This is a genomic window from Streptomyces sp. MMG1533 (assembly GCF_001279775.1).
In the GTDB taxonomy this organism is placed as follows: domain Bacteria; phylum Actinomycetota; class Actinomycetes; order Streptomycetales; family Streptomycetaceae; genus Streptomyces.
In genome coordinates, this window is the sequence record NZ_LGDG01000235.1 from 1 (window position 1) to 57,671 (window position 57,671).

The window sequence follows — 57,671 nt, forward strand, 5'->3', positions numbered from 1 at the left end:
AACACCGACCCGAAGCCCTACGTCTGGACGAAGACCGCAGACGAGATCCTCGAACGCCTCGCCAGTTATCTGAACAGAATTCCCGACTCAGAAGACTAGATGATCAGCGAGAGGAGGAGGACCACACCGCCCGCGACCACCGAGATGATCGTCTCCATGACGGACCAGGTCTTGAGGGTCTGGCCTACGCTCAGGCCGAAGTACTCCTTCACCAGCCAGAATCCGGCGTCGTTGACATGGCTGAAGAAGAGCGAACCGGCGCCGATGGCCAGGACGAGCAGGGCCGTGTGGGTCGTCGACATGTCGGCGGCGAGCGGGGCGACCAGGCCGGCCGCCGAGATCGTCGCCACGGTCGCCGAGCCGGTGGCGAGCCGGATCGCGACCGCGATCAGCCAGGCCAGCAGCAGCGCCGGGATCGACCAGTCCTTGGATATGTCCAGGATCATCTGGCCGACGCCGCAGTCGATCAGGGTCTGCTTGAAGCCGCCGCCCGCGCCGACGATCAGCAGGATGCCGGCGATGGGCGCGAGGCCCTTCTCGACGAGCTGGGAGACCCTCTCCTTGGCGAACCCGGCGGGTCGGAGCAGGGTGAAGATGCCCACCAGCACGGCGGCGAGCAGAGCGATCAGCGGGGAGCCGATGACGTCGAAGGTGCGCTGCACGGTGTGCGTCGGGTCGTCGATGACGATGTCGACCAGCGCCTTGGAGAGCATCAGGACGACCGGCAGGAGGATCGTGGCGAGGGTCGCGCCGAAGCCGGGAGTCCGCTCCAGCTGGTCGGAGGCGCGCTGCGGGACCATCCGGTCCGGGGCGGGGACGTCCACCCAACGGGCCGCGTACCGGGAGAACAGCGGACCGGCGACGATCACGGTGGGGATGGCGACCAGGACGCCGAGCGCCAGCGTGACGCCCAGGTTGGCCTTGACCGCGTCGATCGCGACCAGCGGGCCGGGGTGCGGCGGGACCAGGCCGTGCATCACGGACAGACCGGCGAGCGCCGGGATGCCGATGCGCATGAGCGAGTAGTTGCCGCGCTTGGCGACCATCAGCACGACCGGGATCAGCAGCACCACGCCGACCTCGAAGAACAGCGGCAGACCGATCACGGAGGCGATCAGCACCATCGCCCAGGGCATCGTGCGACCGTTCGCCTTCGCCAGGATCGTGTCGACGATCTGGTCGGCGCCTCCGGAGTCGGCGAGCATCTTGCCGAGGATCGCGCCCAGGGCGATCAGCACGCCCACGCCGGCCACCGTCGAGCCGAGCCCCGTGGTGAAGCTGGTGATCGCCTTGTCGAGCGGCGCCCCGGCGAACGCGCCGAGCGCCAGTGACCCGATGGTCAGCGACAGGAAGGCATGGAGCTTGAACTTGGTGATGAGCAGGACGATGACGGCTATGCCCGCCAGTACGGCGATGCCCAGCTGAGCGTGACCGGCCGATGTGATCGGCTCGGGTGCGTCCGCTGCCAGCATCTCGACACTGAGTCTGGTCACGGGGTTCCCTTGCAGGTACGGGGATGGGGAGGGGTGTTTCTCGGTACTGAGGGGTGTTGCTCGGTATTGCGGGGTGTTTCTCGGTGCTTCGAGGGACTGCCGGGGTACTTCGAGGGACTACCGGGGTGCGTCGGGCAGGACGCTCAGTGCCTCGGCGGCGCGCTCGGTGATCTCCTCCGGGCTGCCGGAGACGTCCACGGCGACTCCCGCCTCGTCCGCCTGGAGCGGCTGGAGCGTGGCGAACTGGGAGTCCAGCAGCGCGGTGGGCATGAAATGACCCTGCCGGTGCGCCATACGGTCCTCGATCAGCGCCCGGTCGCCCGCGAGGTGCACGAACACGACATCGGGAGCCACGGCCCTGAGCCGGTCGCGGTACGACCGCTTCAGCGCCGAACAGCTGACCACCCCACCGAGCCCGGCCCGCCCGTGCGCCCAGGCACCGATGGCGTCCAGCCACGGCCACCGGTCAGCGTCCTCGAGCGGGGTGCCGGCCGACATCTTGTCGATGTTGGCCTGCGGGTGGAAGTCGTCGCCCTCGGCGTACGGGACGCCCAGCCGGGCCGCGAGCAGGGGACCGATCGTGGTCTTGCCCGTGCCGGCGACGCCCATCACCACGACGACGTGAGGGGTACGCATCACTGCCTCGCTGTCTTCCTCGACATTCCGACGTCGACATCTGACGTCGGCCACACTGAAACGCATTAGGTACGACGAATTCAAGAGCCTGTGACAAATAAGTCTGACTTTTTGCTGGTGTGACGTGACCCGTACGCTGAGTGCATGAGCACATCGGGCCGGGGGCTGCACGGCCGAGTACTGGAGACCCTCGGTCCCGCCATCACCGCAGGCGAGTACCCGCCGGGCAGCGTCCTGCGCACCGACGAGCTGGCCCAGAGCTTCGACGTCTCACGCTCCGTGATGCGCGAGGCGGTCCGCGTCCTGGAGTCCATGCACCTCGTCGAGTCCCGCCGCCGAGTGGGCGTGACGGTGCTTCCCACGAACGAGTGGAACGTCTACGACCCCCAGGTCATCCGCTGGCGCCTGGCCGGCGCCGACCGCGCCCGGCAGCTGCGCTCCCTCACGGTCCTGCGCTCCGCGATCGAACCGGTCGCCGCGGGCCTCGCCGCCAAGTACGCCACCGCCGACCAGTGCGCCGAACTCACCGAGTGCGCCCTGGGCATGGTGGCCCACTCGCGCGGCCACCAGCTGGAGGGCTACCTCATCCACGACGTCGCCTTCCACCGCGTCATCCTCAACGCCTCCGGCAACGAGATGTTCGCCCGCCTCGGCGACGTCGTCGCCGAAGTCCTCGCCGGCCGCACCCACCACGAGGTCATGTTCGAGGACCCCGACCCGGCCGCCGTCACCCTCCACGTCCAGGTCGCCGAAGCGGTCCGGGCGGGCGACGCCACCCGCGCGGAGACACTGACCCGCGAGATCACCGTGGGCGCCCTCCAGGAGCTGGACATCCTCGCGCCGTAACCGGCTCAGTCGAGGAAGCTTCCGTCCACGTACACCCACGCACCGTCCACCCGCTCGAACCGGCTCCGCTCGTGCAGCGAACCGCCACGGAACGCGGCCCGGAAGGTCACCGTGCCGGTGGCGTGGAACGCCGACCCCTCGCTCGTGGCGAGGATCTCCAGCCCGGTCCAGCGCATGCCGGGGTCGAAGTCGACCCGGGGCGGCCGGGTCCGGGGGTGCCAGGTGCGCAGCAGGTATCCCTCGTCGCGCTTCACGAAAGCGCTGTAGCGCGAACGCATCAGCGATTCGGCGGTCGGTGCCGAGGCCTCACCCCGGTGGAATCGGCCACAGCACTGTTCGTACGTCTCCGCAAGACCGCAAGGGCACGAGGGCTTGTGAGCAGGGGCGGAAGGGCTCTGGGGCCGGAGATGCGAGGTACGTCGGGGCATGACCGCCATTCTGCTAGAACATCGCCTGTGGGAAACCTGTGAAGCGCCTGCTGGGACTCGCGCACATCGTGTGCGAGTCGTGCGCCACACCCTTCATCGAACCTCCCTGCGGCGTGGCGTGAAGACGACTTGTTGTCCAACTCTTCGCCCACCAACGTGGGTTGAGCACTTGAGCATCAGGAGTCACAAGCGTGTGCGCTTGACCCGGGCGGCCGTCCGTCCGGGGCACTGACGGGGGAAGCTGATGCGGTATCCGCGGACCGACGCGCCCTTGCGCGCCGGGGGCCTCCGCTTGCACCGTGACGAAACCTCTCCCTTCTGCCGTCTCTTGGTGCCTGTCGATCGGTGCCCGAGAAGGGATTGGAGGGGGAATGCCGACGAATGCAGTGAGCGCCGCCAGGCCGACGTATCCCGGCGTCTATGTCGAAGAGCTTCCCAGCAGCACCCGCACCATCTCCGCCGTGACCACGTCGGTGACCGCCTTCGTGGGACACACCCGGCGCGGTCCGCTGAACGAGCCGGTGCGCGTCACCGGCTTCACCGAGTTCGAGCGGCGCTTCGGCGGGCTCGGCTCGAAGAGTGCCCTCGCCTACGCGGTGCACCAGTTCTTCGGCAACGGCGGCACCGTCGCCGTGATCGTCCGGGTCGCCAAGGCCGGCAGCGGCAAGTCCGCCTGCGTCGTCCTGGAGTCCACCGAGGGCCACAGCGAGAGCCGCGTTCTCGAAGTCCACGCCAAGGAACCCGGCGGGTGGGGCAGCGGCCTGCGCGTCGCCGTCGACTACGACACCCCCGACCCCGACGAGACCTTCAACCTGCGGGTCTACGACGCCAAGGGCGACGCCCGCGAGAGCTTCACCGGGCTGTCCATGGACGCCTCGAACGGGCGGTACGCGCCGACCGTGATCAACGCGGGGTCGCGGCTCATCCGCGTCGAGGCCGTCGGCGAAGGGCGCCCCGACCCGTCCGGCACCGTCTCCAAGCCGTTCGGGCACGAACTGCCCGACCTGGCCGTCGACCTGACCGTCAAGATCGGCGACGTGGAGCGGGAGTTCACGCTCTACGACCCCGACTGCGACGGCGAAGCCCCGTGCAGCGTGGCCGAGTTGGCGCTGCTGCTCGAACGCAAGCTGCGGGCGCTGCCCGACGCGCCGGGCAAGCACGCCTTCGCGGGCGCCGAGGTCACCGCCTTCGGCCGGCGCATCCAGGTCGTCGCGGGCTCCACCGACCCCGACGACGTCGTCCGCTTCCTCGGCGAGTGCGCCAACGACCTGGGCCTGGAGGCCTCGGTCAACCCGCCGGTCTTCCCGCTGGAGGGCGGCGAGGACGGCGAGGCTCCCGGACCGCGCGACCTCATCGGCTCCGAGGCCGACAAGACCGGCATCCAGGCTTTGCGCGGCGTCGCCGACGTCAACCTGCTGGCGCTGCCCGAACTCGCGTCGTACGAGAAGACCGAGGACATGCTCACGGTCGTCTCGGCGGCCCAGCGGCTCTGCCAGGAGCGACGGATCTTCCTGCTGGTCGACGCGCCCAGCACCTGGGTGAGCGTCGACACCGCACGGGCCGGCCTCTCGGCCTTCGACGCCGTCCGCGGCAACCACGCCGGTCTGTACTTCCCGCACCTGCAGCTCACCGACCCGCTCACCGGCCGGCTGCGGTCCTTCCCGCCGTCCGGCGCGGTCGCGGGCGTCATCGCGCGCACCGACTCCGAGCGCGGCGTGTGGAAGGCGCCGGCCGGCACCGAGGCGCGGCTCGCGGGCGTGCACTCGCTCACCGTCGACCTGACCGACCGCGAGACCGGGCTGCTCAACCCGCTCGGCGTCAACTGCCTGCGGACGTTCCCGCTGACGGGCCCGCTGGTGTGGGGCGCGCGCACCCTTGAGGGGTCCGACGCGCTCGACAGCGAGTGGAAGTACGTGCCCGTGCGGCGGCTCGCACTGCACGTGGAGGAGAGCCTCCAGCGCGGCCTGCAGTGGGTCGTGTTCGAGCCCAACGACGAGAGCCTGTGGCAGCAGATCCGCCTCGGCGCCTCCTCGTACCTGCACACGCTCTTCCGCCAGGGCGCCTTCAAGGGCAGCACCCCGCGAGAGGCGTACTTCGTCAAGTGCGACCACGAGACCACGACCGACGAGGACGTCGCGAACGGTGTCGTCAACGTCCTGGTGGGGATCGCGCCGGTCCGGCCGGCCGAGTTCGTCGTCGTCAAGATCCAGCAGACGTCGGGGCAGTTCGCGCTCTAGCGCCCGCAGATTCATGGAGAGCTGAAGGAATCCGATGGCTGAGTTCACGGTCAACGCGCATCGATTCGACCCCTACAAGAACTTCAAGTTCCTGGTCCTGTGGGACGGTCGTACGGTCGCCGGCATCAGCAAGATCAGTCCGCTGAAGCGGACCACGGAGGTCGTCAAGCACCGCCACGGCGGCGACCCCTCCTCCCCGCGCAAGTCGCCGGGCCGCTCCGAGTTCGAGGGCATCACCCTGGAGCGCGGGGTCACCCACGACCCCGAGTTCGACCGCTGGGCCAACAAGGTCTGGCAGGTCGGCGCGGGGCTCGGCTCCGAGGTGTCCCTGGCCGACTTCCGCAAGGACATCGTGATCCAGGTCCTCAACGAGGCCGGGCAGGTGGCCGTCTCGCACAAGCTGTACCGGACCTGGCCCAGCGAGTACCAGGTGCTCGGCGAACTCGACGCCAACGCCAACGCGGTGGCGATCCAGTCGCTGAAGCTCGAGTGCGAGGGCTGGGAGCGGGACTACGAGGTGCCCGAACCGGAGGAGCCGTCGTTCCTCAACCCAGCCTGAGCCGACGGTAGTTGAGGGAGTCGGGGGGACGGTATGACGATCACCGGAGCGGCCGAACTGCTGGCCGCCTGGGAGGCGGGACTTGCCGAGGCGCCGGTCGGGCGCGCGCTGCTGCTGCACCGTGCGGCGCGGCCCGACGTCGATGCCGGGCGGCTGCCTTCGGTGCCCGTCGGCGAGCGCGAGGCGGACCTGTTCGCGCTGCGCCGGGCGCTGTTCGGCGAGCGGATGCAGGTGCGGCTGGAGTGCGCGGCGTGCGGCGCGGACATGGAGTTCGAGCTGGACGCCGGAGAGCTCGCCGGTTCGCTGGGCGGGCGTGGCGAGCGGGTCGTACCGGTTCAACAGGACGGCTGGGAGGTCGAGTTCCGGTTGCCCGGCGTCGCCGACCTGGCGGCGGCGGCCCGTGCGGCGGACCCGCGTACGGCGCTGCTCGCGCGGTGCCTGGTGTCGGCGGTGCACGACGGGACGGCGGTGCCGGTGGGCGGATCGGCGGCGGGGGAGTTGCCCGCGGCCGTGCAGCGCCGGATCGCCGAGGCGGTCGAGGCGGCTGATCCGGGCGCCGATCTGACGCTCAACGTGGCCTGCCCCGAGTGCGGGCAGGCCACCCGGGCCGAGCTCGACATCGCCTCCTACCTGTGGACCGAACTGGACGCCTGGGCGCGGGACGTGCTGCTCGACGTCCATCTGCTCGCCACCGCGTACGGGTGGAGCGAGCCGGAGATCCTCGCGCTCAGCCCGCTGCGACGCCGCTACTACCTGGAGCTGTGTGCGGATGTCTGACTCCTCTGCGGGGCGGTCGGGGCCCGACTTCCTCGACCGGCTGATCGCCCGGCACACCGCACCGGCCGCCACCCCGCGCCCGGGGCGGGTGCGGCCCCGGCTGCCCGGCCCCTTCGAACGGGTCGAGGCGGTACGGGCACAGGCGGCGACACCGGACGGGGACGGGCTGCTGTGGCCCTCCGCCACGCCGACGGTCGTACCGCCACCGGACTCGCCAAGGCCGGCCGCGACCGGCGAGGCCCGGGTGCACACGGAACGGGAGCGGACCGTCGTACGCACCGAACGGGCGCCCGCCGAACCGGACCCGCGCCCTGCCGCACAAGCCGCGCCCGAGGTCCCGCTGCTGCGGCCCGCCGCGCCACTCGCACCGCGGCAGATGCCCTCCGCCGCCGTGCGGCGTGCGGCGGGACCAGGGCGTCCCGACCGGGGCGCCGACCGGCCCGCGGCGTCCGTGCCCGCCCCCTCGGGTGCGCACGCCGCTTCCCCCGCCGTCGTGTCCGCGGCGCTGCGCCCCGGCGCCGCGGACACGACGGCAGCGCGGGACGCGGTACGGCAGGCCGCGGCCCGGCGACCCCCGCGGGCGGCCGAGCAGGTGGTGCAGGTGCAGATCGGGCGGTTGGAAGTGACGGCGGCCGAGGCGCCGCCCGGCGGCGCGCGGCAGCGGGCGCCGAAGGCGGGGCGTGCGGGAGCGACCGTGAGCCTCGCGGAGTACCTGGCACGGGGGCGCGAGTGAGCCGCACACAGGCAGCAGTGGGACGAACGGAACCGAGGAACTGACGTCATGAGCAACGCACTGGCCATCGCCCATGTCACCCAGGCCCTCGCCCTGCTGATCGAGAACAACGTGGGGCCGGAGTTCGGTGAAGCCGTCAAGGTCGAGCCGCGCAAACCGCCGGCCGATCCGCAGGCCGAGCCGACCATCTCCGTGTTCCTGTACCAGGTCACGCCCAACACCTCGCAGCGGAACAACGACCTGCCGACGCGGGCGTCCGACGGCACCCTGGTCAAGCGGCCCGCCGCGGCTCTCGACCTGCATTACCTCATCAGCGCGTACGGCGAGGAGACGGAGCTGGTCGGGCAGCGGCTGATCGGCTCCGTGGTGCGCACCCTGCACGAGACACCGATCCTGCCGAAGGACGTCGTCGAACAGGCCGGTGAGCGGCCCTACCTGGCCGGAAGCGACCTCGCCGAGGCGGCACAGCGCGTGCGGTTCACGCCGACGGTGATGGACATCGACGAGACGTCGAAGCTCTGGGGGATGCTCCACCAGACCCCGTACTCGCTGTCCGTGGTCTACCAGGCGGCCCTCGTCTTCATCGACGGCCGCGAGACGCCGGTGACGGCGAAGCCGGTGGAGCGGTCCGACGTACGGGTGCTGCCGTTCGGGGCGGAGGGGGCGCCGGTTCCCCCGGGGGCCGAGCGCAGAGGTGACGTGCCGTCAAGTAGTGGGCAGGCCGTGGAAGTTGTGAAGGCGAATCCCGAGGAATCCGGCCGGACGAGTGCCAAGCAGGCCGCGAAGACCCCTGCCAGGACCGCTGGCAAGGCTCCTGCCAAGGCTCCTGCGAAAGCCGCCGCCGAGACCGTTGCCAAGCCCGCCGCAACGACCGCTGCAACGCCCGCCGCCAAGGCCCCGGCGCGGGCCCGCAAGACCGCTCGGGCGGGCCGGTCGGCGCAGCAGGAACCCCCAAAGAGCGCGCGGCGCCCGGCCGACGACGAGAGCACGGAGAACTGAGCCGACATGGAGACGACGGGGGCAGGTGAGGACATGGGGACGAACGAGCCGAACGGCGACGGCGCGCGCGGCGGGCGCGGCGGGCGCCCGACGCTGACCGCGGAGATCCGGCGCGTCCTGTCCCGCGTCGACGCCCACGCGGCACGCGCCGGCGGGTCAGGGGGGTCCGGGCCGGTGGCGTCCGGGCCGGTGGCGTCCGGGGCAGGGCCGTCCGGGTCCGGGTCCGGTTCCGACCGCACCTCTGCCGCACCGACCGGTGAGTCTTCGGCGGCGCCCGACGACACCCCCGCACTCACCGCTCCCGGCACCGCCCCCCTCGACGCCCTCGTCGCCTGCTTCGGCCTCACCCCCTTCGAGCGGGACCTCGTACTCCTCGCCGCCGCCCACGAGCTGGAGCCCACCACGGCCGCCCGGTGCGCCGCCGCCTGCGGCGACCCCGAGCGGGCGCATCCCACCTTCTCGCTCGCCCTGGCCGCGCTCGCCGAGCCGCACTGGAGCGCGCTGACCCCGGTGGCGCCGCTGAGGCGCTGGCGGATCGTCGAGCCGGTCGACGAGTCACTGCTGACGGCGTCCAGGCTGCGGCTCGACGAGCGCATCCTGCACTTCCTGCTGGACTCGCCCTACCTGGACGCCCGGCTGCACGGCCAGCTGCGCCGCACCCCGGTGCCCCAGGCGCTGCCGCCGTCGTACGACCTCGCCGCGAGCCGCCTCGCCGAGGGCTGGACGACCGGGAGCGACGCGCCGCTGGTCGAGGTGACCGGCGGGGACCTGCGCAGCCGGGCCGACATCGCCGCGGCGGCGGCCGCCCGTTCCGGCGTCGGGCTCTACTCGATGAGCGCCGAGGACATCCCGGCCGACCCCGCCGAGCGCGACCGGCTGGCCCGGCTGTGGCAGCGCGAGGCGATCCTGCTGCCCGCCGCGCTGCTCGTCGAGGTGGGCGAGCTGGACCGGGACCAGCGGGCGGCGACCGAGGCGTTCCTGGCCGGGGCCGCCGTACCGGTGGTGGTGTCGAGCGAGGACCCGCTGCGTTCGGAGCGGCCGCTCGGCGCCCGGGTGACCGTGCCGCGCCTGGACGACGAGGAACAACTCGCCCTCTGGGGCGGCGCGTTCGAGGAGGTCGCCGACCTCGGCGAGGGCGAACTCCGGTCGCTGGTCGCGCAGTTCCAGCTGCCGCCGCACGTCGTGCGCTCCGCGGCCGCCGCCGTACGCCGTCGGCTCCCGCTCGAGGACGAGCTCGACGCCGCCGAACTCGCCTGGCGGGCCGGGCTGGAGGAGGCCCGCATCGGCATGGAGGAGCTGGGCCGCCGCATCGCACCGCAGGCCGGCTGGGACGACCTCGTCCTGCACGAGCGGCAGACGAGCGTGCTGCGCGAGATCGTCGCGCACGTCCGGCAGCGGGCGACCGTCCACCAGGAGTGGGGGTTCGCGGCCACCCTGCGCCGCGGTCTCGGCGTCACCGCGATGTTCGCGGGCGGCTCCGGCACCGGCAAGACGCTGGCCGCCGAGGTGATGGCGAAGGAGCTGGGCCTCGACCTGTTCGTGATCGACCTCTCGCAGGTCGTGAGCAAGTACATCGGCGAGACGGAGAAGAACCTCCGCCGGGTCTTCGACGCCGCCGAACGCGGCGGTGCGCTGCTCCTGTTCGACGAGGCCGACGCCCTCTTCGGCAAGCGCAGCGAGGTCAAGGACAGCCACGACCGGTACGCCAACCTCGAAGTCAGCTACCTGCTGATGCGGATGGAGGCCTACCGGGGCCTCGCCATTCTCACCACCAACATGAAGAAGGCCCTCGACACGGCCTTCCTGCGCCGTATCCGCTTCGTCGTCGACTTCCCCTTCCCGGCGGAACACGAACGCGCGGAGATCTGGCGCCGGGTGCTGCCGCCGCAGGCGCCGGTCAAGGACATCGACGCGGACCTCCTGGCCCGACTCACCGTCGCCGGCGGCTCGATCCGCAACATCGCGCTGTCCGGCGCGTTCCTGGCCGCCGAGGAGGGGGATCGCCTCCAGATGCGGCACATGCTCGCGGCGGCCCGCACGGAGTACCTGAAACTGGAGCGCTCCCTGACGCCGACGGAGGTCCGCGGATGGGTGTGAACAAGAACTCCGCGAACAAGAACTCCGCGAACGGGAACTCTCCGAACGGCAACTCCGCGCGCAGGAACTCCCGGACCGGGGACCCCCGTGAGATCAGGGTGGAGATCGGTGAACTCGCCCTCCACGGCTTCCGCGTGGATCCGGAGCGGGTGTCGGACGCTTTCGAGCAGGAGCTGACCCGGCTGATCCGCGTCCACGGCGTGCCGGTGGCGGCCCACGGTGCCCTGACCGCCGACACACTGGCCGGCCTGCCTCCGCTGCCGGCCGGCCTGTCCGCCCGTCGCCTCGGCCAGGAACTGGCGCGGGCCGTGCACGAGGGCCTCAGCGGCCACGGGGAGGTGACCCGGTGAACCCCCAGTCCCAGGACGCCCGTTCCGAGCAGACGGCCGAAGAGCGCCGACGCAAGCGCAAGGAACGCACCGCCAAGTCCCGTACGCCGGAGCCCAAGGACATCGTCAGCGGCGCCGGACAGCCTCTCGACCCGGGTGTACGACGGGACTTGGAGGATCGCCTCGGCCACGACCTGAGCCGAGTACGTCTGCACACGGGCCGCGATGCCGGACACCTGACGGACCTGCTCGGCGCGGACGCGGTCGCGGTCGGCCAGGACGTCTTCTTCGCCGAGGGCACCTTCAAGCCCGGCACCGACGAGGGCCGCCGCCTCCTCGCCCACGAACTCCTGCACACCGTCCAGAACCCGCACGGTCTCGGCACGCTGCGCGTCGGCCGCGAACTGGGCGCGGTGAGCCTGCCGCAGCAGGCGATCGAGCGCGAGGCGGAGTCGGCGGCGCAGGACCTCGTACGCGGTGAGGCCGAAGCCCGGCCCGCGACCGCGGACGTGGAGCAGGGGCAGGCGACGCCCGGCTGGCTGCGGTACGCGACCGTCGACGCCGACCGTCGACGCATGGAGCAACTGGATCCCGCGACGGTTGTCGACCGTCTCACCAACGGTGTGCTGCGCTCTCTGCGCGGCGACCCCGAGGACCGGTCGGGGCGGGTGCGGCTGCAACTGGCGCGGATGGCGCCGCAGGTGCAGGACATCGTCCTGGAGCGGCTGGAACAGCGGCTGCCCACGCCCGTCCTCGACCACCTGCTGGAGGTCGTGCAGGAGACGGAGGAGGCCGGCCCGCTGCCGTGGGAGGCCGCGGCGGCGCCGCCGGCCGTGCCCGGCGCGGGGGAGGAGGTCGAGGAGGAGCGTCGGCGGGCCTCGGCCGAGGAGCAGCAGGAGGCGGGGGAGCGTACGGATGCCCCCCGGGACGGGGATGGCGGGCGGGAGGCCGACGGGCGGACCGGGCCCGGCGGCCGACGGGACGAAGAGACCGAGGGCGCCGAGGGCGCCGGGGATTCCAAGGACGCCGAGGACGCCGCGGGCCAGGAGAACGCCCCCGGCGAGAAGGGCGCTGCCCGGGAACGCGAGGCCTCGGCAGGGCAGCAGCAGGAACGGTCCCAGGAGCGGCAGGAGGACCGGAACGCCTCCGGCCAGGACGCGCAGAAGGACGCGGCGGACGAGCGCGAGGGCGCGGCGGACGCCGAGACGGAACAGAAGGAACAGGACCGGAGCGACGAGCGGAAGGCCCAGGAGGAGACGGAGGGCGCGCAGGACGAGGCCACGCCTGAACCGGAGAAGCAGGCCGGCGAGCAGGAGCCGCGGCAGTCCGAGGGCACGGGCGGCAGCGAGGTCGCCTCCCGCCAGGCCACCGCCCCCGGGGCCGTGGACCGGAGCGGGGCCGAGCCCGGTGAGCGGACCAGGACGGGTGGGGATGCCGCTCCCGCCCGTGCCGCGGGCGACCCGTCGAATGAGGAGGATGCCGGCGACGAGCCGTTGGGGCTGGAATCGGTGGCGGAGGACGACGCCGAGGCACCGGACGCGGAGCCCGACGAGCAGGACGGCACAGGCGCGGTGCCCGACATCGACCTGGTCGGCGCCACTCCGGCCGCGAAGAACCCGACGCTCGTCGAGCAGCGCAAGAAGGATCCCGCGCGTCCGATGAGCCCGAGGTCCGTAGACGGCTCGGCCATACCGAGCGGCCCGGAACAGGGCGAGAGGGCGTCCGACACCTCCCGGGGCGCCGACTCGAACGCCGCGGAGAACGATTCCGAGGACCAGGACCCCTTCGCGGCGCTGTCCGCCGAGCAGGACTCCGGGGCCGGCGAAGAGAGCGGTGCCGGCTCGGAATTGCGGGCGGGCGGCGAGGCCACCACGGCGCCACTGGCTGAGTCCGCCGACCGTGACTGGGACCGGAAGCACACGGAGGCCCGCCGGGAGGACGCCGACGCCCGTCGCCGCGACGAGGAGGCCCCGACCGCCGACGGTGCGCCCGGCGGTACGGCGGCCCCCGGCCCGGGCCCCGGAGAAACGGCAGCGCCCGGACAGTTGGACAAGGCGGGCGAGGACGCCCGTAAGCAGGAGACCGGGACTTCCTCTTCCGTGTCCGCCGCGTCGGCGACGGACGGCCGAAGGGGCGGAACCGAGGAGCAGGGCGGCGGGCGCGGCACCGATACCGCCGGTTCGGCGCAGCAGAAGCAGAGCAAGCAGACCGGCGCGGGCCCGCAGGAGAGCACCGGGCGCGGCGGCGACGCCTCCGGGCAGGGCGACTCGGCCCCCGAGCCCGCTCCCGAGACCGGAGCGCCGGATGTCACCGAGGGCCGTGGCCCCGCGACCTCGGCGGGACCGGAGAGTGGCCCGGACCGGGTCTCGACCCCGGGTCCGGCCGCCGCGCCCAAGCTCGCCCCCGGCAACGGCCCTTCCCCGCAGTCCGCCGGACCCGAGGCGGCGACCAACGCGCCCAAGGCCGCCGGTGCTCCCGCAGCCGGCGCCTCGACCGGCTCGCGCGCCCGGCCCACGGGCAGCAGGCGGCAGGCGGCACGCAAGGTGGCGAAGAGCGTCCGCCGCGGTGGCGGAGGCGGCGGCGGTACGGCGTCCGCACCCGCACCCGTACGGTCGGGCGGCCAAAGTGGCGGCCGTCCCGCCCCGGCCGCAGGCGCCAAGCCCAAGAAGGAGGCACCCGCCCCGGACGTCTCCAACGCCACGCCCGAGTCGGGTCTGGCGACGGCGGGATCGCTCAAGCCGCACCAGGCGTTGGAGACGCTGAGGGGCGTCGACGGCGCGGTGGGCCGTTCGGTCGAGAAGGAGCGCTCGACGCTGCGCAAGGCGCCGCCGACCACGCAGCGCCCGTCAGGTTCGCCGCGCACGGTCCCCGGCGGCCCGACGCCCGCGGCCCCCGGCACGTACACCAACGCGAAGGTGGCCCGCACCGAGGCGGCCGCCGGCAAGACCCCCGAGATCACCGGCGACCAGAAGCCGGAAGGCGAGGTGCCGGGCGCGAACGTGCCGGAGCCGAGCTGGTGGGACATCGCCGTCACCATCGGCGCCCAGCTGTTCGGCAAGCTCCTCAAGGAGATCCTCCCGCTCGACGACCTGATCGACTCCATCCTCGGGCTGCCCACCCAGGACGAGGGACTACAGAAGGCCAAGGTGGGCGACGCCCCGCGCCTGCCCCTGGAGAACGACTCCGACCCACAGCGCACCGACGAGCAGAGCGGCAAGCTCGACGAGCGCAAGAGGGAACTCCACCAGGCCGGGCGTGACGACGCGGCCCGCCCCATGGGCGAGGACCAGCTCTACCCGGACGTCCCCAAGGAGACCCTGACCGGCAAGGTGACCGCCGGGAAGAAGGGCGCGAAGGCGAGCGGCCCCCGGTCGGTCTCCGGCGGCGTGCCCATCGAGTCCGCCTCCGCAGTCGCCGAACACGACCGCGGCCCGCAGATCCAGGCAGGCTTCGCCGAGGGCCGCCAGAAGATGGGCCAGGAGCGCCAGGCCAAGGACAAGAAGGCCACGGACGACCGCAAGCAGCATGACGAGGACCTCAAGCGCGAGGTCGACGCCAGCGGCAAGAAGCAGGCCGACGCCCGCGACAAGGGCCGCTCCGACATCTCCGACTCCCGCGACAAGTGGCGCAAGGAGCAGGACGACAAGGTCGGAGAGATCGACGACAAGAAGGGCAAGAAGTACGACACGGTCCGCAAGGACATCAAGAAGAAGGAAGAGGACACCGACAAGGACGTCGACAAGCGCACCGAGGACGACAACAAGAAGATCGAGACGGAGCAGACCAACGCCGAGCAGGAGGCGGAGAAGAAGCAGAACGAGGGCAAGGACGACGCCGACAACTGGCTCGAAGAGGCCATCGAGAAACTGAAGGAGTTCTTCGAGACCCTCAAGAACGCCATCAAGAGCGTCTTCGAGAAGGCCCGTCAGATCGTCACGGACCTCATCGACAAGTTCAAGCAGCAGGTCTTCAAGCTCATCGACGACGCCCGCAACTGGGTCATCGACCAGATCAACACCTTCGCCGACGCCCTGATCGCCCTCGGCGACGAACTCCTCGCCGACTACCCGGCGATGCGCGACAAGTGGCGCAACACCATCGACGGCGCGCGCGACTGGGCCGTGCAGAAGGTCAACGAGTTCGCCGACGCCCTCAAGGAGGTCGCCGGGAAGCTGCTCGACGGCCTGTGCGGAGCGCTGCTCGCCGGCCTCGACATGCTGGAGACCGGACTGCTGGCGGCCGTCGACGTCGCCGAGTCCGTCACTGTCGGCGCCCTGGAGTTCGGGGCCGCCGTCGTGGCCGGCCTCGGCGAGTGGGCGGCCATCTTCAACGACATCGTGTCCGACCCCGGCGACTGGATCAGCAAGGCCGGTGCCGCGGCCGAGACCGGGGCCAAGGAACACCTGTTCAACGAGATCAAGACCGCCGTCAAGGCCTGGTTCAACCAGAAGGTCCAGGAGATCATCGGCGTCCCGATGGAGGACTTCCAGGAGCTGATCTCCGGCGGCGTCACCGTGGAGCAGATGGCACAGATGGCCTGGGACGAGGCGCTGCCTCAACTCCCGGTCATCATCGGCGTGATGGTCGTCGAGAAGGTCGTCGCCAAGCTCATTCCCGGCGCCGGCTGGGTGATGGCGGTCATCGACGCCCTGCAGACGGCGTGGGGGGCACTCAGTGAAATCCTCGCCGCCTTCGGCCTGTTCATGGACTTCCTGAAGTCGGTCAAGAGCGGCAACGGCGCGCTCCCCTTCGCGAAGGCGGTGGCGGCCGGTGTCGTGGCCCTGCTGGAGCTCGTCTACACCTTCCTGATCGAGGGCGTCAGCAGGTTCATGGGCAAGGTCGCCGAACGGCTCGGCGACATGCTGAAGAACCTCCGCACCAAGAAGAACAGGCCCGGGCAGCCGGACACCCCCGACCAGCCGTCGACACCGAACAAACCGAAGGACGAAAAGCCGAAGGACGACAAGGGGAACGAGGAGAAGCCCAAGGACGACGACCCCGCGGCCACGGACAAGCGGGCCGACCGCCCGGCCCCACGCAAGCCGTCCCCGAACAAGACCTCACGCCCCCGGTCCACGCCCCGCCCCGGCAAGCGCTCCTCCCCGGAGAAGAAGCAGCGCCCCTCGCACACCACCCGTCCCAAGAAGCGCCGCGACGACGACGAACGCCGCGAGGACGGCCGGGAGGTCAACGCGGCCAGGAAGCGGATGCGGGACGCGGAGCGCACGACGCACGACAAGGACCGGGACGGCCGCACGGACACCACACGTCGTGGCCCCGCCCGGGACACCCTGCGCCCCGACCGGCGCCGCCCGGACCGTAGGGACGACCGCGACCGTGACCACGATCCCAAGGACAGGCGTCCGGGCCGCCGACGTACGGACGACCGTCGGCGGGACGACGACCGCCGCTGGGACAACGACCGCAAGGACGACCGGCGTCACGACACCGACAAGGACCGCCGTCCCGGGGACCGTCCCCGCCGCCGTCCGCTCAAGCGCGCCCGCCAAACCGTCAAGTCGGCCGTCAACAGGGCCCGTCGTGCCGCCGGCAGGCTCTTCGGAAAGGCCCGCCGCGGGATCGGCAGCCGCCTGAACGACCGGCTGCGTCGTCTGCGGGACCAGTGGCGGCGCCGGCAGGAGCGGTCGCGAGACCGGGACCGGGACCGGAGCCGGACACGAGACCGGGACAGGCAGCGGGAGCAGGAGGGCAGGAGGGACTACGACCTGCCCCACGTGAGATTCAGGACCACGGACGGCGACCCGCACACGCTCCTCTTCAAGGGCAAGGGAAAGAGCGCCGACCTCGCGACGCGCAGCAGGTTGCAGGACATTCAGGGGTACTTCGACGGCTGGCGCAAGGAGATCGCCGAACTGAAGGACTCGGCCCCGGCGCTCTGGGCCAGGCAGGACCAGGCTCTCAAGGCCTCGAAGGATCAGCACACCGTGGTCGAGAGCGGGCAGGACGCTCTGCCTCCGAGCCGCAGCTCCTACGGCATCAGCAGCAAGCCTTTGGGGGACCGGGCCTTCCAGCTCCAACTGGAGAATCTCAAGGCACAGATGGAGTATCTGGCCGAGCTTCTCGAGCAGCGACAGTCGGCCGAGGGGGAGCCGCCGTTGCCGCCCACTGTTCTGCCACCCTTCGCGGACGGTCCTCTCGCCTACAGCTTCAAGGCGTCGTACATCAAGGACTCGACGCCCGCCGGAACAGAGGCCGAGAACCGGACCGGTGCCCTTCCCGAAGGATGGAACGCCGTGCCGACCGCGAACGACGAGCGGAAGAACAACTGGGTGCGTATGCATATGCTCCCGGCCCGGCTCGGCGGTCACGCCTCCACGTCCAACCTCGTCCCCGCACGCAAGATCAACAACAATGACGCGGCCAACGTGGTGGAACATCCGGCCGCGCGTTCTCTGGGGCACGTGATCAAGGGGGTCGGCCCCACGAGAGAAAAGGAGAGGATGATTTGGTACGACGTGGATATCTCGTACTGGCCGACTCATGCAGGATTCCCCAAAAACGTGAACGTGACCTGGGGTGGTTACCGGGTCGAGAATCACCAGTGGATTCGGGAGAGGAACTCCAAGGGTAGCTGGCCAGGGAAGTTCGATCCGCCAGGCAAGCCCTCCACGATCAATGTCAACACGGCGGCCGCCCCCACCATCAGGGCGGCAACGGGTATCAGTCCACACTTCGCGGAAGCCATCGTGAAGATTCGGGACACAGGAGTCGTCTTCAATAGGTTCTCGGAGCTCAGGCGCGCTCTGCAGGCGAGGCTGGACCTCGGTGGAGCGGGTGGGGTGGCCTCCGGGAGTGTCAATGAGAACCGCACAGCGGCCATCAAGCAACTCAAGGATGCCGAGCACATGCTGCGGTACACGGACTGAACCGGCCCTGCTTGACGCACGTCTTGGAAATCGAGGAGAAATGACAGATCTGACGCCCTACGAACACAGTTGGGTCGGCCTGCTCGGCGAGTTGCGAGCCTGTGCCGCGCTTCAGGTGTCCCGGGCCGAGCAGGGGCCTGTGAGTCAGGTTTTCGGAGACGCTGCGACAGAGTTCGCCAATTTGGAGGAATTCGAGGGAATCTCGCTGGATCCGGCCCTGCAGGGGTGTTACTTCCGGTTCATCTCGATGGCCGCCGCCTGGGAGGTCGCCGAATCGGAGTCCCCCATCGCCGGTGAATTCGACGTCGCGCACATCTCCGACGTGCTGAGCGGGAATCCCCCCGAACTGGGCTGGCCGAATCCCACCCCTGCCGAACGTGAACTGCTTTCCCAGTTGCGGGGTTTTGACGGAACCACGATGACCGGAGTCGGCCACCTCACCGCGCTGAGAGTCCAACCCGGTGTCGGGAACCCCGAGTTGTGGTTCGACACCGGCCCACTCGGTGTGCACCGGATGGACATCGACTACTGCGCGTATCTGGATGCCCTGCGCGTGACGAAGGGAACCTTCGGCTGGCAGTACCTCTTCACGGAGGTCTCCTTGGCCCGGGAGGACCACGAGAGCACCGCGCAGAGGCTGACGGGAATGCTCGATCTCTTCCCCCGTCTCTTTCCCGCACACGACTACTCGGACCTGCGGGCCCGTCTGGAGGCCCGCCTGTGACCCGCTACGCCGACATCCCCAAACCCATCCGCTCCGGAATAGTCGTGGTCAACCCCGACACCGGCACCCCCCAGCGGATCATCGTCCTGCAGTTCAACCCGGACACCCTGGAACGCAGCGTGAGCCCCCAGTCCGCCGGCGACAGCGGCGACTCCGGAGGCGGCGGCACCGGCAGTGGCGACAGGAACGAAGCGCTCCGCCTCAAGGGCCCCGCCCAGGAGACCTGGAAGTTCACCGCCGAGATCGACGCCACCGACCAGTTCGAGATCGCGGCGCCCGACGGGATCCACCCGCAGCTCGCGACCCTCGAAATGCTCGTGCAGCCGACGACCGCCCAACTGCGCGCAGCGACCCGGCTGTCGCAGAAGGGCGCCATCGAGATCAGCCCGATCGAGATGCCGTTGACGCTGTTCACCTGGGGCAGCAAGCGGGTCATGCCAGTCCGGCTGACCGAACTGTCCGTCAACGAGTCGGCGTTCGACGTGAACCTCAACCCGATCCGGGCATCCCTCAGCATCGGCATGAAGATCCTGACCGTCAGCGACCTGCCCGCCGGACACCGCGGCGCCGACCTCTACATGGCGCACCTCGCGCAGAAGGAACGGCTCGCCGCGGCGGCCCGGGGCGGCAGCCTCGGCTCGCTCGGGCTCGCCGGAACGAACGCCGTGATCGGAAGGGGCTGAGCAGCACACCATGGCCGACATCGAGCCCTACGAGAGCGCCCTCGACGCGATACCGGGCGCCCACCCCTACCCGCGCACCAGCCGCTACCACGACGCCGAGATCGGCATCCACCGGCAGCCCGACGGGACCGAGGTCCGGTACACCAAGCGGCGGTTGCTGCCCCCGCTCGACCAGCTCGACGACGAGACCCAGCCGCACACCGTCGGCGCCGGCGAGCGCCCCGACCTGCTCGCCCAGCGCTACTTCGGCGACCCCGGCCAGTGGTGGCAGATCGCCGACGCCAACCCCGTACTCGATCCACGGGAGTTGACGGACGAGGCCGGGCGCGTCATCGACATCCCGCTCGCCGGTGGCTTCCCCGGCGGCAGGGGAGACCGGCGTGTTTGATCTGCCAGTCGGGCAAGGCCCCGTCCACATCACGCTCCTCATGGGGCCCAAGCTCGCCCGGCCGGTCCCGGCCGAGGTCACCGAGGCATTGCTGTCCGCCCAGATCACCGCCACGGCGGGGGAGCGGAGCGGTTTCCAGCTCGCCTTCGACCTCACCAAGAACGGGCTCATCAGCCGGCGGCTGCTGCCCGAGGGGTTCTTCGATCCCAAGACCCGGATCATCGTCACCGTCGCGGTCAAGGGCACCCCCGACGTGCTCTTCGACGGCCTGATCGTGCGGCACGAGGTCGGCGCCAGCAACCAGCCCGGCCACTCCACCCTCACCGTCACCGGCGAGGACCTCACCCTCCTCATGGACCTGGAGGAGCGCACCGCCCGGTACCCGAACCTCCCGCCCTCCGAGCGCGTCCTCGACATCCTGCGCCGGTACTCCGACTACGGCATCCGGCCCGACGTCTACACCGAGAAGATCACCCAGCCCCCGCACCAGGACCTCCGCGTGCACTACCAGACGGGCACCGACCTCCAGTACGTCACCGAGCTCGCCCGCGCCAACGGCTACACCTTCTACCTGGAGCCCGGTCCGGGGCCCGGCCGGTCCTCCGCCCGTTGGGGCCCGGAGGTCCGCCTCGGCATCCGCCAGCACGCCCTCAACGTCAACATGGACGCCAACTCGACCGTGGACCAGCTGACGTTCGCCTACGACGGGACCGCGCGGGAAGAGCCGCAGGCCCGTTGGCAGGACCCGGGAACCCGGCAGTCCACCCTCCTTCCGCAACCGCCGATCAGCCCCCTGCGCCCGCCCCTGGGCAGACGGCCCACCCCGGCCCTCAAACGCAGGACCCTGTCCGGCACCGCCAAGCAACAGCGCGAACAGGCCGAGGCCGAGCTTCTCGCCCGCGCCGCGGTCTCCGCCGACGTCGTCTCCGGCTCCGGCTCGCTCGACGTCAACCGGCACGGCTACATCCTGCAGCCGCGCCAGCTCGTCGGCGTACGCGGCTCGGGACGGGCGTACGACGGCGACTACTACGTCAAGTCCGTCACGCACAACCTGCGCCCGGGCTCGTACCAGCAGAACTTCACCCTCTCACGAGAGGGCCTCGAAGCCCGCAGCGACTACGTACGGCCGTAGCACCAACTCACCCATCAACAGGAGCAGTTCAGCATGGCGGCACCCAGCAATCGCTACCTCGGCAAGTTCCGCGGCCGGGTCGTGAACAACGACGACCCGCTGCGCATCGGCCGTGTCACCGTCGAGGTCCCGGACGTCCTCGGCGACGAGCCGTCGACGTGGGCGCTGCCCTGCCTGCCGTTCACCGGGCCCGAGTCGGGACAGTTCGTGGTGCCGCCGCCCGGCGCGGGCGTCTGGGTGGAGTTCGAGCAGGGGGATCCCAGCTTCCCGGTGTGGACGGGGTGCTGGTACGGCGCCGCCGAGGAGCTGCCGCCCGACGCGCGTCGCGAACTGCAGGCGAACTCGCCGAACAAGCCGGTCGTCGTGCAGACACCGCAGGCCCACAAGATCGTCATGAACGACACCGCCGGTGCCGAACAGGGAATCCTGCTCCAGGCCCAGGGCGGCGCCTACATCCGCATCACCAAGGAAGCCGTGGTCATCGCGACCGGCGCGGGCGCCGAGATCGTCCTGCGTGGCAGGGAAGTGACCATCAACGAGGGCCAGTTGACCGTGCTCTCGAAGCGATAGAAGACGGGGGAGAACAGAAGTGCCCGGGAGTCTGCTCGATGCCGGCGCCGTGATCGGCTGCCCGCACGGCGGCCGTGTCACCGCCGCCACCACGCCCTCCGGCGGCGTGCTCAGCCAAGGGGTCGCCGTCGCCACGGCCGCGCACGGCTATGTCGTCACCGGCTGCCCCCACACCGTCGGCGGTGTGCCCACGCCCTGTGTCTCGGTCCGCTGGACGGCCGACGGCACCGGCGTCACGGTCGGCGGCGCACCCGTCCTGCTCGACACCTCCGCGGCCCAGTGCCTCACGGCGGCCTTCGTGCCGCAGGGCCCGCCCGTCGTCCAGGCCGCACAGCGAAAGGTCACCGTCCGATGAGCCGCCAGACGAGCGCGCGTGGCACCCGCCCACGCTCCGACATCGCGTTCCCCTTCCATGCCGACCGCCGGGGACGCACCGCGCACGCCATCCACGCCGAGCACGTCCACGACCTGGTCGAACAACTGCTGTTCACCAGCCCCGGCGAGCGCGTGATGCGTCCCGACTTCGGCTGCGGACTGCTCGACCTGGTCTTCGCCCCGAACAGCCCCGAGCTCGTCAGCACCCTCGAACTCTCCGTCCAGGCCGCGCTGCAGCGCTGGCTCGGCGACCTCATCGAGGTGGTCGCCCTCGACATCGAGAGCGCGGAGAACGCCGTGCGCGTCCACCTGTCGTACGCCGTCCGGGCCACCGGCACCGTGCGCGAGGACGTCTTCGAAGGGAGGGCCGCCGCATGACGAACACCACGACCTCCCGGCGGGCCAAGGTAAGGGCGGCCCAGCTCAACGGAGTCGACGCCGTCGAGGTGAGCGACGACGGGCTGCTGCTCACCGTCACCTTCCTCGGCAAGGCCCCGCACGGCCTCGGCGCCGAGAACGTCCGCATCGACGGCGGCCGCCGCGTCACCGGCATCACCGCCGTCGACGTCAGCGTCGAGCGCGAGGAGGACCCCGAGCTCGACGACCTGCTCCACGTCACCCTCGACCGGGCCGGCGACACCTCCCGCTACCGGCTCTCGCTCGTCGAGACCGACCCGTACGGACGCCCCGGCACCGCCCCCTTCCGCGGCTTCGACCAGCGCTACCACAGCGCGGCCTTCGCCTTCCGGCCCGACTGCCCGACGCCCTTCGACTGCAAGGACGAGCGTCCCGAGGAGCCTGCCTTCCCGGACGCGCCGGTCGTCGACTACACGGCCCGCGACTACGACACCATCCGCAAGCTGCTCCTCGACCGGCTCGCGCTCACCACCCCCGACTGGGCCGAGCGCAACCCGGCCGACCTGGGCACGACCCTCGTCGAGCTGCTCGCGTACACGGGCGACCAGATCAGCCACCACCAGGACGCGGTCGCCACCGAGGCCTACCTCGACACCGCGCGCCGCCGGGTCTCCGTACGACGGCACGTCCGGCTCATCGACTACGCGATGCACGACGGCTGCACCGCGCGGGCGTACGTCGCCGTCGAGACCGCCGGCGACCACACGCTCGCCCCGGGCACCTACCGCTTCGCCTCCGTCGACGTCCGCACCCTCGACCCGCACGACCGCCCCGAACCCGGCACGGTCGTCGACGAGAACGAACTCGCCGACCTGGACGAGCGCGGCTCGGTGGAGGTCTTCGAACCGGTCGTCGCCGCCGATCCGTTGGAGCTTCGGGTCGCGCACAACGCGATCCGCCTGTGGTCGTGGGGCGGCGAGGTGTGCACCCTGCCCGAGGGGGCCACCTCCGCCACCCTGCGCGACGAGTGGGACGACCCGGAGACCTGCCGGGACCGTCGGCTCGCACTCGGGCCGGGCGACGTGCTGATCCTGGAGGAGGTGAAGGGGCCCCGCACCGGCACGTCCGGCGACGCCGACCCCGCCCACCGCCAGGCCGTGCGCCTCACCTCCGTCCTCCCGGGCCTCGACCGCATCGAGGACCAGCCGGTCCTCGAGGTCACCTGGGCCGCCGAGGACGCGCTGCGCTTCCCGCTCTGCCTCACCACCCGCGGCGGACGCGACTGCCTGCCCGTCGAGGACGTGACGCTGGTCCGCGGGAACGTCGTCCTCGTCGACCACGGCCGCACCCTCACCGGGCTCCCCGAGACGGTCATCGCCCCGCCCGAGCCCGCCGTCGTCGCCCCCTGCGACCCTCCCGCCTTCGGCTGCCACGACCGCGAGGAGGGCAACGCGCCGGCCCGGCTCGTCAACTCCCTCACGGACCGGGCCGAGTCGGGCCAGGCACTCGCTCCGGACGACGTCCGCGAGCTGTTCGAGGTGGTCGGCGAGGCGGCGACCGTACGCGCCGGACTCGGCCTGGAGCGGGCGGGACAGCGGCACGAGCGTGTGGTCCCCGGCACGGCGTACGCCCAGGCGGCTGCCCTGCGCACCCTGCTCGCACAGTCCGTCTACCCCGGGATCCGGCCCCGCTTCCGGCCCGTCCTCGGCCGCTCGCCGGTCGTGCAGGCGGTGCCGTTCCCCGCCCCGGCCACCGTCGCCGCGGGACAGGCCGAGCGGATCGCCGCCATCCCCGGACGCTTCCGGCAGCGGCTCGTGGAACTGTGGCGCAGCGCCCGCGACCGCGACGGACTCGGCGAGGAGGAGATCGCCGAACTCGCCGTCGTCTACGGCCTGAAGGTCCTGGAGCGGATCGAACTGCGCCACCATCCGGTGCGCGCCCTGCGTGAACTCCTGCACCGGAACGACCAGTTGCTCGACGGCAAGCTGCGCCGGGTGGAGATCCTCACCGCACGGGCCCGCGCGGGCGCGGTCCTCGACGGCCACATCGCCTGGGAGATCGCCCACAGTTGGGGCCCGGTGTACGCGGCCGGACTGCACCCCGACGAGCCGGTGCTCCGCGGTTCCGCGACCGCCGCCCTCACCCAGGACCCGCGCCGGGCACTGCCCGCCGTACGGCTCCACCACGACGACCTGATCTGGGAACCGCGCCGCGACCTCCTCGACAGCACCTCCCGCGACCGGCACTTCGTCGGTGAACTGGAGGACGACGGGCGCCTCGCCCTGCGCTTCGGCGACGGCCGGCACGGCGCGAAGCCGACACCGGGGGCCCGTCTCGCCCTGCGCTACCGCCTCGGCGGCGGCCTCGCGGGCAACGTCGGCGCGGAGGCCGTCAACCACCTGGTCATCCAGAGCGACTGCGAACAGCCGCCCGCCGCCGTCGTCCGCAACCCGTTGCCCGCCACCGGCGGCACCGAGCCCGAACCCGTCGAACAGGCACGCCAGTTGGCCCCGCTCGACCTGCGCCGCACCCGGCTGCGCGCGGTCACCGCCGAGGACTACGCGGCTCTGGCCTCCGCGCTGCCGGGCGTGCAGCGGGCTGCCGCCGAGATCCGCTGGACGGGCAGCGTGCAGGAGGCCCACATCGCGATCGACGCGTACGGCAACGGCACGGCCCCGGACCGGCTGCTCGCCTCGGTGGCGCAGTCGCTGGAGGCGTACCGCCGCATCGGCCACGACCTCGTGGTCGGCCGCGCCCGCCTGATACCGCTCGACATCGCGCTCACCGTGTGCGCCGCGCCCGGTCACCAGCACGGACAGATCTCGGCCGAGCTGTACCGGGTCCTGGGCAACGGACGGAACGGCTTCTTCCATCCGGACGCGCTGACCTTCGGCGAACCCGTGCGGCTCAGCCGCCTGGTCGCCGTCGCCGCGGCCGTACCGGGCGTGGAGAGCGTCCAAGTGACCCGGCTGCGGCGGCTGTTCGAGGAAGACCGAGGAGAGAGGGAGGACGGCGTGCTGCGGCTCGGCCCGCTGGAGATCGCCACTTGCGACAACGACCCGGACCGGCCGGAGAACGGCCTGCTGGCGATATCCCTGGGAGGGGCCCGATGACAGCCATCGACTCCACTGCCGAGGGGTGCACCTGTGGCGGCGCATGCCGCGCCGGCCACGACGAGCGCCTCGCCCCGGCCCCGCCGCACAACCCGCCCGGCCGCACCGCCCTCGACTACCGCGTCGGCGACTACGGCTCCTTCCGCGCCGCCCTCCTGGACCGGCTCGCCTCGCCCGCGTACCCGGCCCTGAGCGGAGCGAAAAGGGGGTTCCCCCGGCCGGAGGCTGGGGGAGGCCTCACCGTCCGCACCCCCGACGACCCGGCGATCGGCCTGCTCGACGCCACCGCGGTCCTCGGCGACCTGCTGACCTTCCACTCCGAGCGGATCGCCGACGAGGCCTACATCCGTACGGCGAACGAGCACCGCTCGCTGGTCCTGCTCGGCCGGCTCGTCGGCCACCGGCCGCGGCCCGGCGTCGCCGCGACCACGTACCTGGCGTACACCCTCGAACGTGACCCGCGCGCCGAGGCCCTGCCCGTGCGGATTCCGCGCGGCGCGCGCAGCCACAGCGTGCCCGCCTCCGCCGACGAGCAGTCCCTGACCTTCGAGACCAGCCGCGACCTGACGGCCCGCTGGGACTGGAACGAGCTGAAGGTACGCAGGCGCCGACCCTCCCTGGTCACCCCCGAGGACCTGGAGCGCCGCTCCGAACTCTTCGTCGAGGGGACCGCGGGCTCCCTGCAGACCGGGGACCAGCTGCTCTTCGTCTTCGGTGAACAGGCGGGCGGCGAGCGCAAGTTGCTGCCCGTCGCCAGGACGCGGATCGACCGCGACGACGAGATCACCGCGATCTCCCTGCCGAGGTCGGCCCCGCCGACGCTGAAGGAACTCGTCGACGAGGTACGGCGCCGGACCGCCGAGCCCGCCGCCCCGGGCGAGCCCGGGGACGAACCGCCCACGCCGGAGGTGCCCGACCCGCGCCCGGTCAGCCGTCTGATCGAGGACTTCGAGGACCAGGTCCTCGCCCCGCTCCGGACCGACCTCGGCGCGATCAAGAGCCCCGAGCAACTCGCGGCCCGCCTCGCGGAACCCGTCGCCCGCCTCGGCGAGGCGCAGGTGCTGGCCGAGCCGTACGAGGACGTTGCCGCCTGGTTCGAGCGGTTGGAAGCCGTGCTGGCCGAACTCGCCGAGCGGGCATTGGAGTTGGCGCCGGCACAGACGGTGGGTACCGCGATGGGCCACCGGTCGGCTGCGGCGCCGTCGGAGCCGGGCGCGCCCACGCGGCGGAGCCGCACATCGACACGGCCCGCGCCCCTGGAGGGCGATTCACGCGCCGCCGCTCTCCAAGCCCTGTCCGCGGTCCTCCCCGCCCTGACCGCCTCGGCCCCCACCCCGGTCACCGGCACGTCACGCCCCGCCACCGACCCGGCCCGCCTCCTCGCGGCCCTCAACCCCGCCCTCGGCAGCCTCTACCCCGCCTGGCGCACGGCCGCCGCCCCGGGCACCCCGCAGCTCCTGCGCGAACTGCTCGCGATGCGGGTCACCGCGGCCCCCTTCGGCGCCACGGCCCCGCTCAAGCCGGTCCAGGACAACCGAGGCCGGGTCATCCGCACCGCGGACTGGCCGCTCACGGGCGCGGTGCTGGTGAGCATGCGGGTGGTGTACGACACCGGCGGCAGGGTCCCGGTCCGCGCGGAGTTCCAGTACGTCGAGGGCAGCAGCTCCGACCAGCGCGCCGAGAACCTGCCCGTCCCGCAGTTCGCCACCTTCCCGCTCGGCACCGGCCAGGTCGACCTGTCCGTACGCTCCGGCCAGGACCGCGAGCTCAACTGGCTCAACCTCCCCCACTCTCGAACGCGCTCGAGCGGGGGGACCCCCATCCCCGCCGACTCCCAGGAGCCGGGCGTCACCGCCCGGCTCCACTCGGGTCTGCCCGAGCGCACCCTGTTCGTGTCGCGGCCCGACGACGACGGCCTGGTCCAGGTAGGCGTCCACAACGGTACGGCGCAGCAGATCGCGCTGCGGCCGGGCGCCGCCGAGCAGTTCACCCACGGCGAGTACGAGGTGAGCCTCAGGTACACGGTGGGCAGCGCCGAACCCCACGTCGAGATCGTCATCGCCAGCAAGCCGCAGCCCGTCAACCGCACCGTGCTGCAACTCGACACCGTGCACGACGGCATCACGGTCGGCAGCTGGGTCGCGGTCCGGCGCCCCGCCAAGGGCGCTGAGGACGGCGTACCCGGCGACGCGAAGCTCGCCTTCGTCACCACGCAGGTCGTGGCCGCGCGCACGGCGGCGTACACCAACTACGGCATCACCGGCCGGGGCACCGAACTCACCCTTGCCGACCCCTGGCTGGACGAGTTCGACGTCCTGCTGTCGCACATCCGCGACACCACCGTGCACGCGGCCGGCGAGCCGCTGCGCCCGGCGGACGAGCCCCTCGGCGAGGACGTCCACGGCAACGAGATCGAACTCGCCGAGCTGTACGACGGGTTGGGCCCCGGACGCACGCTCGTCGTCACCGGCGAGCGCAGCGACATCCCGGGGGCCATCGGCGCCACCGAGGTCGTCACGATCGCCGCCGCCGACCCGGCCGTCGACCCCCGGCTGCCCGGCGACCACGTCCACACCAGGCTCACCCTGACCACCGACCTCGCCCACCGCTACCGCCGCGAGACCGTCCGCATCCTCGGCAACGTCGTCGAGGCCACCCACGGCGAGAGCCGGGACGAGGCGATCGGCAGCGGCGACTCGGACCGGGTCAACCAGACGTTCGCGCTCTGGCAGTCGCCGCTCACCTGGCTCGCCGACGACAACCCCCTCGGCGCCACACCGGTGTTGGAGGTCCGGGCCGACGGTGTCCTGTGGCACGAGGTCGACAGCCTCGCCGGACGCGGCCCGCGCGAGCGCGTCTACATCACCGGCACCACCGCCGACGGCCGTACGACGGTGACCTTCGGCGACGGCGTCCACGGCGCCCGGCTGCCCACCGGCCACGACAACGTCCACGCCCGCTACCGCTTCGGCACCGGCAGGGCCGCCAACGTCCCCGCCGACCGGATCACCCAGCCCCTCACCCGCCCGCTGGGCGTCACCGCGGTCACCAACCCCCGCCCGGCCGGCGGCGGCGCGGACGCGGACGGGCCCGGCCTGACCCGCCGGACGATCCCCCTCGCGGTCTCCGCCCTGGACCGGCTCGTCTCCCCGTCCGACTACGAGGACTTCGCCCGCTCCCGGGCCGGCATCGGCCGGGCCGCCGCGCGTGAGCTCTTCGACGGCCGGCGGCGCGTGCTGCACGTGACCGTCGCGGGCACCGACGACGTGCCGATCGCCGAGGAGACCCTGCGCCCGCTGCGCGGAGCGCTCACCGAGTACGGCGACCCCGGCCTCCCCGTCCGCGTCGACGCGCGCGAACTGGTCCTGCTGCTCGTCGCCGCCAAGGTGAAGGTGGCCCCGGACCACGCCTGGGAGACGGTGGAACCACGCCTTCGCCAGGCCGTCCTGCGCCGACTCGGCTACGAGGGACGGGAGCTGGGGCGGCCCGCCCGCCTCTCCGAACTCCTGGCCGCAGCCCACACCGTGCCCGGCGTCGACTACGTGGACGTGGACGTGTTCACGGGCGTTCCCGCGTCCGCCACTCCCGAGGAGCTGACCGAGCTGCTCACCAACCCCGGCGCACCGAAGGCATCCGTCCCCGCGCCCCCGGCGACGTACGACGAGAAGGTCCACACGGTCGGCGCAGCGAACGGCGAGACCCTGTCCGAGGTCTGCGCCCGCCACGGCGTCCCGCTCGCCGAACTCCTGCGCCTCAACCCCGACATCACCGACACCCGGCGACTGCCCAAGGGCCGGTCGGTGTTCGTCTTCCGCGGCATCCGCCCCGCCCGGCTCGCCCTGCTGTCGCCGCGCGCCGCGGACACCCTGATTCTCACGGAGGTCAAGTGATGGCTGCGAACCCGACGGACGTCCGGTTCGACACGGCAGCCCCGGCGACGACCCGGGAACCGGACGGCCTCGCCGCGCTGCTGCCCCGCTGGCACCTCCAGCGCGACGCGGAGGAGGGCGAACCCCTGCGCGCGCTGCTCGCCGTGATCGCCGAGCAGCTCGACCGGGTCCGCAACGGCGTGGAGCAGGGCTACGAGGACCTGTTCGTGGAGACGGCGGCGTCCTGGGTGCTGCCGTACCTCGGCGACCTCGTCGGCTACCGCACCCTGCCCGGCTACGAGCGCGTCCTCACCGACGGCCTGCACGACGGCGGCCGCGACGCGCTCGCCGAGGCGATCGCCCCGCGCGCCGACGTGGCGGCCACCGTCGCCAACCGCCGCCGGAAGGGCACGCTGCACCTCCTGGAGGAGATCTCCGAGCAGGTGGCCGGCTGGCCGGCACGGGCCGTCGAGCTGTCGCGGCTGGTCGCCCACAACCAACCGGTGAAGCTCTACAGGGACTCGGGCACCGGCCGTCTCGCCGACCTCCGGGACGGCTCCGCACTCGCCCTCGCGGGCGGTCCCTTCGACGCCGGGGCCCGCACGGTCGACGTCCGGCGCGCCGACTCGGCCAGGAAGCAGGGCGGTTGGACCCCGGCCGGAGTCGGTCTCTTCGTCTGGCGCCTCAAGCCGTACTCGCTGACCTCGTCCCCGGCGTACTGCATCGACCGCGCCCGCAACCTGTACACCTTCTCCATCCTCGGCAACGACACCCCCCTGGCCACCAAGCCGGTCCCGGAGCCGTCGCCCACCCACATCGCCACCGTCGACAACGTGCCCGCCCTCATCACCCGCCGCCTGCTCCACGACCGGCTCGCCGACTACTACGGCCCCGGCAAGAGCCTGGTCATCCGGCGTGACGGCGAGGACCAGCCCGTACCGCCGTCCGACATCGTGGTCGCCGACCTGTCCGACTGGCGTTACCGTCCCAAGCGGGGGCAGGTCGCCGTCGACCCCGAGCTCGGGCGGATCGCGTTCGGCTCCCGGTCCGCGCCCCGGCAGGGCGTGTGGGTGGACTACCACTACGCGTTCGGCGCCGACCTGGGCGGCGGCGAGTACGAGCGGCCCGACCGCGTCGCGCGTCCCGACGCCGCCTTCTACCGGGTGGGGCCCAGGCAGCCGTACCGCCAGGTCATGGACGCCTACCGGGCCTGGCAGCACGACCGCCGGGCGGACCGGACCGGGCCCGAGGGCATCATCGAGATCACGCACAGCGGCGCCTACCAGGAACAGCTGGACTTCGACCTCGACCCCGGCGACCGGCTGGAACTGCGGGCGGCCGAGGGCACACGGCCGGTGATCCGTCTGCTCGACTGGTACAGCAACCGCCCGGACGCCCTCAACATCCGTGCCGTGAACGACGACTGCGCCCCGCACGAGCGTCCGCGCCTCGTCCTCGACGGGCTTCTCGTCGCCGGGCGCGGCATCAACGTCACCGGCCCGATGGGCGCCGTCGTCGTACGCCACAGCACACTCGTCCCCGGCTGGTCCCTGGAGCCCGAGTGCGAACCGCACTCGCCGGAGGAGCCCAGCATCGTCCTGGAACGCACCACCGCCTGCCTCCAGGTCGAGCACAGCATCCTCGGCACCGTCGAGGTCATCGGGGACGAGGTGAGCGAGGACCCCCTCGACATCCACCTGAGGGACAGCATCCTCGACGCCACCGGCCACGACCGCGAGGCCCTGTCCGCACCGGACTGCCGCCACGCCCACGCCGTGCTCCACCTGCACCGGACGACCGTCATCGGCGAGATCCACACCCACGCCGTGGAGATCGCCGAGAACTCGATCCTCACCGGGAAACTGCACGTGGCCCGGCGCGGCCTCGGCTGTCTGCGGTACTCGTACGTCCCCGCCGGCTCGCGTACGCCGCCCAGGCACCGATGCCCCACTCACACACGCCCGTTGTTCACCTCCGAGCGCTACGGAACGCCCTGGTACGGGCAGTTGGCCGACTGCGGCCCCGAGGAGATCCGGCGCGGCTCGGACGACGGCGCCGAACCGGGCGCCTTCCACGACCTGTACCGCCCGCAGCGCGAGGACGGCCTCAGGGCGCGGCTCGCCGAGTACACGCCCGCGGGCACGGACGCCGGGATCTTCTTCGTGACGTGAGCAGTGCCGCCGTACGCCTTACCCGCACATTCCTGAACCAGGGGGACCCCCTTCATGCACGCTGACCTCTCCCGCTCCACGTTCCGCCCGGAGCGGCACTACTCCGCGGTCATCGCCCAGCAGGGCCGCGTCCAGCTCGACGCCGACGCCAACGAGCAGACCGCGATCCAGCTCCACCAGACCCGCACCCTCGCCGCGGACCTCATCGGCCGGCACGGCGGGCCGCGCGACGCGCCGGGCTTCCGCATCGAGTACGTGGGCGGCAGGCACGACATCGACACCCTCCACATCCACGGCGGCCGCTACTACGTCGACGGCATCCTCCTCGAAGCCGACCGACCGGCCCCCGGCACGCCCGTCCCCGACGAGGGCGCCGAGGAGCAGGACACCGCGACCCCGCCCGCGTACTGGACCTACTGGGACCAGCCCGACGGACACCGCGACCCGGAGAAGCCCGGCGACCGGCTGCCCTCGCCCGCCCAGTCGCCGTTCGTGGTCTACCTCAAGGTGTGGGAGCGGTCGGTGAACGCGGCCGAGGACCCGGCCCTGCGCGAAGTCGCCCTGGGCTCCGCGATGCCGGACACCGCCGCCCGCGTCAAGGTCGTCTGGCAGGTTCTGCCGCTGTCACTGGCCGAGTTGGCGATCGAGGAGACCGACCCGTCGAAGGAGGTCGTCCGCGCCGCGTTCGAGAAGTGGGCCAGGGGGCAGTCGGCACCCTCCGCCCGCCTCGCCGCCCGCAGCGAGCGCCCCGACCACGCCGACGAGGACCCGTGCCTGGTCAAGCCCGACGCCCGCTACCGCGGCCCGGAGAACCAGCTCTACCGCGTAGAAGTCCACGCCGACGGCAAGGCCGAGGACGCCACCTTCAAATGGTCCCGCGAGAACGGCTCCGTGGTCTTCCCGGTCGACGAACTCGACGGCACCTGGGTGCAGTTGGCCTCCCTCGGCCACGACGACAAGCTGGACCTCGACATCGGCGACCTCGTCGAGTTCACCGACACCGCCCACGCCTCGCGCCTGGAAGCGCTGCCCCTGCTGCGGGTCGAGGAACTGGACCTGCCCGGCCGCCGGGTCCGCCTGTCCGCCGAGCCGGAGCCGGGCGTCGGCCGGCTGCCCCACCTGAACCCGTTCCTGCGCCGCTGGGACCACCACCAGGGACCGAAGCGCAAGGGCCGTACCTCCGCCCTGCAGGGTGGCGCCCTGAAGGTGGAAGAGGGCGAGTGGCTCCCCCTGGAGGACGGCGTCGAGGTCTACTTCGCCAAGGGCGGCACCTACCGCACCGGCGACCACTGGATCATCCCCGCCCGCACCGCCACCGGCAGCGTCGAATGGCCGGCCGACCCGGCCCGCCGCCCGCTGCTCCAGGCACCGGTCGGCATCGCCCGTCACTTCGCCCCGCTCGCCCTGGTCAAGGGCGAGGCCGGCGCCGTCGACCTGCGTCTCGCCTTCACCCCGCTGGCCAGCAGCATCCCGGCGGCGGACGAGGCGACGCTCGCGGCGGAGGAACAGGCACGCCGGCAGGAACAGGCGGCGGAGACGGACCCGTCCGGCGGCCGGTCGCAGACCACAGCCCAGGCCGAGGCGGCCGTGGAAGGAGACGAGTGATGGCCAAGCCGATCAGCGCGTCCAAGATGGTGGAGATCCTGCGCGCCGAGGGCCTGACGGTCCACGAGGTACGCAACTGGCGCACCCACAACCGCAACACCAAGGGGCCCTGGGGCCCGGTCAACGGCGTGATGATCCACCACACCGTCACCTCCGGCACCGACGCCTCCGTGAACATCTGCTACAACGGCTACTCCGGCCTGCCGGGGCCCCTGTGCCACGGCGTCATCGACAAGAAGGGCCACATCCACCTCGTCGGCAACGGCCGCGCCAACCACGCCGGACTCGGCGACGGCGACGTCCTGCGCGCCGTGGTCGACGAGTCGAAGCTGCCGCACGACAACGAGGCCGACACCGACGGCAACCGGCACTTCTACGGCTTCGAGTGCATCAACCTCGGCGACGGAAAGGACCCCTGGCCCGAGGCGCAGAAGGAGGCCATCGAGAAGGTGGCGGCCGCGATCTGCCGTCACCACGGCTGGAGCGAGCGGTCGGTCATCGGCCACAAGGAGTGGCAGCCGGGCAAGCAGGACCCGCGCGGCTTCACGATGGACGGCATGCGGGGCCGCATAGCCCACCGGCTGGACGGGAAGGCCCCGGCCCCCGACCCGAAGCCCACCACGCCTGCGAAGCCGTCGCACGAGCCGTTCCCGGGCGGCAGCTTCTTCCACGCCGGGCAGAAGTCGCCGATCATCACGGCCATGGGCCGCCGCCTGGTCGCCGAGGGCTGCGGCCGCTACGAGGAGGGGCCCGGCCCCGAGTGGACCGAGGCCGACCGCCTCTCCTACCAGGCCTGGCAGCAGAAACTCCATTTCAAGGGCAAGGACGCCGACGGCATCCCCGGCAAGGTCAGCTGGGACAAGCTGAAGGTGCCCAACTCCTGACCGCTGCGCCGCCCCTGCGACCCGATCCGCCGGACGGGCCCTACCCGGCCATCCGCGCGTCGGCCGTGGGCAGGGGCGGCAGCGCCACCCCGTACACCCACGCCTCGAACAGCTCGTCCAACGGCTCGGCCGCGAACCGGGCCACATGCGCCGTGAACGTCGTCGTGCTCACCGCCCCGCCCCGGTGCAGCCCGGCCCAGCCGCGCAGCATCCGGAAGAAGCCCTCGTCGCCCATCGCGCACCGCAGCGCGTGCAGGGTCAGCCCGCCGCGTTCGTAGAGCCGGTCGTCGAACATCGACTTGCGGCCGGGGTCGGCCAGCCGGAGATCCTGGGGGAGGGAGGAAAGCAACCGGTGTGCCGCGGCGGCGTGTTGATGGGCCGGCCGGCCGCCCGACCGCTCGGACCACAGCCACTCGGCGTACTTCGCGAAGCCCTCGTTCAGCCAGATGTGCCGCCAGTCCGCGATGGACACGCTGTTCCCGAACCACTGGTGGGCCAGCTCGTGCGCGACCAGCCGCTCCGAACCCCGCGCCCCGTCCACGTGATTGGCGCCGAACAGCGACAACCCCTGGGCCTCGACGGGGACATCGAGCTCCTCCTCGGTCACCACGACGGCGTACTCGCCGAACGGGTAGGGCCCGAAGAGTTGTTGGAAGACATGCATCATCTGGGGCTGTCGCGCGAAGTCCCGCGAGAACTCCGGGAGCAGGTGCGCCGGAATGTGCCCGTGCTGCGGCACACCGCCCAGTCCCGGATCCCCCAGCAGCACCGTCTGGTACTTGCCGATCGACAGCCCGACCAGATAGCTGGACGTCGGCGCCGACTGCTCGTACACCCAGGTCGTCGTCGACGCCTTCGCGGTCCGGGTCAGCAGGCGGCCGCCCGCCACCACCGAGTACGCCGACGGCGTGGTGATCGAGATCTGGTACGACGCCTTGTCCGCGGGCCGGTCGTTGCACGGATACCAGGACGGCGCCCCGACGGGCTGGCTCGCCACCAGCGCCCCGTCCTCCAGCTCCTCCCAGCCGAGCCCGCCCCAGGGACTGGCGACCGGCTTGGGGTTGCCCGACCAGTGCACCTCCACCGTGAAGGCGGCCCCGGCGCGGACCGGCTTCGCGGGGCGGACGCGCAGCCGCCCGCCCCGGTGCGTGTAGTGCGGCTGACGGCCGTCCACCCGGACTCGGCCGATCTTGAAGTCGGCGAGATTCAACACGAACTCCGCGAGCGGCGACCGTCCCGCGATGGCGTTGATCCGGGCCGTCCCGGACAGCCGGTTGGGGTCGGGGCGGTAGTCCAGCGCGAGCTCGTAGCGGTGCACCCGGTAGCGGGGATCGCCGTTGGCCGGGAAGTACGGGTCCGGACCCACTGCCTGCTGAACGGTCACTGCTGCGTCTGCTCCCTGCGCTGTGCTCGAAGGTCTTGCCGGTGCCCCGCCCTTCGGACCTGACCCGAACGAGCCGCGCAGCGCTTTCAGGAACGCCATGACTCGATCGGATTGCCCAGCCAGCGGGTGTCGTCGGGAACGGACTCCGCCGCCATGACCAGCGACGCAGGCCCCAGAGTCGTACGGGCGCCGACCGTGCTGCCGGGCAGGACGATGCCGCCAGGACCCAGCGTCGCGCCCTCACGGAGGACCACAGTATCCGTCCGCAAGATCCGGTCGTGGAAGAGGTGCGTCTGGAGCACACAGCCCCGGTTCACCGTGGCGGCGTCCTCCAGCGTCACCAGGTCCGTCTCGGGCAGCCAGTAACTCTCCACCCACACGCCCCGGCCGATCTTCGCGCCCAGTCCGCGCAGCCACGCCGTCATCACCGGCGTACCCGGCACCGAACCGGCCAGCCACGGCACCGCCACGACCTCGACGAACGTGTCGGCGAGCTCGTTGCGCCACACGAACCCGCTCCACAGCGGATGCTCCCCGCTGCGGTGCCGCCCCACGAGCGTCCACTTCGCCACGACGGACACCACACCCGCCGTGACCCCCGCCCCGAGCAGCACAAGCCCCGACAGCAGGGGTGCCCAGGCCCCGAGCGAACCCAGCGCACACAGCGCCGCCACCGTCAGCACGGCGATCCCCGCCGAGCAGAACACCGGCACGATCCGGCACAGCTCCACCAGCCCGCGCGCCCACAGCAGCCGCGCCGGCGGATCGTACGTCCGGCTCTGGTCACCGCCGGCCGCCGCCCGCGGCAGCTTCACCGGCGGCAGCCCCAGATACGAGCTGCCCTTCTTCGCCTTCTTCGGCGTCGCCGACAGCACACCCACCAGCCCGCCGTCCGGCACCGACCGCCCCGGCGCGGTCATCCCCGAGTTCCCGAGGAAGGCCCGCCGGCCGATCTCCGCCCGACCGATCCGCATCCAGCCCCCGCCGAGCTCGTACGGCGCGGTCAGCGTGTCGTCGGCCAGGAACGCTCCCTCACCGACCGTCGTCAGGCTGGGCAGCGCGAGCACGGTCGACACCTCGGCGCCCCGCCCGATCCGCATCCCGAGCAGTCGCAGCCACACCGGCGTGACCAGCCCGGCGTACAGCGGGAACAGCGTCTCCCGCGAGCGGTCCATCAGCTGCGTGACCGTCCAGGCCTGCCAGCCGATCCGGCTGTGCGTGGGGTGGGTGCCCTCGCGCAGGCCCAGGCTGAGCAGCCGTACGGCGATCAGCAGGAGCAGCGCGTAGGCCAGCCCGAAGGCGAGCGTCGCCGGGACGAGGCCGAGCGCGAGACCGCCGACGGTCACGTCCGGTGTGATGAACCAGTGGCCCACGAGGAGCGCGGCGGCACCCGCGAGCACCGGCAGGGCGCTCAGCGCGAACCCCGCCATGCCGTACATGACCCGCCAGTACGTTCCCCGCCCCGGCCGTTCCTTGGGCCAGTTCCGCTTGGCCTTGCCGAGCTTGACCGCGGGCGCGCCCGCCCAGCGCTGCCCGGTCGGGATCTGGCCGGTGACGGCCGAACCCGGCGCCACCTCGGCCCGCTTGCCGACCCGGGCGCCCGGGAAGAGCATGCTGCGGGTGCCGACGACGGCATGCGCGCCGACCTTGACCTGCCCGATCTCCAGCCGGTCGCCGTCCAGCCACCACCCGGACAGGTCGACCTCGGACTCCACGGCCGCGCCGCGCCCCAGCTTGAGCATGCCGGTGACCGGCGGCAGCGAGTGCAGGTCCACGTCAGGACCGACCTTGGCTCCGAGCGCCCGCGCGTACCGCTCCAGCCACGACCCGGTCAGCGAGGTCGCCCCGCTGAACTCGGCCAGCCGCTCGGCGGTCCACAGCCGCAGATGCACGCTGCCGCCGCGCGCGTACCGCCCCGGCTGCACGCCCCTCAGCAGCAACCGCGCCCCGCCGGCCGCGAGCGCCAGCCGCCCCGGCGGACTGAAGAAGACCAGCGCTCCGGCGCCGACGAGCCACCAAGGTGCGGTCGGCAGCCAGGAGTACGCGGGCAGCAGGTTCCCGGCCGCGGCCAGTGCCACGCTCCAGCGCAGCCCCAGCAGTGTGAACAGGGGGAGGAGCACCAGGAGCTGGACGGCCTGGGCGCGGACCGGAACCGGAGCGACGACCCGCTCGGCACCGTCGTCCTGCGCCGACTCCTCCAGATGCCGCGCCAACTTCCGCAGCACGGGCTGCTGGTAGATGTCGAGGACGGCGGCGCTCGGGTAGCGGGTACGCAACCGCGTGGTCAGCTGGGCGGCAGCGAGGCTGCTGCCGCCGATCGCGAAGAAGTCGTCGCGCGCACCCGACACGGGGATGCCGAGAACCTCGCTCCACTGCTCGGCGAGCCACGCCTCGGTGCCGTACAACTGCTCGGCCGGACCACCGGTCGTCAGCCCCTCCAGCGGCCAGGGCAGGGCGTTCCGGTCGACCTTTCCACTGGTCCGGGTCGGCAGGTCGTCGACGGGCGCGAGCAGCGGGACGAGCGCGGCCGGCAGTTCGGCGCGCAGCTTCTCGACGGCCGCCGCGTGGTCCCAGCCGTCCTGGATGACGACATAGCCGACGAGGAGCTGATTGCCACTGCGGGCGGTGCGTACGGCGGCAGCGGCCCCCGCCACACCGGGCAGCGCCTGCAGGGCCGCGTCCACCTCACCGAGCTCGATGCGCCGCCCGCCGAGCTTGATCTGCTCGTCGGCCCGCCCGAGGAAGACCAGCCCCTCGGCCTCCGCCTGGACGAGGTCCCCGCTCCGGTACGCCCGCTCCCAGCCCAGCGACTCCAGCGGCGCGTACTTCTCCGCGTCCTTCTCGGCGTCGAGATACCGCGCGAGTCCGACCCCGCCGATCACCAACTGCCCGGTGCCGCCCATCGGCACCGGTTCCCCGGCCTCGTCCACGACGGCCAGCTCCCAGCCGTCCAGCGGCAGCCCGATCCTGATCGGCTCCTCCCCGCTCATCAGCGACGCGCAGGCCACGACGGTCGCCTCGGTCGGCCCGTACGTGTTCCAGACCTCGCGCCCCTCCGTCACCAGCCGCTGCACCAGCTCCGGCGGGCAGGCCTCACCGCCGAAGATCAGCAGCCGTACGTCGTTCAGGGTCTCGGGCTCCCACAGTGCGGCCAGCGTCGGCACGGTCGACACGACCGTGATCTCCTGCTCGACCAGCCAGGGCCCGAGATCGGCACCGCTCCTGACCTGGGAACGCGGCACCGGCACCAGACAGGCCCCGTACCGCCAGGCCAGCCACATCTCCTCGCACGAGGCGTCGAAGGCCACGGACAGCCCCGCCATGACCCGGTCCCCGGGCCCGATCGGATCCTCCGTGAGGAACAGGGCCGCCTCGGCGTCCACGAACGCGGCGGCACTGCGATGGCTGACCGCGACGCCCTTGGGCTTCCCGGTGGACCCGGAGGTGAAGATGATCCAGGCGTCGTGCCCGGTGCCGGGCCGGGCGGCCGGCAGGTCGCTCCCGGAGAAGGCGGTGATCTCGTGCCCGCCCCCGACGACAGCCCGTACCTCCGCCTCGCCGAACACCAACTCGGCGCGCTCGTCCGGGTCCTCGGCGTCCACCGGCACATAAGCGGCCCCGGCGGCCAGTACGGCGAGAATGGCGACGTACAGATCATTGGTGCCGGACGGCACCCGCACGCCCACCCGGTCGCCGAGCCCGACACCGGACACCGCGAGCCGGCGCCGCAGCTCCTCGACCTCCACGGCCAGTTGCCGGTAGGTGAGCCGCGTGGTCCCGTCGTCCAGGGCGAGTTCGTCGGGGTACGACCGTACGGAGGCGTCGAAGACATCGACGAGCGTGCGCGGCGAGGCCGCCGGGCCCCCGGAGAAACGTGCCGTATCGCCGAACCGTTCTCGGATCTCTTCGTCGAGCAGACCGAGAGCGCTGCTCTCGTGTATGGCTGCCATCGGGCCCTCGCGTCTCGATCCCGGAAACCTCCGGGGCGCTGGCGGGGCCCGCAGGTCTGCCTGGGGTTGTCCGGCTCCAGCTCCGTTCCGTAACAAGCCGGAAATTTTAGTACGACGCTAGGCTCGGGCCCTTCTGTCGGCCACTCGGGACGGCCGTCCGGGGGCTGCGGGAGGCGGGTGGAGTGGCGTTGACCTGGTGATCTTCAGACCGGGGAGAGATGCCCCACACAACGAGCGAGGGCCGCGATCCAGTGATCGCGACCCTCGCTCATCTCGTGTGTCCGAGGGGGGACTTGAACCCCCACGCCCGATAAAGGGCACTAGCACCTCAAGCTAGCGCGTCTGCCATTCCGCCACCCGGACAAGGTGTCTGTCGTGCGGGGTGTGCCCCGCGGCGACGAAGGAAACATTACCAGGCTTTCGAGGGCCCCCTGATCCCCCCCCGGTGCACCCTGGGCCGGGCGTGAACGACGTGTGACGGGCCGGGTCCGGCCTTGGGCGGGGGCGGTGGGAGGGGGAGGATGAGGGGGACCACGAGCAGCGACGGCGCGGGAGGAAAAGCGTGAGCGAGTCGGACACGGCCAGGAGCGTCACCGGCGAGGACGAGGTCGTGGACCTCTGCCGCGAGCTGATCCAGATCGACACCAGCAACTACGGCGACCACTCGGGGCCCGGCGAGCGCAAGGCGGCCGAGTACGTCGCCGAGAAGCTCGCCGAGGTGGGGCTCGAACCGCAGATCTTCGAGTCGCACCCTGGCCGCGCGTCCACCGTGGCCCGCATCGAGGGCGCGGACCCGTCCCGGCCCGCGCTGCTCATCCACGGCCACACCGACGTCGTACCGGCCAACGCGAGCGACTGGACCCACCACCCCTTCTCCGGCGAGGTCGCGGACGGGTGCGTGTGGGGCCGTGGCGCCGTCGACATGAAGGACATGGACGCGATGACCCTCGCGGTCGTACGGGACCGGCTGCGCAGTGGTCGCAAGCCGCCCCGGGACATCGTCCTCGCCTTCCTCGCGGACGAGGAGGCGGGCGGCACGTACGGCGCCAAGCACCTTGTCAAGAACCACCCCGATCTCTTCGAGGGCGTCACCGAGGCGATCAGCGAGGTGGGCGGGTTCTCGTTCACGGTCAGCGAGGAGCGGCGGCTCTACCTGATCCAGACGGCCGAGAAGGGCATGCACTGGATGAAGCTGACCGTGGCCGGCACGGCGGGCCACGGGTCGATGATCCACCGGGACAACGCCATCACCGAGCTGTCGGAGGCCGTCGCGCGACTCGGCCGGCACAAGTTCCCGGTGCGGGCCACCAAGACCACCCGGGCCTTCCTCGACGAACTCGGCGACGCGCTCGGTACCGAGCTCGACCCGGAGGACATGGAGTCGACCCTCGCCAGGCTCGGCGGCATCGCCAAGCTCATCGGCGCCACCCTGAGCAACACGGCCAACCCCACGCAACTGGGCGCCGGCTACAAGGTCAACGTCATTCCGGGGGAGGCCACCGCGCACGTGGACGGGCGGTTCCTGCCGGGGCACGAGGAGGAGTTCCTCGCCGACCTCGACCGGATCCTCGGACCCAAGGTGCAGCGCGAGGACGTGCACGCCGACAAGGCGGTCGAGACCACCTTCGACGGGGCGCTGGTCGCGGCGATGCAGTCCGCGCTGGTCGCCGAGGACCCGGCCGCCAAGGCGATCCCCTACATGCTCTCCGGCGGAACCGACGCCAAGTCCTTCGACGACCTGGGCATCCGGGGCTTCGGCTTCGCCCCGCTCAAGTTGCCGCCGGAGCTGGACTTCGCCGGCATGTTCCACGGTGTCGACGAGCGGGTGCCGGTGGACGGGCTGCGCTTCGGGGTGCGGGTGCTCGACCGGTTCCTCGACGCGTCCTGAATTGCCTCACTGGAACGACACCTCATTATTCGCTCGAACGTACGGAAGCTACTGGGAAGAGTGAATGCGACCATAAGCTCGTAGCTCTATTACTCCCTCCTCGTTACTGGTGACGTGATCCGCTGCTGTGGATCGCATTGCCAACAAGGAGGAATAATGATCAAGAAGGTCGTCGCCGCTGCGGCTGCCACTGGTGGCCTGGTTCTCGCGGGTGCGGGCATGGCCGTTGCCGACTCGGGTGCCCAGGGTGCTGCCGTGCACTCCCCGGGTGTCCTGTCCGGCAACGTGGTCCAGGCTCCCGTTCACGTCCCCGTGAACGTCTGCGGCAACACGGTCTCCGTGATCGGGCTGCTGAACCCCGCCTTCGGCAACACCTGCATCAACCAGTGACGTTGTGAATCGCTCCGTGAGGGGCTGAGCCCGTCGGCCCCGGAGCGCGTGCCATGCGCTCCGGGGTCGACGGGCCTTTTCGGAACGATTCTTTTCGTACGTCGAGAACCCGTAGTCGAAACTCGAACGCCGGAACCCGGATTTCGAGAACTTTCTCCCCCGGGAAATCGACCGTCGAGAATGCGAACTTCGGGAATTCGGGACAAGGTCGAAGGCAGGGATTCAGTAATGCGACAGGTCACCCGCAAAGGCCTGATGACCATGGCCGCCGCCACCGGCGTGATCGCCGCCGCCGGCGGTGCGGCGCACGCCGACTCGGGCGCGAGCGGATCGGGCACGAACTCGTCCGGGCTGCTGTCGGGCAACTCGGTGCAGGCGCCGGTCAACGTGCCGGTGAACGTCTGCGGCAACACGGTCAACGTCGTCGGGCTCCTCAACCCGGCGATGGGCAACAAGTGTGTCAACACCGGCATCAAGAGCGGCGGCGGGAGCGGCTCGTCCGGTGGGTACGGCGACTCCGGCGGACATGGGGAACACGGCGGTCAGGGCGGCTCCGGCGGCTCGGACGCGGGCGGGCACACCGGTGGTTCGCAGGGCGTCGGCTCGGGCAACCACGTCGAGGTGCCGATCGACGCGCCGGTGAACGTCTGCGGCAACAGCGTCGACATCATCGGCATCGGCAACTCCACCACGGGCAACGACTGTGCGAACGGGGGCGGTTCAGGCGAGACCGTGCCTCCGGGAGGCGGTCAGGAGACGCCGCCCGGCAGTCCCGAGCAGCCGGGCAACCCCGAGCAGCCGGGCAGTCCCGAGCAGCCCGGCAGTCCCGAGCAGCCCGGCAGTCCCGAGCAGCCGGGCAACCCCGGCAGTCCGGTGGAGCCCGGTCGCCCGGGTGCCCCGAACACGCCGCCCAGCTCGGGCGACGAGACGCCGGGCGGTTCCTTGCACCCCAACCGGCCGGGTGCCCAGTCCGTCACCCAGCCGCGAGGCGCCGCACAGCTCGCCCACACCGGCAGTGACCTGCCGATGGGTCTCGCGCTCCCCGTGGGCGCGGGGGCGCTGCTGGCGGGCGCGCTGCTCTACCGGAAGGCGCGCGCCTCGGCATAAACCGGGGCAAGGAGATTCAAGGCACCGCGAACTGCCTCGGCGGTGCGTGCAACGGAGCGGGCCCTGCCTCGGTGGGGCCCGCTCCGTTTCCGTCGCCTCAGTTCACCATGTGGCGCGAACCTGGCGGATGATCCGCCGGCGCAGCCGCACCCTGCGGCTGCCGTCGCGCAGCAGGCTCAGGCGGTCCAACTCCCAGTGTCCGTACTCGGCATGGTCCGTCAGCAGGCGTGTCGCGTCCTTGCGGGAGACCCCGCGCGGTACGTACACGTCGACAAATTCGTATTCCGGCATCGCATCTATTGTGCGGGCTGGGGCCCGGTACGGATAGCGTCTGCACTATGTCTGATGCTGCGCAGCCCACCGCTGCCGAGGTACGAGCCGCCGCCGAGGCGGTCAAGACCGCGCTCGACCGCCACCTGGCCGCGGTCGAACGCCGGTCGGGGGAGGACGACCCGGCCGTGTACGAGGCGTTCAACGAGCTGGCCGCGGCCGCGGAGGCGTACGACGAACTGCTCTACGACCGCTACGACGAGGTCACGCCCTTCGAGATCCCCGGCGCGGACGACTCGCTTCCGCCCTACATCGGCCCCGAGGAGCCGAACGCCCTCAGCGTGCTGATCCGCCGCGACTACGCCGTGGTGGAGCCCCAGCGGCTGCTGGCCCAGGCCCAGCGGGTCGAGGCGGCGGAGTACGACGAGAGCGGGGAGGCCTCCGGCACGGTGCACGGGGCGCTAGGCATCCTGTTCGGCGAGTTCGAGGCGGACGAAATCGCCTCCCGGCACAAGGAGTTCGGCCTGGAGGAGGGCGACTCCACACTCTGGGTGACGGCGGCGGACGAGACGCCGGAGCCCGGCGAGTGGCTGGAGACGCCGTTCGAGCAGATCGACCCGCAGCGGGTGGTGTGCCGCTTCGACGCCAGCGCGGTCTTCGACGACGACGTGGACGACATCGACGGCATCGACGACGAGGACGCGGAAGAGATCGACGACGCGGCCGGGGAACTCGGGGACGACCTCGACGCGGATGTGGACGAGGCAGAGGACGAGGATCTGGAGCGGCTCGACGCCGATCGCTGAGCCGACGCGCGCTGCGACTCCGGTCGCGACACGGCGGCGGCCCGGAGGCCATGTCGGCCCTCCGGGACCGCCGCCGTTCTCGTGCTGCGGGGCCGCCCTGTCAGCCGGCCGTCGGGACCTGCGGAGCGAGCAGTGCGGGCAGGCGGGTCGTGCGGGGTTTCGCCGGGATCTCGGCCACGGCACGGGCGAGCGCCTGGTCCACGCCGTGGATCACGGACAGATGGCGGTCCGCCCGGCCGAACGCCGTGTACACCCAGGGCCGGCTGAGCGCCTGCACGGCGTCGCCGGGCAGCACCACGACCACCGCGGGCCACCGGGAGCCCACCGCCTGGTGCGCGGTCAGCGCCCACCCGTGCCGCACGGACTGCTCCACCCGCTCCTGCGGTACGACGACGGCCTCGCCGGCGCACGACAGGTGCAGCCCGTCGGTGTCGGCCTTGACCACGCGGCCCGGCAGCGTACGGCCCGGTGCGGGGGAGTAGGCGATCCGGTCGCCGGGGTCGAAGCCGCCGAAACGGCCGGGTCCGGGGTTGAGCCGCTCCTTGAGGGCGGCGTTCAACACCCGCGTGCCGACCGCACCACCGTGCCCCGGCGTGATCACCTGCGTCTCCTCGGCGGGAACCCCGATCGCCCTGGGAACCGAGTCCGCGACGAGCTGCACGGTCCGGTGCACGGCCTCGCCCGCGTCCCGCACCGGGACGATCACGACCTCCTTGCCGGGGGCCTCGACCTGGTTGAGCTCGCCGATGCCGATACCGGAGACCAGCTCGCCCAGCGGGCCCGGGTCCGGGCGCCGGGAGGCGACCTGCGGGCAGATCCGCGCGGCCAGCAGATCCGCGAACACCCGCCCGGGACCGACGGACCACAGGACCGCCGGGTCCCCGGCCAGCACCAGCCGGGCGCCGTCCGACAACGACTCGGCGAGCAGCGCCGCCGTCTCGACGTCCAGCTGAGGCGCGTCGAGCACCACGAGCAGGTCGAGGTCCAGCGCCCCGTCGGCATCCCGACCGGGCCCTTCGGCACCGGACAGGAGCCCGGCGACAGTGGCGACAGCGGCCTCACCGGTTTCCGGAACGCCGGTACGGCCGACCTGCGCCCCGAAGCGGTCGCGGCCGACCGGGCCGTGGGCGGCAGCCCAGGCACGCAGCCCCAGCCCGCGGGCGGCGCCCATCAGCGCGGCCGGTTCGGCCAGGGAGGCCTCACCACCCGTGTGGAGGACCAGGCCATGGCCCGCGACCGCCCGGATCAGCTCGGCGGCGGAGCCCTCGGCCGTGGCGGCTGCCTGCTCCCAGTCCGCGGCCGAACGGTCCTCCTTCGGCACCGAGTTGATCAGCCGGGCCAGGCCGTCGGCGAGGCTCTCCTCGGCGAGCGCGTACCGCTCCAGACCGACGAGGACACGCACCGGGCGCTCCTCGTCCTCCCCGTCACCCTCCTCCTCGTCGCCCCGCTCCCGCCGCTCCGGCACCCCCGGCCCTTCCAGGGCGTCCTGGAAGACCAGGGCATCGCCCTCGGCAAGGGTGCTCTGGACGGCCGCGTCGGCATCCGGCACGCCCCGCTGGGCCAGCGCGGCGGTGAGTGCCGGCATCTCCAGGGCGGTGTGCCCGGCGAGGGCGGCCTGCTCCAGCAGCCAGACGGTGACCGCCCGGCCGCGCCGCTCGTCGTCCGGCCCGCACTCCGCGCCGAGCAGTGCCCGCGCGAACCCGTCGGCCTGTTCCGGCCGCACGCCCGCGACGCGCAACAACTGCCAGGGATCCGCCCGCAATTGCTCGTCGGCTCCCTCACCGAGAGCCGCGACGACCTGCGGCGCCAGCACGTCCGGTGCCCCGCCCCCGGTCAGCACCCGCGCCACGGACTCGACGGTCTCAGGCGCCGGGGCCACCGGGGACGCCGACACCGGCTGCGGCCTCGGCTCCGGCGCGGTGCGACGCGGTGCGGGTTCGGGCTCGCTGAATGCGGCGGCCACGGGCTTCTCCCCGCTCTCCACCGCACGTACAGCGGCGAGAAGGTCGGCGGCCTTCCCGCTGAGCTTGGTCCCGGCGGCGATGGGCGCCTGCTTCTCCGCCTTCCGCCTCTCGATCCGCTCCCGCTCCAGCCGCTGCGCGGCCAGCTCGGCCTCGGCCTCGGACAGCTTCTTCGCGTCTTCGGCGTCGCCCTCGCCGGCCGGGCTCTCGGAGGCGTCACCGCCCTCTGCGTCACCGCCCTCTGCGGCACCGGCGTCCGCGATGCCGGCGTCCGCGATGCCCGGCGTCCCCGGCTCGGCGTCCTCTGCGTCCCCAGTGGGCTCCGGCTCCGTGCTCACAGCGTGCTCCAGTCGTGATCGGGATAGCGGTGCACGGGCGCCGACACGTCGTCGAGCGCCCGGCAGATCTCGTCAGGAAGACTAAGGGCCTCCACTGACAATGCCGCCGTGAGCTGCTGCGCGTTGCGCGCGCCGACGATCGGCGCGGCCACGCCCGGCCGGTCGCGCACCCAGGCGAGGGCCACCTGGAGCGGGGTCACCGCGAGCCCGTCAGCCGCCGTCGTCACGGCATCCACGATGCGGGTCGCCGTGTCGTCGAGGTACGGCGCGACGAACGGTGCCAGATGCTCCGAGGCGCCCCGCGAGTCGGACGGCGTCGAGTGCCGGTACTTGCCGGTCAGCACACCGCGCCCGAGCGGCGACGAGGGAAGCATGCCGATCCCCAGGTCCAGGGCGGCCGGCAGCACCTCCCGCTCGACGCCGCGCTGGAGCAGCGAGTACTCGAGCTGCGTGCTCGCCAGCCGGGTGCGCGTGCCCGGCGCGGCGATCTGCCAGGTCGCGGCCTTGGCGAGCTGCCAGCCACAGAAGTTGGAGACCCCGGCATACCGGGCTCGCCCGCTGCTGACCGCCAGGTCGAGCGCCTGGAGGGTCTCGTCCAGCGGGGTGTCCGGGTCGAAGGCGTGGATGTGCCACACGTCGACATAGTCCGTGCCGAGCCGGGCCAGCGAGGCGTCCAACGCGGAGAGCAGATGCCCGCGCGAGCCGTCGAACCGGCGGTCGGGATCCGGCACGCTGCCCGCCTTGGTCGAGATGACCAGGTCTCGGCGCGGCACGAGGCCTTCTATGAGACGTCCGAGCAGATACTCGGCCTCCCCGTCGCCGTACACGTCCGCCGTGTCGACGAGGCTCCCACCCGCTTCCCAGAACGTCTTCAAGAGGTCCGCGGCATCATGCTCGTCGGTGTCCCGGCCCCAAGTGAGAGTGCCGAGCCCGATCCGTGACACACGCAGGCCGGTGCGGCCGAGATGCCTCTGCTCCATGAACGCCGAGATTACTGGCCAGAACCTGTCGCGTGGGGGCCTGTGGATAACCAGTTTCCGCCGACGACACCGGCATTGCCCCGGCCATCTGCCGGGGGCTCCGCCCCCAGACCCCCGACCTATGCCCACCCACCACCCGACTCGCTCGGCCGAGAGGCGGACCTCACCCTGGGGGCTGCGCCCCCAACGGGTGGGTGGGGGCTACGGATGGCCTCTACCCGCCACCCGACTCCACGGGCCAGGAGATGGCCCTCGCCCGGGGCTACACCCCTGTGGGTGGGTGCGGGTTGGTGACGGCATCAACCCACCACTCGTCTCGGTCGGTCGGGAGGTGGGCCTCGCCTTGGGGGCTGCGCCCCAGTGGGTGGGTGGGGGCTGCGGATGGCTTCTGCCCACGACCCGTCTCGGTCGGCCGAGAGGTGGCCCGTGCCCGCCCGCAACCGGCGCCGCAAGGTGCGCGCACCCGCACCGCGGCGAGGCCGTACCGGGACGGCGTACGCTCCCGCACCCGCGCCGCGGCGAGGCGGCACCGGGACGGCGTACGCTCCCGCACCCGCGCCGCGGCGAGGCGGCACCGGGACGGCGTACGCTCCCGCACCCGCACCGCGGCGAGGCCGTACCGGGACGGCGTACGCTCCCGCACTCGCACTCGCACCCGCACCGCGGCGAGGCGGCACCGGGACGGCGTACGCTCCCGCACCCGCGTACGGCGGGAAGGGGACGTGTCGGGGGGTGTCCGCCCGCAGCGGTTGGCGCGTCAACGCGTTCGCCCCCGCAAGAAACCGATTCCGCGCCGTTCCGAGGACGGACACCCCCCGACACGGCCCCGACCCCACCACAACCGAAGGCGCTACGCGCACCCCCACTCAACCCGCACAGGCCGCCGCAGGCACCCGCACGCTAAGGTCTTCGAACAAGGGACGTTACTGATCGGTAAGGGGATTCGGCATGCAGCTCGGGATCAACCTCGGCTACTGGGGTGCCGGCATGGACGCGGACAATCTGGCCGTCGCACAGGAGGCCGACCGGCTCGGATACGCCGTCTGCTGGGCCGCCGAGGCCTACGGCTCCGACGCGGCCACCGTGCTCACCTGGGTCGCCGCCCAGACCGAACGCATCGATGTGGGCTCGGCCATCTTCCAGATCCCGGCCCGCCAGCCGGCGATGACCGCGATGACCGCCGCCACCCTCGACTCGCTGTCCGGCGGCCGCTTCCGCCTCGGCCTCGGCGTCTCCGGCCCGCAGGTCTCCGAGGGCTGGTACGGCGTCAAGTTCGACAAGCCGCTCTCCCGCACCCGCGAGTACGTCGAGATCGTCCGGAAGGCGATGACCCGCGAACGCCTCTCCTTCGAGGGCGAGCACTGGACCCTGCCCCTCCCCGGCGGCCCCGGCAAGCCCATCAAGCTCACCGTGCACCCGGAGCGCGAGCACATCCCGCTGTACATCGCCGCCATCGGCCCGAAGAACCTCGAGCAGACCGGCGAGATCGCGGACGGCGCCCTGCTGATCTTCCCCTCCGCCGAGCACCTCGAGGAGACCACGATCAAGTATCTGCGCGCCGGGCGCGAGAAGGCCGGCAAGACCCTCGACGGGTTCGACGTCTGCCCGACGCTCCCGCTCGCCGTCGGCGACGACAAGGACGTGGCCGCGCTCGCCGACGCCTTCCGCCCGTACACCGCGCTGTACGTCGGCGGCATGGGCAGCAGCAAGCAGAACTTCTACAACCAGCTCGCCCGCCGCATGGGGTACGAGAAGGAGGCCGCCGAGATCCAGGACAAGTACCTGTCCGGCGACAAGCAGGGCGCGGCCGCCGCCGTACCGCACGACCTGATCGACAAGACGACCCTGCTGGGCTCGGTCGACCGGATCGCGGACCGGATGAAGGAGTACGCGGCCGCCGGAGTCACCACCCTGAGCCTCGCCCCCGCGGGCTTCACGCTCGACGAGCGGCTCGCCTCGCTCCGGGCCGGCACGCAGGCCCTGGAGCGCGCCGGGCTCGCCTGAGCCGGGGGTGCACGTGCCGGGCCCGCACGATCCGGGCCCGCACAACGCACCGTTCAACCACCGGAGGTTTCAGCGGCCGTGGTGGGGGCTCGGGGGTCTTCCCCGCCACGGCCGTCACGCAGAACAACGCGCCCGGGCCCGCGCGGTTACGCCCCCGAAGCGACCCCGTGGGTCCTCCTTTTGGCGGAGTTGTCCGACACAGCTGTTGCAGCACCCCTCTCGCCGCATTTGACTCGGTCTTTGCGGAATCCTGCGGAGCCCTGCAGAGAGGTGCCACGATGCTTTCGGCCAAGAGTCTGTTCGAAGAGATCCTCGACAACGACGAGTCCTTCCGCCTGTTCTGCTCCATCGCGGCCAGCGGGGAGTCCCAGGGCGGCTGGGAGAACGCCCGCATCGCCGCGCTCGTCCCCTTGAGCGAGCGCGGACTGGCCCCCAAGATCACCCGGCATGGAGCGGACGAGGACAAGCACGGGCGGATCTTCAACGCTCTCATGAAGAAGCGCGGTCTCGAACCCGTCCCCGTCCCGCCGGAGACCGACTACACGATGCTCCTGGAGAAGCACGGCATCGGACTCGCCCACGAGAAGCTGAAGAGCGACGAGCCGCTGACCGTGCAGGACATCGTCACCTACCTCGCCCACAGCCGGGTCACCGAGCAGCGCGCCTCCGAGCAGATGGAACTGCTGCGCAAGCACTTCGCCGACCATCCCGACATCGGCCGCGCGGTCAGGATGATCTCCGACGACGAGGACAACCACCTCGCCTACTGCCACGAGGAACTGCTGCGATTCGCGTACACCGGACACGGCCGCGCGATTCAGCGGACCCTGCGCGAGTGCGCGCTGGCGGAGATCCGGATCTACCGGGACGTCAGCCTCGCCGTCATGGCCCACATGGGCCGCATCCTGGAGTGGCCGAGGGCGAAGTCGGCGGTGCTGGCGGCCGGCATCCACGCGGTGTACGCGTACGAGCGCCTGGCGGGCTGGCGCCGGATGGTGTCCCTGAAGATGCCGGAACGCCGGGATGCTCTGGGCGGCAGCGCGACCACGGCCCCGGAGTTCGCCTGAACCCGAAGACCGGACCCGGTCTCTGCATCCACTCCTACATCCACCCCCGGTTCTTGAACAGCCGGTACAGCAGCACCTCCAGCACGGCCATCACCACGATCACCGCCGGATACGCCCACACCCAGCGCAGCTCCGGCATGTGGTCGAAGTTCATACCGTAGATCCCCGCGATCATCGTGGGGATCGCGGCCATGGCGGCCCACGCGGAGATCTTCCGCATGTCGTCGTTCTGCCGGACGCTCATCTGCGCCAGATGCGCGGAGAGGACGTCCGAGACCAGTCGGTCCAGGCCCTCCACGGACTCGTTCACGCGCGTGAGGTGGTCGTTGACGTCACGGAAGAAGGGCCGCGCCTTGTCGTTCACGAAGGGCACCGCCGCGCCGAACTGCCCCACGCCCGCGAGGCGGTTCACCGGCAGCGCGAGCGGGCCGGTCGCCCGGCGGAACTCCAGGATCTGGCGTTTGAAGGTGTAGATCCGGGACGCGGTGTGGCGCGAGCCGCCGCCGTCCGGCGAGAACACGTCCGCCTCCAACTCCTCCAGGTCGGTCTGCAACTCGGTCGCCACGTCCACGTAGTGGTCGACGACGGCGTCGGCGACGGCGTACAGCACGGCGGTGGGCCCCTTGCCGAGCAGCTCGGGCTCCTGCTCCATCCGGTGCCGTACGGCGCCCAGCGGGGAGCCCTCGCCGTGGCGGACGGTCACCACGAACGAGTCGCCGAGGAAGAGCATGACCTCGCCGGTGGAGACGGCGTCGCTCTTCGGCTCGTACACGACCGGCTTGAGGACCACGAACAGAGAGTCGTCGTAGACCTCCAGTTTGGGCCGCTGGTGGGCCTTCAGGGCGTCCTCGACCGCCAGCGGGTGCAGGCCGAACTCCTGGGTGACATGGTCGAACTCCTTCTCGGACGGCTCGTGCAGCCCGATCCAGACGAACCCGTGCGCCGCCCGGGCCTCGGCGAGCGCGTCGGAGAGGTCTTCGGGGCCCTCGGTCCGGTGTCCGTCACGGTAGATGGCACAGTCGACGATCACGGAGCGTGTTCTCCCGTCTCCTGCCGGCCGGCGCACTCCGGCGTGCGCCTACGCTGGGCCGCATGCCCACGTTGATCCTGGTCCGGCACGGACGTTCCACCGCCAACACCGAGGGACTGCTCGCCGGGTGGACTCCCGGTGTCGCCCTCGACGAGCGTGGGGCCGCGCAGGCCGCCGCGCTGCCCGGGCGGCTCGCCGAGCTGCCGATCTCGGAGGTCGTCAGCAGTCCGCTGCAGCGCTGCCAGGAGACGCTCCGGCCGCTGCTCGACGCCCGGCCCGGCCTCACCGCACACTCCGACGAGCGGATCGGGGAGTGCCACTACGGCGACTGGTCCGGCCGCAAGCTCGCCGAGCTCAAGGACGAGCCGCTGATGGAGGTCGTGCAGGCGCACCCCTCGGCGGCCGCGTTTCCCGGCGGCGAGTCGATGCGGGCGATGCAGACGCGCGCCGCCGAGGCGGTGCGCGAGTGGAACGCTCGCGTGGAGCGCGACCACGGCGCCGACGCCGTGTACCTCATGTGCTCCCACGGCGACATCATCAAGTCTCTGGTGGCGGACGCACTCGGACTTCATCTCGACCTCTTCCAGAGGATTTCCGTTGAACCGTGTTCCATCACAGCGATCCGTTACACCCGTCTGAGGCCGTTTCTCGTCCGCCTCGGCGACACCGGCGATTTCACGTCGCTGGTGCCGCGCGAGGAGCCCCCGGCCGACGACGCCACCGTCGGGGGTGGTGCGGGCGCACCGTGATCGTCGGGCGCAGTAGGGTGAAGCGGTTCAGTCACGACCACGTACTCACGATTCCCATGGAGACAGGACGTGTCCCGTCAGGTGTTCCTCTACGACCCCCCGGACCGGTTCGTGGCCGGCACGGTCGGACTGCCCGGACGCCGTACGTTCTTCCTCCAAGCCACGGCCGGCCCCCGGGTGACCAGCGTGGCCCTGGAGAAGACCCAGGTCGCGGCTCTCGCCGAGCGTATGGACGAGCTGCTGGACGAGGTCGTACGCCGTAGTGGCGGCGGCGCCGCCGTCCCGGCCGTGGCGCCCACCGAGGTCGCCGACACGGAGCCCCTGGACACCCCCGTCGAGGAGGAGTTCCGGGTCGGCACCATGGCCCTCGCCTGGGACGGCGAGGAGCAGCGCATGATCGTCGAGGCGCAGGCCCTCGTCGAGCTCGACGCCGAGTCCGAGGAGGACCTCGCCGAGGCCGAGGAGCGTCTCCTCCAGGACGAGGAGAACGGCCCACCGATGCTGCGGGTCCGGCTCACCGGCGCACAGGCGAGAGCCTTCGCCAAGCGTGCCCTGGACGTCGTCAACGCCGGACGGCCGCCGTGCCCGCTGTGCAGCCTCCCGCTCGACCCGGAAGGACACGTATGTCCGCGCCAGAACGGATACCGCCGCGGAGCGTGACGACCGGGGCGACGTCTGCCGAACTCCTCGCCGAGGGCGAGCTGGCCGTGCGCGGTCGCATCCGCGAGGCGTCCAACGCGGCGCTGTACTGCACGGTCACCCACGAGGGGCGGGAGGCCGCCTGCATCTACAAGCCGGTCGCCGGGGAGCGGCCCCTGTGGGACTTCCCCGACGGGACCCTCGCCCAGCGTGAGGTCGCCGCGTACGAGGTCTCCGAGGCGACCGGCTGGGGCCTCGTCCCGCACACCGTGCTGCGGGACGGGCCGTACGGCGAGGGCATGTGCCAGCTGTGGATCGAGACGACGCCCGAAAGCGAACTGCTTGCGCTCGTCGACGCGGAGGAGCCGGAGCCCGGCTGGAAGGCGATCGGTCTCGCCGAGGTCGGGGAGGGGCGGACCGCGCTGCTCGTGCACGCCGACGACGAGCGGCTGCGCCGGCTCGCCGTACTCGACGCCGTGATCAACAACGCGGACCGCAAGGGCGGCCACCTCCTGCCCGCCGCCGAACACCGGCTGTACGCCATCGACCACGGGGTCACCTTCAACGCGGAGAACAAGCTGCGCACGCTCCTGTGGGGGTGGGCGGGGGAACCGCTGACGGGGGAGGCGGTCGACGTGCTCAAGGGCCTCAAGGAGGCGCTGGGGGAGGGCGGGACCCTCGCCGGCACGCTGGCCCGCCTGATCACCGCCGTGGAACTCGACGCCACGCGCGCGCGGGTGGACGCGCTGTTGACGGCCGGGAGACATCCGGAACCGAGCGGGGAGTGGCCGGCCATTCCCTGGCCGCCCGTGTAATCGCACAATGGCCGGTATCGCGCAAGAACGCCTTACCGGCCATCCGGCCCGGTCCGGTTCGTATACGGAACATCCGTCCGGTTAGGCTCATGACATGCATGCCTGGCCCGCTTCCGAGGTCCCCGCCCTGCCTGGTCAGGGCCGCGACCTGAGGATCCACGACACCGCGACCGGCGGCTTGGTCTCCCTCGACCCCGGTCCCGTCGCCCGTATCTACGTCTGCGGCATCACGCCGTACGACGCGACCCACCTGGGTCACGCGGCGACCTACAACGCGTTCGACCTCGTGCAGCGCGTGTGGCTCGACACCAAGCGGCAGGTTCACTACGTCCAGAACGTCACCGACGTGGACGATCCGCTGCTTGAGCGGGCCGAGCGCGACGGCCTCGACTGGGCCGCCCTCGCCGAGAAGGAGACGGCCCTCTTCCGCGAGGACATGACCGCCCTGCGGATGCTGCCCCCGCAGCACTACATAGGCGCGGTCGAGGCGATACCCGGCATCGTGCCGCTCGTCGAACGCCTGCGGGACGCGGGTGCCGCGTACGAACTCGAAGGGGACGTCTACTTCTCCGTCGAGTCCGACCCGAACTTCGGCAAGGTGTCCAACCTGGACGCCGCCGCCATGCGGCTGCTCTCCGCCGAGCGCGGCGGCGACCCCGACCGGCCCGGCAAGAAGAACCCCCTCGACCCGATGCTGTGGATGGCCGCCCGCGAGGGCGAGCCCAGCTGGGACGGCGGTTCGCTCGGGCGCGGCCGGCCCGGCTGGCACATCGAGTGCGTCGCCATCGCCCTCGACCACCTCGGCATGGGCTTCGACGTCCAGGGCGGCGGTTCCGACCTCGCCTTCCCGCACCACGAGATGGGCGCCTCGCACGCCCAGGTGCTGACCGGCGAGTTCCCCATGGCCAAGGCGTACGTCCACGCCGGCATGGTGGCCCTGCACGGCGAGAAGATGTCCAAGTCGAAGGGGAACCTGGTCTTCGTCTCGCAGCTCAGGCGTGACGGCGTCGACCCCGCCGCCATCCGGCTCGCGCTCCTCGCCCATCACTACCGGGCCGACTGGGAGTGGACCGACCAGGTCCTCCAGGACGCCCTCGACCGGCTCGGCCGGTGGCGTGCCGCCGTCTCCCGGCCCGACGGCCCGCCCGCCGAGACGCTCGTCGAGGAGGTCCGCGAGGCCCTCGCCGCCGACCTGGACGCGCCGGCCGCGCTGGCCGCCGTGGACCGGTGGGTGGCGCTCCAGAACGAGCGGGGCGGTACGGACGAAGGCGCCCCGGGCGTGGTGTCCCGTGCGGCGGACGCACTGCTGGGCGTGGCGTTGTAGTCCTGACGGGGCCACGTTGTGGTCCTGACGGACACGAGAGAGGGGCGCTTCCTCCCCGCGGGGGAAGCGCCCCTCCCGTCTTTCCGGGGTGGGTCTCTTCAGGAGCGGGTCAGATCCGCTGGATCCGTACGCTCCGCAGGACGTTCGGCGACTGGATGTCCCAGACGCCGATCACCTGGTGGCCGAAGGCGAAGGCCTCCTGGATCTGCTGGTGGATCTGCTGCGTCGGGTTGTTGAGGACCCGGAACTGGTTGTTGATGCGCAGGAAGACCTGGCGGGGCTGGCCCTGCAGCGGGTGCACGATGTCGATGAACCCGTCGGCCATGCCGGAGGCCAGGGACTGCGTCTGGACCTGCTGGATCACCTGTTGGACCACGGCCTGCGCGAGCTGCTGCAACTGCTGCTGCACCTGCTGCTCGGCCTGCTGCGCCTGCTGGTCCTGGTGCTGTCCCTGACCGGACTGCTGCTGGCCGAACTGCGTCTGAGCCAGCTGCTGCAGCAGTTGCTGGAACGGCTGCTGCTGGCTGAGCTGCTGGAGCTGCTCCAGCGAGCCGCCGCCCATGCCGAACGGCTGCTGCTGTTGCCGGCCTTGTCCCTGGCCCTGCTGGCCGCCGAAGCCCTGCTGGCCGAACGGCTGGTTCTGCTGCTGGTAGGGCGACGTGCTGGGGAACTGCCCTTGCTGCTGTCCCTGTTGGCCTTGCTGGCCTTGCTGTCCCTGCTGACTCATCTGCGGGTTGATGCTCATGCGAGTACCACCTTCCATGGGTGGGATGAGGAACCGTCAGCCTGCGATCACGAGGCCGACGATCTCGTCGTCCGAGAACCAGACACGGACGTCGGGCCGTCCCCCCGCGAAGGCGGCGTGTACCGCCTGGCGGACCTCGGGGGACGGGTGGTTGAGGTTGCGCCAGCCGCCGGCCACGAACAGCCGGAGACGGGGCGGGAGTTCGTGCGGGTACGGCAGCAGTTCGTCCCAGTACCGTTCGGCCCGGCCCGAGCCGACCGCCTCGGGCAGCAGCCGGGTGACCGCCGCCTTGATGTCGGGCCGGTTGCCGATCCGCTGGGAGGCGGGCCGGTCCGTCGCGTCCTGCTGCGGGGAGCCGGTGGCCCGCAGCACCGAGCGGGCGCGTTCGGGGGACATCGGCGGCCGGCCGGTTGCCTTGAGCATGCCCTGCAGCGCGGCCAGCGCGCCGACCACCACCGGGGAGGCGGAGGAGGTCCCGGAGAACGTGTCCGTGTACCAGGCGATCTCCTCCGGCCCGCCCTGCAGGTCGCCGGGCCTGTCCCAGGAGCCGCCGGTGGTCGTGACCTCGCGGCCCCAGCCCTGCGCGTCCACGCGGGCGCCGTAGTTGGAGAACGCGAGGCGGGACCGGTCCGGGCCGTAGTCGCGGCCGTGCGTGCCGGGCGGCGGGGCGCCCGCTCCGACCAGGACGGCGCCGGAGGACTGGTTGGACGGGTTGAACGGTCCGCGCCATCCCTGGGGGAACTCGTCCGGGCGGCGCTCGTACACGCCGTCGTCGAGTGACTCGCCGCCGTTGCCGGCGGCCGCCACCACGAGGACGCCCTTGGCGGTGGCGTACCGGACGGCCGCGAAGTCGTCCGGCCACCACTCCAGCGGGATGTAACCGCGCTGGTCGTCGCGCTCCTCGAAGTCGAACCGCGGTCCGGGGCGGTGGAGTTCGACCAGCACGATGTCGCCGGGGGCGAGCCGGTCGGCCGCCGCGTGGATCGCGGCCGCGGTGCCGATGTCCTGGAAGGACGCCGCGGCGGTCACCGCGTCCGGCACGATGCCGGTGACCCCGTGCTCGCCCCGGTCGCCGCCGATCACGCCGATCACGGCGGTGCCGTGGTTGCGCCAGGCGAGGTCGGTCAGCGGGGTGCCGACGACCACGCCGGCGAGCTTGGCGGCCAGGTCCTCGTGGCCCAGCTGCCAGGCGCCTTCGACGTCGATCACCGTCACACCCTGGCCGGTGCCGCCGGGCCGCTGCCAGGCCCAGTAGGCGTCGATGCCCTCGGGTGCGGGGCGCAGATAGCCCTGACGGCCGGTGAAGTCGGGGGTGACCGGCGCCCCCTCCTTCAGCCGCCGGGTGTCCTCCCCGATCTGCCCGAGGGAGGCCGGTACGGCGCGCGGCTTCACGTACGCCGTGTCGACGCCCGGCAGTGCGGCGATCCGTGCCCGCAGCTCCTGGGCGCGGTTCTGGCCGCCGCGCACCCGGTAGAAGAGCGCCAGGTCGGGCACGTCCTCCGGGCCCGCGGCGGCGGACTGCTGGAGCCGCTCCTCGCTGCCGAACAGCGGTTCCAGGGTGAGCTGTTCGTCGCTGAGGAACATGTTGAGGGCCGACACGTCGGCGCCCGCCGCCGAGCGGACGCCCTCGGCCCCGGCGCGCAGCCTGGCCTCGGGACGTGCGACGACGACCAGTTCCTGCTCGGCTCCTCGATAGGTGAATCCCGATCCGTCGGGCCCCGGCCCGGACGCTCCGGGGCTCTGCGGCGGCTGTACCTGCTCGGTCATGGGGTACCGCTCCCTTCTCCGTGCGGGTGCGCCTTCGGGCCCCAACCAAGCACTCCCAGGGCGGTCCGTCCACCCCCGTGTCCGCCAACTCGGTTTGAAACAAGTTGAATTGGGTAGCGTGTGCAATCCGTCCTGAAACAGATGTCACGTCACAAACCGGCCATAGCCTGCGGAGGTGACGGTCATGTGATGGGGTGGGAGCGCCTGTTGACCGCACGGCCGGCCGCGGGCCGGCCCCTTTGCAGAAGGACGCACAGTGGCACCCACAGACCGTTCCTTCGCACGTCGAAGACTCCTCACCACGGCCGCCGCCCTCTCCGGCGCGGCCCTGCTCCCGGGCACCGCGCACGCGGCCGAATCCCGGCACAGCGCGTGGCCCGCACAGTTCCCGCTGCCCGACGGCTTCCAGCCCGAGGGCATCACGATCGGCGCGAAGCCCTTCGGATACTTCGGCTCCCTCGCCAACGGCGACATCCACCGGGCGAGCCTCGCCACCGGCCGGGGCACCGTCATCAGCAAGGGCCTGGGCACCGGACACCCCACCGTGGGCCTGAAGATCGACCGC

At 71.9% G+C, this 57,671-nt stretch carries 43 protein-coding genes and 1 tRNA gene (1 of these 44 running past the window's edge); 32 read left to right on the forward strand and 12 right to left on the reverse strand.

Annotated elements, in window-relative coordinates; translation table 11 throughout:
- Window positions 1-95: 95 nt before the first annotated feature.
- Both ADK57_RS30060 and ADK57_RS30065 read right to left on the reverse strand, forming a co-directional pair.
- The gene (locus tag ADK57_RS30060) at window positions 96-1,493 is read right to left on the reverse strand and encodes a GntP family permease (RefSeq protein WP_053752761.1); all 1,398 of its coding nucleotides are present in this window, start codon (window positions 1,491-1,493) and stop codon (window positions 96-98) included.
- Between the two features lie 117 nt (window positions 1,494-1,610).
- Window positions 1,611-2,129, reverse strand: coding sequence for a gluconokinase (locus ADK57_RS30065; RefSeq protein WP_199830717.1), 519 nt, complete (start codon window positions 2,127-2,129; stop codon window positions 1,611-1,613).
- 144 nt (window positions 2,130-2,273) lie between these two features.
- On the opposite strand from ADK57_RS30065, the gene ADK57_RS30070 reads away from it, so the two are divergent.
- Window positions 2,274-2,975 (forward strand): FadR/GntR family transcriptional regulator, encoded by a 702-nt coding sequence (locus ADK57_RS30070; RefSeq protein WP_053752763.1) that lies wholly within the window; start codon window positions 2,274-2,276, stop codon window positions 2,973-2,975.
- Window positions 2,976-2,980: 5 nt separating this feature from the next.
- On the opposite strand, the gene ADK57_RS47975 is transcribed toward ADK57_RS30070, so the two are convergent.
- Window positions 2,981-3,403 carry a YchJ family protein gene (locus ADK57_RS47975; RefSeq protein WP_078973426.1) on the reverse strand — a complete coding sequence of 141 codons (423 nt, stop codon included), beginning with the start codon at window positions 3,401-3,403 and terminating at the stop codon, window positions 2,981-2,983.
- Window positions 3,404-3,774: 371 nt separating this feature from the next.
- Between ADK57_RS47975 and ADK57_RS30080 the strand changes: the two genes are divergently transcribed.
- Genes ADK57_RS30080 through ADK57_RS30175 form a run of 20 tightly spaced genes read left to right on the forward strand, consistent with a single transcriptional unit; the run spans window position 3,775 to window position 33,892 of the window.
- Window positions 3,775-5,640, forward strand: a complete 1,866-nt coding sequence (locus ADK57_RS30080) for a phage tail sheath subtilisin-like domain-containing protein (RefSeq protein WP_053752765.1) — start codon at window positions 3,775-3,777, stop codon at window positions 5,638-5,640.
- Between the two features lie 34 nt (window positions 5,641-5,674).
- Entirely contained in the window at window positions 5,675-6,199 is a 525-nt protein-coding gene (locus ADK57_RS30085; protein WP_004003113.1) for a phage tail protein, read from the forward strand.
- A gap of 33 nt (window positions 6,200-6,232) precedes the next feature.
- The gene (locus ADK57_RS30090; RefSeq protein WP_053752766.1) at window positions 6,233-6,976 is read left to right on the forward strand and encodes a hypothetical protein; all 744 of its coding nucleotides are present in this window, start codon (window positions 6,233-6,235) and stop codon (window positions 6,974-6,976) included.
- Entirely contained in the window at window positions 6,969-7,709 is a 741-nt protein-coding gene (locus ADK57_RS30095; RefSeq protein WP_053752767.1) for a hypothetical protein, read from the forward strand. The genes ADK57_RS30090 and ADK57_RS30095 overlap by 8 nt, the downstream gene beginning before the upstream one ends.
- Window positions 7,710-7,757: 48 nt before the next feature.
- Complete coding sequence (locus ADK57_RS30100; RefSeq protein WP_053752768.1) at window positions 7,758-8,708, forward strand: DUF4255 domain-containing protein; 951 nt, start codon at window positions 7,758-7,760, stop codon at window positions 8,706-8,708.
- Between the two features lie 33 nt (window positions 8,709-8,741).
- Window positions 8,742-10,805, forward strand: a complete 2,064-nt coding sequence (locus ADK57_RS30105) for an ATP-binding protein (RefSeq protein WP_053752809.1) — start codon at window positions 8,742-8,744, stop codon at window positions 10,803-10,805.
- Window positions 10,796-11,155 carry a hypothetical protein gene (locus tag ADK57_RS30110; protein ID WP_234390462.1) on the forward strand — a complete coding sequence of 120 codons (360 nt, stop codon included), beginning with the start codon at window positions 10,796-10,798 and terminating at the stop codon, window positions 11,153-11,155. Before ADK57_RS30105 ends, ADK57_RS30110 begins: the two co-directional genes overlap by 10 nt.
- A complete protein-coding gene (locus tag ADK57_RS30115) occupies window positions 11,152-18,021 on the forward strand; it encodes an eCIS core domain-containing protein (protein ID WP_053752769.1) in 6,870 nt (2,289 codons plus the stop codon). Before ADK57_RS30110 ends, ADK57_RS30115 begins: the two co-directional genes overlap by 4 nt.
- 40 nt (window positions 18,022-18,061) lie before the next feature.
- Window positions 18,062-18,745 (forward strand): hypothetical protein, encoded by a 684-nt coding sequence (locus ADK57_RS30120; RefSeq protein WP_053752770.1) that lies wholly within the window; start codon window positions 18,062-18,064, stop codon window positions 18,743-18,745.
- Window positions 18,742-19,428, forward strand: coding sequence for a hypothetical protein (locus ADK57_RS30125; RefSeq protein ID WP_053752771.1), 687 nt, complete (start codon window positions 18,742-18,744; stop codon window positions 19,426-19,428). Before ADK57_RS30120 ends, ADK57_RS30125 begins: the two co-directional genes overlap by 4 nt.
- A 10-nt stretch (window positions 19,429-19,438) precedes the next feature.
- Window positions 19,439-19,816: a hypothetical protein gene (locus ADK57_RS30130; protein ID WP_053752772.1), complete on the forward strand. Its 378-nt coding sequence runs from the start codon at window positions 19,439-19,441 to the stop codon at window positions 19,814-19,816.
- Window positions 19,809-20,948 carry a hypothetical protein gene (locus ADK57_RS30135; protein ID WP_053752773.1) on the forward strand — a complete coding sequence of 380 codons (1,140 nt, stop codon included), beginning with the start codon at window positions 19,809-19,811 and terminating at the stop codon, window positions 20,946-20,948. Before ADK57_RS30130 ends, ADK57_RS30135 begins: the two co-directional genes overlap by 8 nt.
- A gap of 33 nt (window positions 20,949-20,981) precedes the next feature.
- Window positions 20,982-21,518 (forward strand): phage baseplate assembly protein V, encoded by a 537-nt coding sequence (locus ADK57_RS30140; protein WP_053752774.1) that lies wholly within the window; start codon window positions 20,982-20,984, stop codon window positions 21,516-21,518.
- Between the two features lie 19 nt (window positions 21,519-21,537).
- On the forward strand, window positions 21,538-21,873 hold the full coding sequence (locus ADK57_RS30145; RefSeq protein ID WP_053752775.1) for a hypothetical protein: 336 nt from the start codon (window positions 21,538-21,540) through the stop codon (window positions 21,871-21,873).
- Window positions 21,870-22,271 (forward strand): GPW/gp25 family protein, encoded by a 402-nt coding sequence (locus ADK57_RS30150; RefSeq protein WP_053752776.1) that lies wholly within the window; start codon window positions 21,870-21,872, stop codon window positions 22,269-22,271. The genes ADK57_RS30145 and ADK57_RS30150 overlap by 4 nt, the downstream gene beginning before the upstream one ends.
- Entirely contained in the window at window positions 22,268-25,363 is a 3,096-nt protein-coding gene (locus tag ADK57_RS30155; RefSeq protein ID WP_053752777.1) for a putative baseplate assembly protein, read from the forward strand. Before ADK57_RS30150 ends, ADK57_RS30155 begins: the two co-directional genes overlap by 4 nt.
- Window positions 25,360-29,253 (forward strand): putative baseplate assembly protein, encoded by a 3,894-nt coding sequence (locus ADK57_RS30160; RefSeq protein WP_053752778.1) that lies wholly within the window; start codon window positions 25,360-25,362, stop codon window positions 29,251-29,253. Before ADK57_RS30155 ends, ADK57_RS30160 begins: the two co-directional genes overlap by 4 nt.
- The gene (locus ADK57_RS30165; protein WP_053752779.1) at window positions 29,253-31,403 is read left to right on the forward strand and encodes a hypothetical protein; all 2,151 of its coding nucleotides are present in this window, start codon (window positions 29,253-29,255) and stop codon (window positions 31,401-31,403) included. The genes ADK57_RS30160 and ADK57_RS30165 overlap by 1 nt, the downstream gene beginning before the upstream one ends.
- Before the next feature lie 54 nt (window positions 31,404-31,457).
- The gene (locus tag ADK57_RS30170) at window positions 31,458-33,008 is read left to right on the forward strand and encodes a DUF6519 domain-containing protein (RefSeq protein WP_053752780.1); all 1,551 of its coding nucleotides are present in this window, start codon (window positions 31,458-31,460) and stop codon (window positions 33,006-33,008) included.
- Window positions 33,008-33,892 carry a peptidoglycan-binding protein gene (locus tag ADK57_RS30175; protein WP_053752781.1) on the forward strand — a complete coding sequence of 295 codons (885 nt, stop codon included), beginning with the start codon at window positions 33,008-33,010 and terminating at the stop codon, window positions 33,890-33,892. The genes ADK57_RS30170 and ADK57_RS30175 overlap by 1 nt, the downstream gene beginning before the upstream one ends.
- Window positions 33,893-33,932: 40 nt before the next feature.
- On the opposite strand, the gene ADK57_RS30180 is transcribed toward ADK57_RS30175, so the two are convergent.
- From ADK57_RS30180 to ADK57_RS30190, 3 genes are all read right to left on the reverse strand, one after another.
- Window positions 33,933-35,276 carry a M1 family metallopeptidase gene (locus ADK57_RS30180; protein ID WP_053752782.1) on the reverse strand — a complete coding sequence of 448 codons (1,344 nt, stop codon included), beginning with the start codon at window positions 35,274-35,276 and terminating at the stop codon, window positions 33,933-33,935.
- 86 nt (window positions 35,277-35,362) lie between these two features.
- On the reverse strand, window positions 35,363-39,226 hold the full coding sequence (locus tag ADK57_RS30185; RefSeq protein WP_053752783.1) for a Pls/PosA family non-ribosomal peptide synthetase: 3,864 nt from the start codon (window positions 39,224-39,226) through the stop codon (window positions 35,363-35,365).
- 278 nt (window positions 39,227-39,504) lie between these two features.
- Window positions 39,505-39,589 (reverse strand) — tRNA-Leu (locus ADK57_RS30190).
- Window positions 39,590-39,788: 199 nt separating this feature from the next.
- Between ADK57_RS30190 and ADK57_RS30195 the strand changes: the two genes are divergently transcribed.
- The 3 genes from ADK57_RS30195 to ADK57_RS30205 all read left to right on the forward strand — a co-directional run bounded on the left by ADK57_RS30195 (window position 39,789) and on the right by ADK57_RS30205 (window position 42,611).
- Complete coding sequence (locus ADK57_RS30195; protein WP_053752784.1) at window positions 39,789-41,114, forward strand: M20/M25/M40 family metallo-hydrolase; 1,326 nt, start codon at window positions 39,789-39,791, stop codon at window positions 41,112-41,114.
- A 156-nt stretch (window positions 41,115-41,270) separates the two neighbouring features.
- The gene (gene chpH, locus ADK57_RS30200; protein WP_053752785.1) at window positions 41,271-41,504 is read left to right on the forward strand and encodes a chaplin ChpH; all 234 of its coding nucleotides are present in this window, start codon (window positions 41,271-41,273) and stop codon (window positions 41,502-41,504) included.
- Window positions 41,505-41,732: 228 nt separating this feature from the next.
- Window positions 41,733-42,611 (forward strand): chaplin, encoded by an 879-nt coding sequence (locus tag ADK57_RS30205; protein WP_053752786.1) that lies wholly within the window; start codon window positions 41,733-41,735, stop codon window positions 42,609-42,611.
- A 102-nt stretch (window positions 42,612-42,713) separates the two neighbouring features.
- Here the strand turns inward: ADK57_RS30205 and ADK57_RS30210 are convergent, their stop codons facing one another.
- Window positions 42,714-42,902 carry a DUF5703 family protein gene (locus tag ADK57_RS30210; protein ID WP_005485166.1) on the reverse strand — a complete coding sequence of 63 codons (189 nt, stop codon included), beginning with the start codon at window positions 42,900-42,902 and terminating at the stop codon, window positions 42,714-42,716.
- A 47-nt stretch (window positions 42,903-42,949) separates the two neighbouring features.
- Here ADK57_RS30210 and ADK57_RS30215 point away from each other — a divergent pair, with 47 nt between their 5' ends.
- Window positions 42,950-43,687 (forward strand): hypothetical protein, encoded by a 738-nt coding sequence (locus ADK57_RS30215; protein ID WP_053752787.1) that lies wholly within the window; start codon window positions 42,950-42,952, stop codon window positions 43,685-43,687.
- Between the two features lie 100 nt (window positions 43,688-43,787).
- Here ADK57_RS30215 and ADK57_RS30220 read toward each other — a convergent pair whose 3' ends face one another.
- Window positions 43,788-45,986 carry a helix-hairpin-helix domain-containing protein gene (locus ADK57_RS30220; protein ID WP_053752788.1) on the reverse strand — a complete coding sequence of 733 codons (2,199 nt, stop codon included), beginning with the start codon at window positions 45,984-45,986 and terminating at the stop codon, window positions 43,788-43,790.
- Window positions 45,983-46,966 (reverse strand): aldo/keto reductase, encoded by a 984-nt coding sequence (locus ADK57_RS30225; protein ID WP_053752789.1) that lies wholly within the window; start codon window positions 46,964-46,966, stop codon window positions 45,983-45,985. Before ADK57_RS30225 ends, ADK57_RS30220 begins: the two co-directional genes overlap by 4 nt.
- A gap of 948 nt (window positions 46,967-47,914) precedes the next feature.
- Here ADK57_RS30225 and ADK57_RS30230 point away from each other — a divergent pair.
- A complete protein-coding gene (locus tag ADK57_RS30230) occupies window positions 47,915-48,970 on the forward strand; it encodes an LLM class F420-dependent oxidoreductase (RefSeq protein WP_053752790.1) in 1,056 nt (351 codons plus the stop codon).
- Between the two features lie 278 nt (window positions 48,971-49,248).
- A complete protein-coding gene (locus ADK57_RS30235) occupies window positions 49,249-50,037 on the forward strand; it encodes a ferritin-like domain-containing protein (RefSeq protein WP_053752791.1) in 789 nt (262 codons plus the stop codon).
- Between the two features lie 34 nt (window positions 50,038-50,071).
- Here ADK57_RS30235 and corA read toward each other — a convergent pair whose 3' ends face one another.
- A complete protein-coding gene (corA, locus tag ADK57_RS30240) occupies window positions 50,072-51,067 on the reverse strand; it encodes a magnesium/cobalt transporter CorA (RefSeq protein ID WP_053752792.1) in 996 nt (331 codons plus the stop codon).
- A gap of 62 nt (window positions 51,068-51,129) precedes the next feature.
- Here corA and ADK57_RS30245 point away from each other — a divergent pair, with 62 nt between their 5' ends.
- The 4 genes from ADK57_RS30245 (at window position 51,130) to mshC (ending at window position 54,594) form a co-directional block, all read left to right on the forward strand.
- Entirely contained in the window at window positions 51,130-51,816 is a 687-nt protein-coding gene (locus ADK57_RS30245; RefSeq protein WP_053752811.1) for a histidine phosphatase family protein, read from the forward strand.
- 69 nt (window positions 51,817-51,885) lie between these two features.
- Window positions 51,886-52,476, forward strand: a complete 591-nt coding sequence (locus ADK57_RS30250; protein WP_053752793.1) for a DUF3090 domain-containing protein — start codon at window positions 51,886-51,888, stop codon at window positions 52,474-52,476.
- Window positions 52,440-53,270 (forward strand): SCO1664 family protein, encoded by an 831-nt coding sequence (locus tag ADK57_RS30255; protein ID WP_053752794.1) that lies wholly within the window; start codon window positions 52,440-52,442, stop codon window positions 53,268-53,270. The genes ADK57_RS30250 and ADK57_RS30255 overlap by 37 nt, the downstream gene beginning before the upstream one ends.
- A gap of 94 nt (window positions 53,271-53,364) precedes the next feature.
- Complete coding sequence (gene mshC, locus ADK57_RS30260) at window positions 53,365-54,594, forward strand: cysteine--1-D-myo-inosityl 2-amino-2-deoxy-alpha-D-glucopyranoside ligase (protein ID WP_053752795.1); 1,230 nt, start codon at window positions 53,365-53,367, stop codon at window positions 54,592-54,594.
- Between the two features lie 109 nt (window positions 54,595-54,703).
- Here the strand turns inward: mshC and ADK57_RS30265 are convergent, their stop codons facing one another.
- Window positions 54,704-55,339, reverse strand: coding sequence for a hypothetical protein (locus tag ADK57_RS30265; RefSeq protein WP_053752796.1), 636 nt, complete (start codon window positions 55,337-55,339; stop codon window positions 54,704-54,706).
- Between the two features lie 36 nt (window positions 55,340-55,375).
- A complete protein-coding gene (locus ADK57_RS30270; RefSeq protein ID WP_053752797.1) occupies window positions 55,376-57,106 on the reverse strand; it encodes a S8 family peptidase in 1,731 nt (576 codons plus the stop codon).
- 256 nt (window positions 57,107-57,362) lie between these two features.
- Here ADK57_RS30270 and ADK57_RS30275 point away from each other — a divergent pair, with 256 nt between their 5' ends.
- A protein-coding gene (locus ADK57_RS30275) for an SMP-30/gluconolactonase/LRE family protein (protein WP_053752798.1) crosses the window boundary here: on the forward strand, window positions 57,363-57,671 show its 5' end (the start). The gene runs 627 nt beyond the window's last position; only the first 309 of its 936 coding nucleotides appear in the window; it begins with the start codon at window positions 57,363-57,365; its stop codon lies off the right edge, out of view.

Excerpts from the sequence above, each read along its gene's own strand:
- ADK57_RS30065 (WP_199830717.1), bottom strand. The coding sequence starts at position 2,129 with ATGCGTACCCCTCACGTCGTCGTGGTGATGGGCGTCGCCGGCACGGGC.
- ADK57_RS30070 (WP_053752763.1), top strand. The coding sequence starts at position 2,274 with ATGAGCACATCGGGCCGGGGGCTGCACGGCCGAGTACTGGAGACCCTC.
- ADK57_RS47975 (WP_078973426.1), bottom strand. The coding sequence starts at position 3,403 with ATGCCCCGACGTACCTCGCATCTCCGGCCCCAGAGCCCTTCCGCCCCT.
- ADK57_RS30080 (WP_053752765.1), top strand. The coding sequence starts at position 3,775 with ATGCCGACGAATGCAGTGAGCGCCGCCAGGCCGACGTATCCCGGCGTC.
- ADK57_RS30085 (WP_004003113.1), top strand. The coding sequence starts at position 5,675 with ATGGCTGAGTTCACGGTCAACGCGCATCGATTCGACCCCTACAAGAAC.
- ADK57_RS30090 (WP_053752766.1), top strand. The coding sequence starts at position 6,233 with ATGACGATCACCGGAGCGGCCGAACTGCTGGCCGCCTGGGAGGCGGGA.
- ADK57_RS30095 (WP_053752767.1), top strand. The coding sequence starts at position 6,969 with ATGTCTGACTCCTCTGCGGGGCGGTCGGGGCCCGACTTCCTCGACCGG.
- ADK57_RS30100 (WP_053752768.1), top strand. The coding sequence starts at position 7,758 with ATGAGCAACGCACTGGCCATCGCCCATGTCACCCAGGCCCTCGCCCTG.
- ADK57_RS30105 (WP_053752809.1), top strand. The coding sequence starts at position 8,742 with ATGGGGACGAACGAGCCGAACGGCGACGGCGCGCGCGGCGGGCGCGGC.
- ADK57_RS30110 (WP_234390462.1), top strand. The coding sequence starts at position 10,796 with ATGGGTGTGAACAAGAACTCCGCGAACAAGAACTCCGCGAACGGGAAC.
- ADK57_RS30120 (WP_053752770.1), top strand. The coding sequence starts at position 18,062 with ATGACAGATCTGACGCCCTACGAACACAGTTGGGTCGGCCTGCTCGGC.
- ADK57_RS30130 (WP_053752772.1), top strand. The coding sequence starts at position 19,439 with ATGGCCGACATCGAGCCCTACGAGAGCGCCCTCGACGCGATACCGGGC.
- ADK57_RS30140 (WP_053752774.1), top strand. The coding sequence starts at position 20,982 with ATGGCGGCACCCAGCAATCGCTACCTCGGCAAGTTCCGCGGCCGGGTC.
- ADK57_RS30150 (WP_053752776.1), top strand. The coding sequence starts at position 21,870 with ATGAGCCGCCAGACGAGCGCGCGTGGCACCCGCCCACGCTCCGACATC.
- ADK57_RS30155 (WP_053752777.1), top strand. The coding sequence starts at position 22,268 with ATGACGAACACCACGACCTCCCGGCGGGCCAAGGTAAGGGCGGCCCAG.
- ADK57_RS30160 (WP_053752778.1), top strand. The coding sequence starts at position 25,360 with ATGACAGCCATCGACTCCACTGCCGAGGGGTGCACCTGTGGCGGCGCA.
- ADK57_RS30165 (WP_053752779.1), top strand. The coding sequence starts at position 29,253 with ATGGCTGCGAACCCGACGGACGTCCGGTTCGACACGGCAGCCCCGGCG.
- ADK57_RS30170 (WP_053752780.1), top strand. The coding sequence starts at position 31,458 with ATGCACGCTGACCTCTCCCGCTCCACGTTCCGCCCGGAGCGGCACTAC.
- ADK57_RS30175 (WP_053752781.1), top strand. The coding sequence starts at position 33,008 with ATGGCCAAGCCGATCAGCGCGTCCAAGATGGTGGAGATCCTGCGCGCC.
- ADK57_RS30185 (WP_053752783.1), bottom strand. The coding sequence starts at position 39,226 with ATGGCAGCCATACACGAGAGCAGCGCTCTCGGTCTGCTCGACGAAGAG.
- chpH (WP_053752785.1), top strand. The coding sequence starts at position 41,271 with ATGATCAAGAAGGTCGTCGCCGCTGCGGCTGCCACTGGTGGCCTGGTT.
- ADK57_RS30205 (WP_053752786.1), top strand. The coding sequence starts at position 41,733 with ATGCGACAGGTCACCCGCAAAGGCCTGATGACCATGGCCGCCGCCACC.
- ADK57_RS30210 (WP_005485166.1), bottom strand. The coding sequence starts at position 42,902 with ATGCCGGAATACGAATTTGTCGACGTGTACGTACCGCGCGGGGTCTCC.
- ADK57_RS30215 (WP_053752787.1), top strand. The coding sequence starts at position 42,950 with ATGTCTGATGCTGCGCAGCCCACCGCTGCCGAGGTACGAGCCGCCGCC.
- ADK57_RS30225 (WP_053752789.1), bottom strand. The coding sequence starts at position 46,966 with ATGGAGCAGAGGCATCTCGGCCGCACCGGCCTGCGTGTGTCACGGATC.
- ADK57_RS30230 (WP_053752790.1), top strand. The coding sequence starts at position 47,915 with ATGCAGCTCGGGATCAACCTCGGCTACTGGGGTGCCGGCATGGACGCG.
- ADK57_RS30235 (WP_053752791.1), top strand. The coding sequence starts at position 49,249 with ATGCTTTCGGCCAAGAGTCTGTTCGAAGAGATCCTCGACAACGACGAG.
- ADK57_RS30245 (WP_053752811.1), top strand. The coding sequence starts at position 51,130 with ATGCCCACGTTGATCCTGGTCCGGCACGGACGTTCCACCGCCAACACC.
- ADK57_RS30255 (WP_053752794.1), top strand. The coding sequence starts at position 52,440 with ATGTCCGCGCCAGAACGGATACCGCCGCGGAGCGTGACGACCGGGGCG.
- mshC (WP_053752795.1), top strand. The coding sequence starts at position 53,365 with ATGCATGCCTGGCCCGCTTCCGAGGTCCCCGCCCTGCCTGGTCAGGGC.
- ADK57_RS30265 (WP_053752796.1), bottom strand. The coding sequence starts at position 55,339 with ATGAGCATCAACCCGCAGATGAGTCAGCAGGGACAGCAAGGCCAGCAA.
- ADK57_RS30270 (WP_053752797.1), bottom strand. The coding sequence starts at position 57,106 with ATGACCGAGCAGGTACAGCCGCCGCAGAGCCCCGGAGCGTCCGGGCCG.